The sequence below is a fragment of the Arthrobacter sp. AG367 genome (assembly GCF_007828995.1).
Lineage (GTDB): Bacteria > Actinomycetota > Actinomycetes > Actinomycetales > Micrococcaceae > Arthrobacter.
Map to the genome: position 1 here is coordinate 113,310 of NZ_VIVE01000005.1, position 56,070 is coordinate 169,379.

Genomic DNA, 56,070 nt, shown 5'->3' on the forward strand with positions numbered 1-56,070 from the left:
TCCGCCTGGAAGCGGACCCCGCGGAAGATGACCAAACGATCGGCACCAGTGGCCCCTGCCGGACCGCCGCCGCACTTGCCTTCTTCGCGCACGACTCGAAGGCCTTCCCGCTCCAGGCCATCGCCGAGGCACGCACCTTTGCCGCCCTGGCAGCCAAGAGCCTGCAGATGGCCATCAACCTGCACTCCGCCCGCTCGCTGGCCACCGACCTCCGTTCGGCCCTGGACAGCCGCACCTCCATCAACGTTGCCTGCGGCGTGATCATGGCCCAGAACAGGTGCTCGTACCAGGAGGCCTTCTCCATCCTTGCCAAGGCTTCCAGCCACCGGAACATCAAGCTGCGCAAGGTGGCGGAGGAACTGCTGGAGCGGTTGCCGGAAGGTGCCCCGCACTCACACTTCGGCGGCTGACCGCGTCAGGATGACAGGGTGCCCCTGGCGATGCTCACGCTGGAGTGCGCAGGATTGCCGTCCATCGGTTCGTCGGAAACATCCACCACCGGGTACTGGGAGAGGTCCAGGCCGGTGGGCACCTGGAACGTTCCGGATGTGGAGTTCATGACGCCCAGGCTGACCAGCCGGGAAAGGTCCGGCGCAATCAGCCACACCTCCTGGTAACCCTTGGCTTCATCCTTGTCCAGGCTGATTTCCAGGTTGCGGGAACCGTCGGGCGCCGTCACCACCTTGGCCGATCCTGCGGCGGAGTGCTGCGCCAGCGGCGCCAGCTGGGCAGAGGCCAGCTGCTGGGGCTGGGGCGGACGGGTCAAGGTCAACACCGCACCAACCACCACCAGGACGGCTGCGGCTGCAGCTGCCACCCACGTACCGGGGCGCTGCCACCAGGCACCTTTGGTCCGCCGGCGGACAGGGATGACGTTCGACGGCGGCGCGTCCGCAGGTGCGGCCGCCGGACCCGCGCTGTTTCCCTTGGCGGCGTCCGCCGCCAGCGGATCCTCCCGCACGGACCCCGAAAGGCCCAGTTCCCGGTGGATTCCAGCCCATACCTGTGGCCCGGGCACGGCCAGGCGGCTGGTGTCCGGTGCGGTCTTCACCGCGTCCACCGTGCGGCGCAGGGCGGCAAAATCGGCGGCGCACTCGGGGCAGGCAGCCAGGTGCTCCCGGGCACCCGGGTCCTCCCAGCCGTCGTAAAGTGCCAGGAGGCTCAACTGTTCCGGATCAAGATGCGGCATGGTCTACCTCCAATCTGCTTCGCAGGTGCGACAGGCTCCGGCGGATGTGGCTCTTGACCGTACCAAGGGGAAGGCCCAGTTTGCGTGAAATCTGCTCGTGGGTCAGGTCCTCGTAAAAGGCGAGCTTCATGATGGACCCCTGGGGCTCGCCCAGCCTCTCCAGTTCGCCGTCCAGGAGCAGCCTGTCCGCCAGCATTTCCGCCGCCTCTGTTCCCGTTCCGGCGTCTTCTCCCATACCGGCTCCGGCCGCGGCGAAGGCCTTGCGTGCTTCCCGGGCTGCCGCCGAATGGGCATCGGTGATGGCGTTCCGGGTGATTCCCACGATCCACGCCGGCAGCCTGGCCACTTGCGGGTTGAAGGTACTCCGCGAACGCCAGGCCCGGATGAAGACCTCCTGGGTCACGTCGTCCGCCGCTGCCCTGTCCGGCAGTGAACGCAAGGCAAGGGTGTGCACCAGGGGCGCGAACTCACGGTAGGCCGCTGCCAGGGCGTGCTCATCCCCGGCCAGGAAGGAGTCGGTCAGTGCGTCATCCCATCCGCGGAAAGCGTGCCCGGGAAGCGTCACAGGCAACTCCTTCCCGGCGTCGGCGCACGAGTTACATGGCTGGCCACCGGTGATGCAGAAACCAGGTTCATGCAGGAACTGCGGTGACAATGACATTGTCGCTGTAGTCCATCCGCTCGTCCAGCCATCGGCCGCCGCAGGTGACCAGCTTGAGTTCGTGCGGGCCGGACCGGCGGAACAGGGCGCCGCCGTCGAACTTGTCCTTTGCCATCAGTTCCACTCCCACCACCCGGTAGGCGAGCGGCCCGGCCCCATCCCTGCCCACGCGGATGAGGATTCCCGGCGAGAGGGACTTCAATGCCGAGAACGGTGCCCGGTCGGACGTGGTGTCGATATGGCCGGCGATGACGGCGGTTCCCTCGGCTGCTCCCGGGGCCGGACCGAATTTGTACCAGGCCGCCCGGTCGAAGGCGTCAGGGATTTCCATCGCTCCCCCGCCGGAAACTCCCCCGGGCACCACCGGCATGTCGATGGCAGTGCCCGCCACGGTCAGTGACGTTGGTGCCGGCACAACCGCCGCGGCGATTGGGGCCGCGGGCCGGACCGGGATGGCCCCGGTGGGAGGTACAGCAGAGCCGGCAGGGGCCGGCGCCCCCGGCGAGGGCGCCGGCTCGTGAGAGCCGGTTGCCGCGGCAACCGTGGAGGGGGCCGCCTGCCCGGCAGAACCGGTGGGACCCGCAGAACCAGTGTGACCGGGGGAACCAGTGGGACCGGCAGGACCGCAGCCGGACAAAACCAACGCGGCAGCCACCATCGCTGCGGCCGCGCCGCCTGCCGGATGGCGACGGCGGTACCCGGGTGCCGGCGTCGTGCCTGCCATCATGCCTGCCGCCTCCCTTCCATGTATGCCGGCCATTGGCGGGGCCGGTGCAGGGGCCCGTCCGTAGCCGGCCGGGCCCCTGCGGTGTGGTCCTTCAGCGGGCGTCTGGCCCGGTTACAGTTCCGCCCGCCGTGCGCGGACCGCGCGGGCTGCGCCCACCGCCCCCGCGAGGAGGGCCAGCGCTGCCAAGCCAAACCCGGCGGTGGCAACGGCAGGGCCCGCTCCACCGGCATCCGCGGACCCGTCAAGGGCACCTGGCACAGAGGCCGGTGCGGAATGCAGGCCCTCGATGGTCTGGACTGCAAGCTTCAGGTTCTGGTCGGCCAGGCTGCCCCAGGCGTAGACGATGGTGTGGGTACCTTCAGCCACCGCCACGTCGGCCGGGCCGATCACCGGGGTGGTGGTGCCTGCGGCAGCCACCGCGGCCGGGACGGTGCCGGGATCCAGGGTCAGGGTCTTTTCGTTCGGGTTGGCCAGGTTGGTGACAACGGCGGTGCCGCCTGCCAGGACATCGACGGCGGGGGCTGCGGCTGCGTGCCGGACCGTCAGTTTGCCCTTCCCGGCGGGAATTTGGGACACGTCGTTGGTGAACAGGCTGGCGGTGGGCTTGCCGTCGGCGCCGAGGTGGGCTGCGGCCGTGTAGTTTCCGTTGGCGGCAAGGGTGACGCTCACCGGACCAATGGCCGGCGCGGAGGCGTTGGCGGCATCGGCTGCCGTGATGGCGATTTCGTAGGTGCCGGCCGGAAGGGCCAGTGGCCCTGCAAGGCTTCCGGGGGCAAAGTCATCCAGGGTGCGGTCACCGTTGACCCAAACGTCCACGGTCAGTCCGGGAACGCCATGCAGCACGGACAGCTGGGCATCCCCGTCTGCTGCGTGGGCGGGACCGGCCAGAGCGATTGCGGCTGCAATGGCTGCTGCACCGGCACCTGCGGTGAAGATTTTGTTGCGCATGTCCATCTCCTTGAACGGCCCGGCTGACGGGCGTTTTCTGCTGACACTCCTACTACCGGCGCAGCCCCGGATTTGGATGCAGAATCATGGAGATTTTTTTGGCGCTTGGTGCCGTCCGCCTAGGCGCGCGCTGGAGCGGCGGTGCTGGCACGCAGGACCAGCTCCGGCGGGACCACAGTGGAGCTCACCGCGGCACCCGACTCGATTTCCTTCAGCATGATGTCCATGCAGCGGCGTCCCAGCTCCTCGAAGTCCTGGCGGACGGTGGTCAGCGGCGGCGTGAAGTACCCCGCCTCCGGCTGGTCGTCGAAGCCCACCACGGAGACGTCGTCGGGCACCCTGACCCCCGCCTCGGTGAACGCGCGCAGCAGGCCCAGGGCCATCTGGTCGTTTCCAACGAAGATGGCCGTGGCCCTGAGTCCGGAGGCCAGCTTGCGGCCGATCGCGTAACCGCTGCCCGCGCTCCAGTCCCCCTCAACCAGCAGGGAATCATCCAGGCCGGCATCCCGGAGGGCAGCACGCCACCCCTCCGCGCGCTCAGCGCCGTCCGTCCAGTCAGGCGGGCCGGCGATGTGCCCGATCTGCCGGTGCCCCTCACTGATGAGATGTTCGACGGCGAGCCTGGCGCCTGCACGCTGGTCCACCATCGCACCGCTGACGGAAGCGCTGCCGGCCGAGCCCACTGCCACCACGGGCACGGGAAGATTCATCTGCTCCAGCACTGCGAGGGTGTCCGAGTGCGGCACCAGCACGGCGATCCCGTCCACGGCCTGGTCCATGAAGTGGCCCACGGCGTTGGAGATGGCATCCCGGCTGATTTCCCGCAGGGCCGCGATACTGACAAAGTAACCGGCGTTGCGGGCGGCATGTTCAACCCCCAGCAGGGTGTTGGCCGGGCCGTACTGCGAAAGCTCGCTTGCCAGCACGCCAATGGTCTGCGAGCGCCGGGTGACCAGGCTCCGGGCCGCGGTGTTGCGCCGGTACCCCAGTTCGGCAATGGCGGCCTCCACCTTTTCCCGGGTCGCCTTGCTGACGTTGGGATGGTTGTTCACTACCCGGGAGACGGTCTGGTGGGAGACCCCCGCCACCTTGGCCACGTCTTCCAGGCGCGGCATCCGGCCCTTGCTGGTATTTGCCATGAGCCTATTGTGCCTGTTGCAGCCCCCCGCGGCGGCGTCCCCGGGCGCCGGCACAGCGCGCCTGAATCCTTGCGCGGCAGCGGAGCGATGGGAAGGATGAAGCTGATCGACTTGCCAACGAAGGAGCCGTGAGAATGACCAAATACCTGATCTCGTTTCCCAGCGGCGCCATGGACATCCCGGATGGTGGCCTGCAGGCCGTAGCGGACGCCGCGCATGCCGTGGTCCAGGAGGCGAAGGACGCCGGCGTCTGGGTGTTCGGCGGCGGCATCGACGAGAGCGTTCCGCCCGTGATGGTCGACGGCGACGGTACGGTGAGCGAAGGCACCTACCCCCAGACGGCGCAGATCGAAGGCGGCTACACAGTGCTGGAACTGCCCGGCTACGAAGCCGCACTGCACTGGGCCGCGAAGATCGCCGCGGCCTGCCGCTGCGCACAGGAAGTGCGCGCCTTCCAGTACGATCCCGCCAGCTGACCCATCAAGGCCCGCCAAACCATGCCTGCGGCGACCCCTGCGGACCTGGAGTATCCGTTCACCGGTCCCTGGCTGGTGCAGAATTCTCCAGCCAACCGGATCCCCAGCCACGGGCACGGCTTTTCGCCACGAGCCACGCCATCGACTTCACCCCGCTGGACCGGAACGGGCGGTCTGCGCCGGTCACCCTGGCGTCGCTGTTCCGGCCCGAGCCGCCGGAGCAGTTCGTGGGGTTTGGCAGGGCTGTGACAGCCCCAGCCTCCGGTATTGTCCTCGCCGCCCATGACGGGGAGCCGGACCATGCCGCCTTCCGCGGCTTTCCATCCATTCGTTACGCCGCTTCGCAGGCCAGGCGGGTGCGGGAGGGATGGCCGGGCCTTGCAGGCAACCACGTGATCATCGGGAGCGGCGCGGTGTTCATCGCCCTGTGCCACCTGCAGCGCGGGAGCGTCCGCGTCCGGCCCGGCCAGCCGGTTGAGTGCGGGGAGATGGTAGGCCGCTGCGGCAACTCCGGCAACAGCACGGAACCGCATCTGCATGTGCAGGCCATGGATTCCGCCGATCCAGCCCGGGCTTCCGGCGTTCCCCTCTCGTTCCGCGGCGGACTGCCGCGCAACGGGAACATCGTGCATGCCTGAGGCGGGGGTTACCAAGGGCCGGAGCAATGGATGGGACCGGTCAGGGCCCGGCGGTGTGGGATCCCTTGCCCGCACACCTGCTTTCCGAGCAGGATTGACGCATCGAACGGTTGGGAAAAGGCGGGGGTCATGCGCTTGGTTCAGGTCGCTCAACACGCCAGTGATCTGCAGCGGGCAGCGGAGTTTTACAGCGCCTTGCTTTCGGCAAGATACACGGCCGTGTTCGATCCGCCCGGGCTGCTGTTCTTCGACCTTGACGGCGTACGGCTGTTGCTGGAGCAGGGCGCGCCGAGTTCGCTTCTCTATCTTGGCGTTCCCGATGTGAAGCGCACTGTGGAGCAACTCAAGGGCCGGGGAGTGGAAATAGTGGCCGAACCGCGGGTGATCTTCAGCCACGACGACGGCCTGCTGGGGCCCGCCGGCACGGAGGAGTGGATGGCATTCATCCGGGACAGCGAGGGAAACACCCTGGGGCTGGTCAGCCAGATTCCCCCGGCATCGCCATCCCGGCCGTGAGGCACCCAAACGCTTGCAGGCCGGCCCGCGGACGCCCGCGCAATAGTTGGCCACGGCCCTGAAACCACCGGCAGGCCAGAGGCTGGATGCCTCTGGCCTGCGTAAACGGTGGGCCCTGTGGGGCTCGAACCCACGACCCACGGATTAAAAGTCCGATGCTCTACCAACTGAGCTAAAGGCCCCTGCCGGCCAGCCAAACACGCTGTGTCTGCCCATCCGGCCCAATCCATTTCTGGACGTTAATACTCTAACCCATGGTTCCGGCGGCTTCGCACATGGCCCAGGCGCCGTCGTCGGACGCTTTCATCCCCCTTTTGACGCCTCTTCCCGCAGGTGAAGCCGGGCGCCGCAGACGCTCGATTTCCGCCGCGGCACAGGAGTAGCGTGGGGGCATGAGCGAGCAAGCAGGAACCAGTCCTTACGGCGGCAGCAACCGGCACCACAAGCCCAAGCCTTTCGCCCTGATGGATTTCGAGCCCTTCGCCGGCGGGGCCGATCCCGCCCGCGTCTCGGAGGCCGCCCACCTCGCCGCGCAGGCCCTGGTCCGCCACGGCCGGGACAGCGATGATCCGGTGGTCACCGAACGCCTCGTGAAGCTTGCCGACGAACAGGGCCTGGAGGCCATCGCCGAGATGTGGGCCGAGAGCCCGGCCCGCTCCCTTCCCGGCGCCCTATGGCGGCTTTACGCGCTGCGCGCTGCCACGGTCCAGGATCCGGAACGCATCTCGGTGTATTTCCGCGCGGGCCGGGACACCGCGCAGGTCTCCAACGTGGTGGCCGGCGCGGCTGAACCACCCGGCGCGGAGGAAATGCGCACCATGGCCGACGCAATCCTTTCCGGCGCGTTCGACGGCGATTTCGACGTCGCGCTGGAACGGTCCGCCGCCTTCTGCCGGGTAGTGGCGCTGGGCCAGGCCACCCTTGCCGACGGCGCCGAACACGCCAACGAGGCACACGCCAGCAAGCTGACCCGCAACTCCCACCAGTTGGTCAAGACCGCCGAGGACCTGGAGCACGCCGCCAACGCGTGGCGCCTGGGCGAACTGGACTGAGTGGCCGCCGGGACCGGGTAACCGGCCGTACAGGGCTGGTTGCTCGAGCCTGCCCGGCACCCCCCGGCGCTTATTTCCGGGACGAACAAGGGCGCCGCTGTCAAGATTGACTTGGGCCGGGTGAAGTAGAAGACTGAAACCGGTGCCGAGCCGCGAAACCCCCGGGCTTCAACAATTAGCCGCCTAGAGCGGCCTACCGCCGAGAGGCGTATCCGGTTCGGCACCATTTTTCTGCCCTCTTCAGGGTGGACAATTCAGAGGTGCTCTTTCGGGCCGGTAGAGTAGGCGACAGTTGCGCGCCGGAGTCAAGTCACACGGCAGCGACCCCCGCCTTGATAAGTCCCCGGAGACCGGTAAACACGTGAAGCTGCGCCTTTTCCCCCAGGAGCCCGCAGGGCTGAACCTGCTCTCGCAGATGGCACAACAGATCGTGCTGGCCACCGCCACCCTGGCCGAAATCCTTGGCGTACCCGCGGACGAGCACGGCAACCTCGTGGAGGACATGCACAACCTCGAGGCCAAGTCCGCCGAACTGCATTTCGCCCTGCTGACCCACATGCGCACCAGCTTCGTGAACCCGCTCCCCCGCGAGGACATGTACGCCCTCTCCCGGTACCTCAACGAGGCCATGGAGAAAATGGATGCCGCCGCGGAACTGGTGGCGCTGTACAAGCTGGACCGCCTGCCCAAGCGCGCCGCGGACCAGCTGGAGATCATCAGCCGGCAGGCCGAGCTGACGGTCGACGCCATGTGCAGGCTCAACAACCTGGATGACCTTGAGGACTACTGGATCGAGATCCTGCGCCTGGCCAAGCGTGCCGAGCGGACCCACCGGGTTTGGGTGGCGGACATGATCGCGGACATGAAATGGGCGCAGTACTCGCGCAACCGGGACATCGCCAACCAGCTGGTGGAGGTCACCAAGGACATGCGGCGGGTGGCCACCCAGGTAGGCAGCATCATCGTCAAGGAATCCTGAGGTGGCGGCAGTCATCTTCGCGGCGGTGGTCCTGCTGGCGGCGGCGTTTGCCTTTCTCAACGGCTTCCGCGATGCGTCCACCTCAGTGGCCCTTGCCGTCCGGAACCGGGCCCTCACCCCCAGCGTGGGCGTGCTCCTTGCCGCGTTCTTCAACTTTGTCGGCGCCCTGGTGAGCGCCCTGCTTGCCGTCGCCGCCAGCCAGACCTGGATCCATCTTCCCGCCGGGGCCGACGGGCTCACCATCCTGGTGGCCGGCCTGGCCAGCGCCTGCGCCTGGGGGCTGCTGATGTGGCGGCGGGGCATCCCCGCGTCCTCCACCCACGCCCTTGTTGGTGGTCTTGCCGGCGCAGGCCTTGCCAGCCTTGCCATCGGCGGCCCGGGGGTTGCCGGGGTGGACCAGTCGCTGCTGTTCCAAGTGGTGCTGCCCCTGGTGCTGTCCCCGCTTGTGGCCTACAGCGGTTCCTTCCTGCTGGTGTATCCGGCCACGTGGGTGGCCCGGTACACGCAGCCCAATGTGGTGAACCAACGCTTTCGCAGGGGCCAGGCCGTTGCGGCCGGCGCGGTGGCCTTTGGCCACGGCCTGCAGGACGGCCAGCGCGTCAGCGCGGTACTGCTGCTGGCCCTCCTGGCGGCAGGCTATTCCGACGGCGGGATCCCCGTGTGGGTGGCAGGACTCTCCGCGGTAATGATGACCGCCGGGACGCTCTTCGGAGGTTGGCGGATCTCGCACACCATCGGCTACAAACTCACCAGGATCGACCCCCTGCGCGGATCGGTGGCCCAGACCTTCAGCGCACTGATGCTCTTTGTGGGCGCAATCGGGCTCCACTGGCCGCTCTCCACCACCCATACCGTCACCGCCGCGGCCCTGGGCGCCGGGGAGAACCAGAATTTTTCGGTAACGAACCGGAAGCTGGTGATCAGGATCCTGTGGCTCTGGGCCCTGACGCCCCTGGCCACCTGCGCCCTGGCCTTCGTGCTGGCCCTGGCCCTGTCCCCCGTTTCTGCCTAGTCCACCCCTGTCGAATCCACCCCCGGTGGGCCCTGGCAGCGGAGGGTGGAGCTCCCCTGTACAGGGGCACCCCCGTGACGTAGATTCGAAAAAAGCGCCCCGGGCCAAAGGTGCGGGGACCGGCGTCCGGGCCGCGTGCAGGGCCGCGGACGGGCAACCGCTGCAGCAACACGGCGGCTTGGATGCACAAAGCGGAAAAGAGCAGGCGTCATGTCTTCCCCGTATTTCCGGCGCCCCCTGCCACAGCCACGGCAACTTCAGTGCGAGGCCTGCGGAACCGGGCACCAGCTGACCATTCATGCCATCACGTCCATCGGCGCCGCCGGCGGGGACCTTGTCACGGTTTCCTACACCTGCAACGACTGCAACCTGTTCCAGGAACACAGTGCCTTCGCTGCCGACGTGGCGGCCGCCCTGAACCAGGTCCGCTGGATGGCGAAAGTGATCCTCTTCGGGGACGAGTACATCCACTGCGGCTGCCCCATGGAGGAAGCGGAACACGAGGTTGAGCGGCTCTGCTATCGCAGCAGCAACACGGGCAGTGGCCTCAACGCGGTGTCCCTGCCCACCCGGGTCCTGCGCTGCCATTGCGGATTCCAGCTGGAAGTTCCGGAATAAGCCCGCCCGGGCCCGGGCGGGCGCCGGTCAGAGCTGGATGGCGGCCGGGCCATCGGTTTCGGCCATCAGGACGGCCGCGAGCTCCTCGGCGGTCAGGTTCGCCGCGGTGCAGAGTTCGTGGTGTGCCACTCCGGCCGCGGAGGCGTTGCGGACCGCCTGGTGCAGGGACTGCAGGGCGTTGTCCAGTTCCCACTGCATGCTTTCGAGGTGGGAGCTGGTGCGCCACACCTCCGACAGGACATCGCCCTCTTCCTCAAGGCCGGCCGCAGCCAGCCCGAGGTGTGGTTGGAGCTCAGGGGCCAGGGGGCCGGCGGCAAGGGGTCCTGCCAGGCCGGCGGCTGCGGCAAAGCCCTCCACGGGCAGCACGGCATCCCGGGCCGGTGCGCCCGGCCCGGGGACGGACACCGTAAGCTGTGGGCCCAGGGCGTTGCTGGCCGTCTGCGTCATGGCGAAACTCCTTTAGCTGACTTACTACTAGATTCAAAAGTATCTAGATGAGCGTACTAAACCGGCCAGTAGATCGCCAACGCTGGAGTGCCCTATCCGAAGCGGCCGGACACGTAGTCCTCAGTAGCCTTCTGGACGGGGTTGCTGAAGATCGTGTGGGTGTCGCCGTATTCGATCAGCTTGCCCGGCTTGCCGGTGCCCGCGATGTTGAAGAACGCCGTCCGGTCGGAAACCCGCGCGGCCTGCTGCATGTTGTGGGTAACGATCACCACCGTGTACTGGTCCTTGAGCTCATTGATGAGGTCCTCAATGGCCAGCGTGGAAATGGGGTCCAGGGCGGAGCACGGCTCGTCCATGAGGATCACCTGCGGCTCCACGGCGATGGCGCGGGCAATGCAGAGCCGCTGCTGCTGGCCGCCCGAAAGGCCGGAACCGGGCTTCTCCAGCCGGTCCTTGACCTCGTTCCAGAGGTTGGCGCCCTTGAGCGAGCGCTCCACCAGGACGTCGGCCTCACCCTTGGAGATCTTCTTGTTGTTCAGCTTGACGCCGGCCAGCACATTGTCGCGGATGGACATGGTGGGGAACGGGTTGGGGCGCTGGAAGACCATGCCGATCTGGGAACGCACGGTGACGGGGTCCACGCCGGGGCCGTAGAGGTTGTCGCCGTCCAGCAGGACCTCACCCTCGACGCGCGCGCCGGGGATGACCTCGTGCATGCGGTTCAGGGTGCGGAGGAAGGTGGACTTTCCGCAGCCGGAGGGGCCAATGAACGCGGTGACGGACTTGGCCTCGATGTTGATGCTGACGTCCTCCACGGCAAGGAAATCGCCGTAGTACACGTTCAGGTCCTTGACGTCGATGCGCTTAGACATGGAGTTCCTTCACTTACTGGGTATGGATTGAAGTCTAGGATCCGCCGCGGTATGGCGGAAGGGAGGGCCTGGTTACCGGCCGGCTTTGGGGGCGAAGATCCTGGCGATCAGGCGGGCCACCAGGTTCAGGACCATCACCAGGATGATCAGCACCAGCGCCGCGCCCCAGGCCCGCTGCGAGGACGGGTCCGGGTTGGAGGGCGAGGTGGGGTTGAGGATCTGGGTGTAGATGAACGTGGGCAGCGAAGCCATCCAGCCGCCAAAGACGTTCGAGTTGATGCTGGTGGCAAAACCGGCGGTGACAAGGATGGGCGCCGTCTCGCCGATGACCCGGGCAATCGCCAGGGTGACGCCGGACGCGATGCCTGAAATCGCCGTCGGAATAACCACCTTGAGGATGGTGCGCCACTTGCGCACGCCCAGGGCGTAGGCGGCCTCGCGGAGTTCGTTGGGGACGATCTTGAGCATTTCCTCGCTGGAGCGGACCACCACGGGGATCATCAGCACCGACAGCGCGACGGCGGCCACCGCACCGGTCTTGGTGCCCGGGCCCACCACCACGAAGAAGAACGCGGCAGCGAACAGGCCCGCCACGATGGAGGGGATGCCGGTCATGACGTCCACGAAGAACGTGATGGCCCTGGCCAGGCGGCCGTCGTGGCCGTACTCCACCAGGTAGATGGCGGTGAGCAGCCCTACCGGAACGGAAATTACGGTGGCAAGCAAGGTGATCTGCACCGTGCCCAGGAGGGCGTGGTAGATGCCGCCCATCACCGGGCCGCCGCTTTCCACGGCCTTGTTGTCATAGGCGCCCGTGACGCCGTTCATGGAGGTGGTGAGGAACCCGGGGTCCATAAGACCCGGGATGCCGTTCACCAGCACCGTCCAGATCACCGAAACCAGGGGCAGGAGGGCCACCAGGAACGAGCCCACCACCAGGCAGGTGGCCAGCTTGTCCTTGGCCTTGCGGGACCCTTCCACCACTGCGCTCCAGGACACCAGGCCGATGGCGAACAGGATCGCGGAGACCAGTCCCCAGCCGAACGCATTGAAGCCGACCAGGGCCAGGATGGCGGCGCCAACAATCAGGGCCGCAGCCAGGACGGCGTAGGGGGCATACTTGGGCAGCTGGCCCTTGGTGAGCGCCGACCGCTTGCTGCGGACGGGCGTAAGCGTGGAGGTCATTTAGTTGGCTCCCGAGAATTCTTTGTGCCGGGTGATGACCCAGCGGGCGATCATGTTCACGGCCAGGGTGATGACGAACAGGACCAGGCCGGCGGCGATCAGCGTGCTGACCCTGATGCCGCTGGCTTCCGGGAAGTTCAGGGCGATCTCGGCAGCGATGGTTTGGTTGCCGGACTGGATCAGGCTGGCCGTCAAAGCGCCGGAGGACAGGACCAGGGCAACGGCCATGGTTTCGCCCAGCGCGCGGCCCAGGCCCAGCATGACGGCGCTGATGATGCCCGGCCTGCCGAAGGGCAGCACTGCCATCTTGATCATTTCCCAGCGGGTAGCGCCCAGGGCCAACGCAGCTTCTTCATGCAGCTTGGGGGTCTGCAGGAAAATCTCGCGCGACAGCGAGGTGATGATCGGCAGGACCATGACCGCCAGGACGATGCCTGCGGTGAGGATCGTCTTTCCGGTCGTGGAGGCCGGACCCTGGAAGATGGGAAGCCAGCCCATGTTGGCCGCCAGCCAGACGTACGCCGGAGAAATTTCCTTTGCCAGGAACGCTGCACCCCATGCACCGTAGACCACGGACGGAATGGCGGCGAGCAGGTCAACCACATAGCCCAGTCCGGAGGCAAGGCGGCGCGGTGCGAAGTGTGAGATGAACAGCGCCACGCCAATGGCGATGGGGGTGGCGATGACCAGTGCGATGACGGCCGCGATGAGAGTGCCGATCACGATGGGCCAGATGTAGGCGAAAAAGCCCTGGCCGCCCTGGATCTTGTCGGCGGGCGCGGTCAGGGCGGGAACTGCCTGGACAACCAGGAACAGTGCGACGCCGAAGAGGACGGCAAGGATCAGGCACCCGGCTGCCAGCGTGGCGCCGGAAAAGACTTTATCCCCGGCGCGTCCGGCGCCTTGGGTACTTGTCAGGGGGGTGGCGGTCATTCGACGGCCCTTCGAGTCGTTGCTGGATTGGGAATGCAGGGTGCAAAGCCAAGTTCCCCGCACTGCCTTCCGGCAGGCGGGGAACCCGGTTCGCAGCGATGGCTAGGACTTGGCCTTGATCGAGTCGATCGCCTTGACAGCCTTGGCTGCGAGGTCCGAGGACAGCGGAGCGGACTTGGCCGAGTCTGCTGCGGCCTTCTGGCCTTCAGCGGAAACTACGTAGTGCTCGAAGGCCTTGACCAGGTCCACGGTCTCCTGCTTGTCGTACGTGGTGCACAGGACGTGGAAGGACACCAGGACGATCGGGTAGGCGCCTTCGATGGTGGTCTTGCGGTCCAGCTTGATGGACAGGTCGTTGGCGGCGCGGCCTTCAACCGGCTTGCCGGCATCCACTGCCTTGGCGGCAGCATCGGCGGAGATCTTGGTGAAGGACTCGCCCACCTTGATCTGGGCCACGCCCAGCTTGCCGCTCACGGCGGAGTCGTCGGCGTAGGTCACGGCACCGGGGGTGTCCGTCACGGTCTTGACCACGCCGGAGGTTCCCTTGGCGTTCTCACCCTGCAGGCTGGCAGGCCAGACGCCGGCGGCCTTGTCGGTCCAGACGTCGGACGCAGCGGCGGCCAGGTAGTCGGTGAAGTTCTGGGTGGTGCCCGAGTCGTCGGAGCGGTTCACCGGGGTGACCTTGAGGTCGGGCAGGGAGACACCGGCGTTCAGGGCGGCGATGGCGGGGTCGTTCCACTTGGTGATCTGGCCGCGGAAGATCTTGGCCACGGTGGTGGCGTCAAGCTTCAGGTCCGTGACGCCGGGAACGTTGAAGGCCACAGCGATCGGGGAGATGTAGACCGGGACGTTGATGGCGCCGTCGGGGCCGCAGACGGACTTGGAGGAGGCGTATTCGTCATCCTTCAGGTACGCGTCGGAGCCGGCGAACTGGGCCGAGCCGTCCAGGATGGCTTTGCGGCCTGCTCCGGAGCCGTCCGGGGAGTACTGCACGGTGGCGCCGGAGTTGGCGGAGGCAAAGTTGGTCTTCCAGGCGTCCATGGCGGCGCCCTGGGCGGAGGAGCCGATGCCGGTCAGCGTGCCGGTGACCTTGGTGCCGCCGGCGGACTGGCTGCCGGCAGGAGCGGTGCCCGTGGCATTGTCTGAACCGCAGGCGCTGAGCGCGAGTGCGCCGGCTGCGATGACAGCGATAGCCGCGTGGCGGCCGAAGCGGAGTGCCTTCACTTAGATGTACCCCTTCCAGGGTTATTCAGGTGCGGGACAGGGCCGGAGAACCCTGCTGCGCGATGCGTACGGTGTGTACCTTTCAGTAAGTTATGGGCTGCAGGTAACGGGATGGGCTGTCCAAAGTGAACGGAGGATTAACGACGGCGGGATATTGGCTGACAAATGCCGGGTCACCATTGCGCGGATCACAGGTCCGGCCGTAGTGGCCTGCCCGGGTGCTCCACCGCCACTGAATAGACTTGAACCCATGGCAATCGAAGCAGGACTCTCGGCAACCCAACGGTTCCTGCGCAGCCGCGTCCGGACCGGCCTGATCCGGAGCCGCAACTCGTTCGTCCCTGCCATCCAGATGACCGTCTGCGCGGTGGGCGCCTACGCCTTCGCGGAATACGTCCTGGGCCACTCCGGCCCGCTGTTTGCCGCCACCTCCTCGCTGATCGCGCTCGGGTTTTCGCGGGAACCGCGGCTGCGGCGCGTGATGGAAGTGGGCCTGGGCTGCACCATCGGGATCGCCGTTGGCGACCTGCTCCTGCACTGGCTGGGCGGGGAAATCTGGGTGGCCGCCGTCGTTCTTCTCTTCTCCATCCTGCTGGCGCGGTTCCTGGACAGCGGGAACATCTTCACCACCCAACTGGCCCTGCAGTCGCTGCTGGTGGTGCTGCTTCCGGCGCCGTCGGGCGGACCGTTCACCCGGAGCATCGATGCGGTGGTGGGCGGCCTGTGCGCCCTGCTGGTGACCATCCTCATGCCCAAGGACCCACGGCGGGAACCACGCCGCGACGTCCAGAAACTGCTGCACGAACTGGCGGAAGTGCTGCGGGAATGCGCCTCCGCGCTGGCCAACAGCGACTCTACCCAAGCGTGGCATGCGCTGATCCGCGGCAGGAACTGCCAGCCCCTGGTCGATGCCATGCGGCAGTCGCTGCGGGCCTCCGGGGAAGTTGCCACGCTGGCGCCCGCCTACCGCCGGCACCGGGATGAACTGGACCGGCTCAAGCAGTCGCTGGACTTCATCGACCTGGCCCTGCGCAACAGCCGAGTCTTTGCGCGGCGGCTCACCAGCGCCATCAACCACGCCGCCCTCTCGGACGAGGCCACGGACAGCATCGCGGAGGTGCTGCAGGAGACCGCTGCCGCGATTGATGAGCTTTCGCTGGGCCTTGCGGAATCGCACGACGGCGTCCGCCGCGCCCATCTGCGTACGGCCCGGCGCGACCTGAGCGAAATCGCCCTTCGCCTGCACCCCAAACTCCTGGAGGTGCAGCGGCTGGAGGGCGAAACGGTGGTGATGCTGTTCCGGCCACTGATGGTGGATCTGCTGGAGGCCACGGGCATGGACGCGGACGAGGCCAGGGACGTGCTGCCCGCACTGTAGGCGGGATGGGCCGGGCCCAGCGCGGGGTGGGCCCGATGTCGGTGCCCGCCACTAGGGTTGGACGCATGGCAACAAAGACTTCCCGGGCCTCCAAGGCGCCCGCATACAAATGCGCCGAATGCGGCTGGACCACCGTGAAGTGGGTGGGCCGCTGCGGCGAGTGCCAGGCGTGGGGCACGGTTGAGGAAACAGGCACGGCGGTGGCGCGGACCACCGCGGCCACAACAGTCGTGGAGCCGGCGCGGCGGATCGCGGACGTGGACGCCACCACCGCGGCGTTCCTGCCAACAGGGGTGGATGAACTGGACAGGGTGCTGGGCGGCGGACTGGTTCCCGGCGCCGTCATCCTGCTGGCGGGTGAGCCCGGGGTCGGCAAGTCCACCCTGCTGCTGGACGTTGCCGCCAAGTTCGCGCGGACAGCCCAGGACGTCCTGTATGTCACCGGCGAAGAGTCGGCCGCCCAGGTGAAGCTGCGGGCGGAGCGGATCGACGCCGTCGCCGAATCCCTCTACCTGTCAGCGGAGACGGACCTTGGGCAGGCGCTGGGGCAGGTGGAGAAGATCGAACCTCGGCTGCTGATCGTGGACTCGGTGCAGACGCTCAGCAGCGCGGACGTGGACGGCAGTGCCGGTGGCGTGTCCCAGGTCCGGGAAGTGGCGGCTTCCATCATTGCCGCAGCCAAGCGGCGGAACATGACAACCCTGCTGGTGGGCCACGTCACGAAGGACGGTTCCATTGCCGGACCGCGGCTGCTGGAACACCTGGTGGATGTGGTGTGCCAGTTCGAAGGTGAGCGGCACTCCCGGCTGCGGCTGCTCCGTGCCGTGAAGAACCGGTACGGGCCCACGGATGACGTGGGCTGCTTCGACCTGAATGAAAACGGCATCGACGGCCTGGCCGATCCCAGCGGGCTGTTCGTCAGCCGCACCAAGGATCCGGTTTCCGGGACCTGCATCACCGTCACCATGGAGGGGCGCCGCCCCCTGCTGGCGGAGGTGCAGTCGCTGCTGGCGGAAAGCCCCAACTCTCAGCCGCGGCGGGCCACCAGCGGGCTGGACAGTTCCCGGGTTTCCATGCTCCTGGCCGTGCTGCAGCAGCGCGCAGGGACCCAGCTGCACAAGGACGATTCGTACGTTGCCACCGTGGGCGGGGTGAAGCTCAGCGAACCGGCAACGGACCTTGCGGTGGCCCTCGCCGTGGCGTCGGCCAAGGCCCGCAAGCCCCTGCCTGTCCGGCTGATCGCCTTCGGCGAGGTGGGGCTGGCAGGTGAAGTCCGGCCAGTACCGGGCATCAACCAGCGCATCCAGGAGGCACACCGGCTGGGATTCACCCACGCCGTGGTTCCGGCCAGCCACACCGGCCCGGGCCCTGTGCCTGCAGGGTTTTCGGTCCGGGAAGTGGAACACCTCACGGAAGCGCTCAGCCTCCTGATCGGGTAGCGGCAGGAGATTGCCGGCGCCCACGGAACGCCCTGCCCTGGTTTCTGCAGGGCTTTCGGCGGGTACTGTTGGTGCAAAACCTTCTTGCAGACGGAGGCTTTTGGTTTCTGCGCTGGGGGAAGCATGGCAATCAAGGAACAGCAGGGCACCGCCGACCGTGCGGGCCGCGTACGCATGGCGCCTGTGCAGCCGGTTGTGTCGGACCGGATTGACGGACTGCTCGAAGGCCTGAGCATCCGGAAGCGCGTGGCCGCAAGCCAGCTGCCGGTCACGGCCACGGTTGCACTCGTGGTGATCGCCACGGCAATCTTCAGCCCGAAGACGTTCGACGACAACCTGTTCGTGGCGGCGCTGCTCTTCCATCTGGCAATTGCCGCGGCGTGCTTTGCAACACCCTGGGGCCGGCTCCCTGCAGGTGCGTTCGCCGTCATCCCGCTGCTCGACTGCCTGGCCATCGGGTTCACCCGTGAGGCGGGAGGCCCGCCCTTCAACGTCCTCAGCATCATGCTGGTGTTCCCCGTCATCTGGCTCTCCGTCCACGACCGGCCGTACATGCCTGTCCTGGCCATGGCCGGGGCAGTCCTCAGTACCGTGGTTCCGTCTGTTGTCCAGGGCTCCCCGGTGCTGGGGGGATCGATGATCAGGACCCTGATCCTTCCCCTGGTCCTGTCAGTCATAGCGGTGACCGCGCATGTGATGGCCACAACCATCCGGCGCCAGCGGATCAAGCTCATGGAAAACGAACTGCACCTGGGCCGAACACTCGGTGAAAGCGTCCGCCGGCAGGCCCTGCTCGACGCAGTGCTCAGGGCGGTTGGCTTGGGCGTTTGGGTGGTGGACGCCAAAGGGAACACGGTGCTGGCAAACAGGGCAATGCACGCGGACCCTGCCCTTGCCGGCGTCATCAGCCCGGCAGGGGGCCAGGCACCCCTGATGTCCGCCGACCGCTCCACTCCAGTGCCGGCAAACCTGCTTCCCGCTGCCCGCGCCGCAGCGGGAGAAGCCTTCATTGACGAGCTGTACTGGGCCGGCCCGGCGGACCGGCAGCGCGCCTATTCCGTGAGCTCGCACGGGTTTCCTCCGGCGGGCGGGCAGGAAGGCGGCGCCGTCATCACGTTTGTGGACGTCACCAGCCTGATCGGTGCGCTGGCGGCCAAGGACAACTTCGTTGCCACGGTTTCGCACGAGCTGCGGACCCCCCTGACATCCATCCTCGGCTACCTGGAACTGGTCCTGGACGAACCCGGGCATGAGGACATCCGCGACGAGCTCCTGGTGGTGCGCCGGAATGCCGAACACCTGCTGGGACTCGTCAACGACCTCATTGCGGTCGCCTCGGAACGCGTGGACCTCGCGCTGGAGCAGGCGGACCTTGCCCGGCTGGTGGCCCGGGAGGTGGACGCAGCTTCGCCCACGGCTGCCGGCAACGGACTGCAGCTGGTGCTCGATGTGGAGCAGCCGCTTCATGCCAGGATGGATCCGGCACGGATCGGCCAGGTGATCCGGAACCTGCTTTCGAACGCCATCAAGTACTCCCCCAACGGCGGCCTGATAACCGCCCGGGCCTTCCGGACCCGGGAGGGCCTGGCCTGCTCCATCACGGACACCGGCTTGGGGATGACCGGGGAGGAGCAGGAGCAGGCCTTCAGCAAGTTCTTCCGTTCGGCCCGGTCGCGTGAAACCGCCATTCCCGGCGCCGGCCTGGGCCTGCCGGTGAGCAAGACCATTGTTGAGGGCCACGGCGGATCAATCAGCCTGGAGAGTGAACCCGGCCGGGGTACCAGGGCAACATTCATCCTGCCGGAATCCTGACCCGCCATCGCAGGGAGCTCCCGTTCTGCCCCTCAGGAGGAACCGCGCCGTCGGCAGGCGACGTGGGTCAGGAACCCGTGCCGGCCAGCCAGCTGGAAACGTCGCTGTGCAGCACGAGGAGGGGGCCGCCGGTGGCGCTCACGTTGCCGTTCACCACGTAATAGCCGCGGCCCGATCCGGCTCCCCCGGCGGCACGGTCCAGGGCATCCACCAGATGCCGCGGCAGGTGGCCCTGCGGCCCAAGGCTGCGGAGTTCATCGACTTCTTCGGGCGTAAGCCGCCCCAAAACCTCGGCAATGTTGGCCATGAGTGGTCCCGTCCCTTTCGACCAGAGTGCCTGGCAGAGTGCCTGAAGGAATAACCTAAAGCAGGGCCGTGAACTCCACGTTAACGGCGGACGGCAACTTCCTTTCCTGTTCCCAGCGGCTTTCTTGGAGGATCAATGCCCATTCGAAGCGCCGGCATCCTGCTGTACCGGCAGGACCCGGCCATGCCCGCCGGCGCCCGGGAGGGCCTGCAGGTGTGGATCGCCCACATGGGCGGCCCGTTCTGGGCCCGCAAGGACGCGCATGCCTGGTCGATTCCGAAAGGCGAATACAGCGAGGGCGAAGACCCACGCGCTGCCGCGCTGCGCGAGTTCGCCGAGGAAATGGGCACCGCGGCCCCGGACGCCGAGTACCGGCTTCTGGGCGATTTCCGGCAACCGTCCGGAAAGCTCATCACGGTCTTCGCAGCCCAGGCCGACTTCGCCCCGGCCGTGATCAGCAGCAACACGTTTCCGCTGGAATGGCCCAAGGGGTCCGGCAGGATCCAGCATTACCCCGAAATCGACGACGCCCGCTGGTTCCCCGAGCAGGAGGCGCGGCTCAAGCTCGTGAAGGGCCAGCTGCCCATCCTTAGTGCCCTGGTCAGCGACGCCGCGCTGGCGTGAAGCCCCGACCCATTAAGAACGCACCCCTGCCTTCACGGCCAGCACCGGCCGGTCCGCCTGCATCAGGATCTGCTGGGCGTGGCTGCCGAGGATGAACTTGCCCACCTGGGTGCGGTGGCGGAGGCCGATCACGATCAGCGAAGCATCAACTTCCCTGGCCACGTCCAGGAACTCGTCCGCCAGGTCGTGCTCGTACGGCGGCTGGATGACGGTGGCATTGACTCCGGCGTCGGCCGCCTTTTTCGCGGCCTGGGCCAGGACGTCCTCCGGGGCCACGGACTTGTCCACCAGCGCCCCCTGGCGGGCGGAGTTCACGATGTACAGGTCCTTTTGCCGGAGCCGCGCTTCGGCGATCCCAGCGGCGAGGGCTGCCTCGCCGGCAGGCGTGGGGACGAACCCAACGATGATGCTCATACCTTCTCCTTGATGTTGTTGGTGCTGTCCGTGGCGGAGGCGACTGCCGCCGTCGTGCCCTTGCGCTTGGCCAGCATGCTGCGGAGGCCCGGCAGCACGGCCACCAGCACGAAGACCACCAGCAGTGTTGCCGAGATGGGGCGGGTGAAGAAGCCGGTGGCGTCGCCGCCGAAGACCAGCAGGGAGCGGCGCAGTGAGCTTTCCAGCAGCTCGCCGAGGACGAAGGCCAGAACCAGCGGACCGGGCTCGAAGCCGAACTTCTTCATCAGGTAGCCCACCACGCCGAAGAACACCACCAGGGTCACGTCGAACATGCTGTTGTTGATGGTGTAGGCCCCCAGCAGGGTGATCAGGGCGGTGACCGGCGCCAGGATGGCTGCCCGGACGCGGAGGATGCGGACGAAGATCCCCACCAGGGGCAGGCTCATGATCAGCAGCAGGATGTTGCCGATGTACATGGAGTTGACCACGCCCCAGAAGAGCTCCGGGTTCTGTTCCACCAGCTGCGGGCCAGGCGTCACACCCTGGATCAGCAGCGCGCCGAACATCAGCGCCATGGTGGCGTTGGCGGGAATGCCAAGGGTCAGCAGCGGGATGAACGACGACGTTGCCGCCGCGTTGTTCGCGGTTTCCGGGCCGGCCACGCCTTCCGGTGCGCCCTTGCCGAACCGCTCCGGCTGCTTGGCCCGTTTCTTCTCCATGGCATACGAGGCCATGGAAGCGATGGTGGCGCCGCCGCCGGGCAGAATGCCCAGGAAGAAGCCCAGGACCGAGCCGCGGGTAATGGCTCCCGATGCCTGCTTGAGGTCGGACCTGGAGGGCCAGACATTCGAGACCTTCGACGGCGCCTTGGCAGCCCGGTGCCGCTCCTCGAGGTTGTAGAGGATCTCGCCCAGTCCGAAGAGGCCCATGGCGATGGGCACGAAGTCGATCCCGTCCGCGAGCTGCAGGCTGCCGAAGGTGAAGCGGCTTTCGCCGGTAAAGATATCGCGGCCGACGGTAGCGAGCAGGAGTCCGACGGCGGCCGCGATGAGTGCCTTGGCCTTGGCGCCTCCGCTGATGGTTGCCACCAGCAGGATGCCCAGCAGCGCCAGCGCGGAGTACTCCGCGGGTCCGAAGTCGAGCGCGAAGCCCGCCACCACGGGAGCCAGGAAGGTCAGGCCGATAATCGAGGCGGTTCCGCCGATGAAGGACCCAATGGCCGCCAGGCCCAGGGCCGTGCCGGCCTTGCCCTGCCTGGCCATCTGGTACCCGTCGAAGACGGTGACCACGGAGGATGCCTCACCGGGAAGCCGGAGCAGGACGGACGTGATGGTGCCACCGTACTGGGCGCCGTAGAAGATGCCGGCGAGCATGATGATGGCGGTGACCGGCTCCACGCTGTAGGTCAGCGGAAGCAGGATGGCGATGGTGGCGGCCGGGCCCAGCCCGGGCAGCACGCCGATCAGCATGCCGATCACCACGCCAATCAGGCAGTAGAGAAGGTTCATTGGTTCCAGGACGACGGAAAAACCGTTGATCACAGGATTGAGGAAATCCACGGCGGTCTCCTAGAAGAGGTGGGGGATGGAAGTGCCCAGCGCCAGCACGAAGATCCCGTAGAAGGACGCGACGACGATGGCACTGATCACGAGGGTGGAACGCCAGGTCTCGCTGCCCAGGAACTTCATCCAGATGATGCACAGGATGAGGGCGGGAATCTCGAACCCGATCAACGGCATCAGCGCCACCATGGCGGCCAGCGTGGCCAGGCCAGTGAGGGGCGCGAAGGACATCCGGGTGAACTTCTCCGCGTCCCGGTTGTGCCGGCCCCACACCAGCTGGAAGATGGCCAGGGCCACCATCACGCAGCTGGTCAGGAAGGGCCACAGCCCCGGTTCGGGCTTCTCCGGAGTGCCAAGGCCCATGGAAACTGACAGCGCCAGGGCGGCGGTTCCGACGGCGAGCACCACCAGGGATGAGGCCGCGTTGGCGAGCGGGCCTGCAGCGGGAGGCTTTTCCTCCTCCCACTGCGCAGCCAGTTCTTCGGGGGTCAGGGCCTCGGGCAGGTCTTCCGGGCCGTCACAGCCCGGCGGAAGGGCGGAGCTGCCGCCCCGCCCGGCAGCCACTGCTGGAGTAGTCCCCATGGCCGTTACTTGTTCCCGTTGAGGCTGATGCCGTGCTTCTCCACCAGGGACTTGTACTTCGCGGCGTAGTCCTTCCACTGCGTTACCACTTCCTCGCCGGAGATCTCCTTGGGCGTCAGGAGGTTCTTCTTGTTGAACTCCTGGTAGGCGTCGGTCTTGAACGTGTCCTTGAATGCAGCGGCGAGCTTGTCCTTGACCTCCTGGGGAGTGCCCTTGGGAGCCGCGACCGCACGGTACTGTGCCACGGGAACGTCGTAGCCGGCTTCCTTGGCGGACGGAACGTCAGGCAGGAAGCTGTTGCGCCCTTCGGAGAAGACCAGCAGAGGGGTGACTTTTCCGGCCTGGATCTGTGCCATGGCTTCGCCCAGCTGGACAGTGGCCAGCTCCACCTGGTTGCCCAGGACGGCGGTCAGTGCCGGCTTACCACTGTCGAACGGCACATCGGTGCCCTGCACGTTGGCCTGCTTGAACAGGACGGTCTGGGCCAGCTGGCTGCCCGTGCCCACGCCGGTGGTCCCGAACGTGACGTTCCGGCCGGCGGCGGTGACGTCCTTGAAGCTCCTGAACCCGGAGCCCTGGCTGGCCACCAGCACGTAGTCGTCCTGCGAAAGTCCAGTGATGATGTCCAGGTCGTCGAGGTTCACTGCCTCGTCCTTGCTCACGGCAAGGGGGGTGATGGTGACCAGGGAGGCTGTGAGGAGTACCAGCTCCTGGCCGTCGGCCGTCTTGCCGGCAACTTCCTTGGTGGCGAGGGCGCCGTTGGCGCCCGGCTTGTTCACCACGGGCATCGGGGCTCCGAGGGTCTTGGCGGCGCCGTCTGCAAGCGCCCTGGCGATCAGGTCCGTGCTGCCGCCGGCGGCCTGTCCCACGGTCATTGTTACGGGCCCGGCCGGGTACTTGGACGGGTTGCCGGCTGCGGCTCCGCCGGCAACGTTGCCGCCGCAGGCTGTCAGTGCCAGCAGGGTGAAGGCCGACGCCGTTCCGAGAACGGCGCGGCGGGACGGGAAGTGCATCATTGGGACTCCTAGGTGCAAGCGCAGGTGCGGGCTGGGACGCCCGGTACATCTGTGAAGCGGGTCACCCCCGCCTCGCTGTGTCGAGTGTAGGGAGCAGTTATGATGCCTGTCTAAGCCCATATCTGCATCATTTGATACCCGGAAGGCATCATGTTCACTTTCGACCAACTGGCCGGATTCATCGCCGTAGCGGAGGAACTCCACTTCGGCAGGGCGGCAGAACGCCTGAATATGACGCAGCCGCCACTGAGCCGGCAAATCCAGAAACTCGAAAAGGCCGTGGGCGCCGAACTGCTGGAGCGGGACAACAGGAAAGTGGAGCTGACATCTGCCGGCCGGACGTTCCTGGACGAGGCCCGCCGGCTCATGGCACTCGCGGAGCGGGCACCTGTCACCGCACGCCGCATCGCTTCCGGCAAATCCGGCGTCCTGCGGATAGGCTTCACCGCGGCCAGCGGCTTCAGCATCCTGGGTCCGCTGCTGGAGGAACTCGCGGGCATCATCCCCGATGTGGACATCGAGCTGCAGGAACTGGTGACCGGAGACCAGTTGGCCGGGCTGCTGACGGGCGAACTGGACCTGGGGCTGGCACGGCCGCCGTTCGACCGGGAGACCTTTGACTCGCATCTCCTCTACCGCGAGTCCATGATGCTGGCCGTCCCCGAGGGGCACCCGCTGACGAAGCTGGAACGGAGCATTGCCGCGGACGATTTCAGCGATGAGCCCCTGATCATGCACTCGGCCACCCAGGCCCGCTACTTCTATGACCTGGTGGTGCGCATGCTCCCCATCCGCCACACCAACGTGGTGCACACGGTGAGCCAGATCCTCACCATGGTGTCGCTGGTGGCGGCCAAGCGCGGGCTGGCCTTCGTGCCCCACTCGGCCACCATGCTAGGTATCCGCGGCGTTGAATTCCTCCCGCTGGAGGGTGGCGACCACGAACAGGTGGAGCTGCATGCGCTGTGGAACCGGAGGGTCACCAATCCTGCGCTGTCGCGCCTCCTTCGGGACCTTGAGTTCGCCATGGAGTAACCGGCGCCCCTCCGGTCAGTAATGCAGCAAAGGTATCAACGCATATAAAAATGCACTTAGACAGGCATCGAGGGCGCTCCTACTGTGGGAACGGAATCATCAGCCTGCCGCCCGCGGCGCACACACCCGGAGGACCCACACCGTGGCAAAGTACACACCCCAGGAACTGGCGGACACGCTCAAGGAAGGCCTGCTGTCCTTTCCCGTGACCCCGTTCGATGCCCAGCTCCAGGTCGATGAGGAGAACTACCGCAAGCACCTGGCGTGGCAGGCGAGCTTTCCGGTGGCGGGCCTGTTCGCGGCCGGCGGCACCGGCGAAGGGTTCTCCCTGACTCCTGCCGAGTCGGAGCACGTGGTGCGGACAGCCGTCGAGGAGGTGGGCAGCCGCATCCCCGTCCTTGCCTCCGCCGGTGGCTCCACGGCGCAGGCCATCGAAAATGCGAAGGCTGCCGAGGCTGCCGGCGCAGAAGGCATCCTCCTCCTGCCCCCGTACCTCACGGAGGCAGACCAGGACGGGCTCGTGGAACACGTCAGCGCGGTCTGCCGGGCCACCTCCCTGGGCGTCATCATCTACAACCGGGCCAACGCCATCTACCGGGACACCACGGTGGCAACCCTCGCCGAGCGGCACCAGAACCTGATCGGCTTCAAGGACGGTGTGGGCGACCTGGAACACGATGCCCGCGTTTACGCCAAGCTCGGCGACCGCCTCTTCTACCTGGGCGGCCTCCCGACCGCCGAGACCTTCGCCCTTCCCCTCCTGCAGCTCGGCATGAGCACGTACTCCAGCGCCATGTACAACTTCGTCCCCCAGTTCGCACTGGACTTCTACCAGGACGTCCGCAACCAGGACCGGGCCGCGGTGAACAGGAAGCTCAACGACTTCGTCATCCCCTACCTGGACATCCGCGACCGCGTGAAGGGCTACTCTGTTTCCATCGTCAAGGCCGGCCTTGATGCCGTGGGCCGTCCCGCCGGCCCGGTGCGGCCGCCGCTGCAGAACCTCAACGATCAGGACTTCGCGGACCTCAAAGCCCTGATCGCCACCGTTTCCTAGCCGTCGCTGCAGACACAGGAGCCCCACCATGACCCTCAACGGACATTCACTCATCGCCGGCCGGCCCGTTACCGGCGAAGGCAAAACCACCAGCGGGTTCAACCCGGCCACCAACCAGGCCCTGGAGCCCGCCTACTCGCTGATCACGGAAGAACAGTTGAAAGCCGCCACGGCAGCGGCCGCCGAGGCCTTCCCGTCCTTCAGCACCCTTGACCCGGAAACCCACGCGTCCTTCCTCGAAGCGATCGCGGACAACATCGACGCCCTGGGCGAGGAACTGATCATCCGCGCCGGCCAGGAAACAGGGCTCCCGGCGGCGCGGCTCACCGGTGAGCGGGCCCGCACCACCGGCCAGCTGCGCCTCTTCGCGGACGTGGTGCGGCAAGGCGACTTCCGCGGCGTCCGCATCGACCCCGCCCTCCCGGACCGGACCCCGCTCCCCCGGGCTGACATCCGGCAGCGGCAGCTCCCCCTGGGTCCCGTCGCCGTGTTCGGCGCCAGCAACTTCCCGCTGGCGTTCTCGACGGCGGGCGGAGACACCGCCTCGGCCCTCGCCGCAGGCTGCCCGGTGGTCTTCAAGGCCCACAACGCCCATCCCGGCACCAGCGAACTGGTGGGCCAGGCGGTGACCCAGGCCGTCAAGGACGCAGGGCTGCACCCCGGCGTGTTCTCCCTGATCTACGGTCCCGGTTCCAGCATCGGCCAGGCCCTCGTGGCGGACCCCGCCATCAAGGCGGTCGGCTTCACCGGCTCCCAGGCTGCAGGCATCGCCCTGATGAAAACCGCGGCCGCCCGCCCCGAGCCGATTCCCGTGTACGCGGAGATGTCGTCACTGAACCCGGTCTTTGTCTTCGAGGGCGCCCTCGAGGGCGACGTCGACGCCCTTGCACAGCAGTACGTCACCGCCGTCACCGGAAGTTCCGGCCAGCTCTGCACCTCCCCCGGACTCCTGTTCGCCCCCGAAGGCGAGGCAGGGGACAAACTCGCTGCCGCCGTCGGACGTGCCGTGTCCGCCTGCGCCGGTCAGACCATGCTCACCGAAGGCATTGCCAAGTCCTGGAACGCCGGGACGGAAAACCTTGGCGCGGCAGCCGGCGTCGAACTCATCGGCCAGGGCACTCCCGGCCCCACCGAGAACGCCCCGGCGCCCACCATCTTCGGCACGGGCGTCACCGAATTCACCAGCAACCACGTCCTGCATGAGGAAATCTTCGGCGCCGCGTCCCTGGTGATCCGCTACAGCTCCATCCAGGACCTCCTCCAGGCAGCCGGCCGGATGGAAGGCCAGCTCACCGCGTCCCTGCAGCTCACCGAACAGGACTATCCAACAGCGGCGCCGCTTATCCCCGTCCTGGAGCAAAAAGTGGGACGCATCATTGTCAACGGCTGGCCCACCGGCGTCGAAGTCGGCCACGCCATGGTCCACGGCGGCCCCTTCCCCGCCACCTCGGACTCGCGCACCACCTCCGTTGGAACCCTGGCGATCAACCGCTTCCTGCGTCCCGTGGCCTACCAGAACCTCCCCCAGGAACTGCTCCCGGCAGCCCTGCAGGACGCCAACCCCTGGCACCTCAACCGGCGCATCGACGGCGAAGTGGTTTCCGCCGCAGAGAAAGCAGAGAGCAACGTATGAGCAACCAGCCCACCATTGCCGCCATCGAAGTTGTACCGGTAGCCGGCTACGACAGCATGCTGATGAACCTCAGCGGCGCCCACGGCCCGTTCTTCACCCGCAATGTGGTGATCATTACCGACTCGGACGGCCGCACCGGCCTCGGTGAGGTTCCCGGCGGCGAAAAAATCCGCAGCACCATCCAGGAAGCCGGCGTCCTGATCAAGGGCAAGCCCGTGGCCCGGTACCGCTCCCTGCTGCGGGAAATCGCCGCGGGATTCGCGGACCGGGACGCCGGCGGGCGCGGGCTGCAGACGTTCGACCTGCGCACCACCGTCCACGCCGTCACCGCCGTCGAGTCCGCCCTGCTGGACCTGCACGGCCAGTTCCTCGGCGTTCCCGTCGCGGAACTGCTCGGCGACGGGCAGCAGCGGACGTCCGTGCCGATGCTCGGGTACCTGTTCTTCATCGGCGACCACACGCGAACCGACCTGCCGTACCTGGTGGAGGAGTCGCCGTCGGACCGCTGGGAAAAACTCCGGCGCCAGGAGGCCATGACTCCGGAAGCCGTCGTCGCGCTGGCCGAAGCCGCCCAGGAACGCTATGGCTTCTCCGACTTCAAGCTCAAGGGCGGCGTGCTGTCCGGCGACGACGAAGTGGACGTGGTCACGGCACTCGCCAAGCGGTTCCCGGAGGCCAGGGTCACGCTCGACCCGAACGGCGGCTGGCTGCTGGAGGAGGCAATCCGGCTGGGCAAGCGGATGCAGGGCGTGGTGGCGTATGCAGAGGACCCCTGCGGCGCCGAAGGTCGGTTCTCCGGCCGCGAAGTGATGGCCGAGTTCCGCCGGGCCACCGGACTGAAGACCGCCACCAACATGATCGCGACGGACTGGCGCGAAATGTCGCATGCCATCCGCAGCAACGCCGTGGACATCCCGCTGGCCGATCCGCACTTCTGGACCATGCACGGCTCGGTCCGGGTGGCCCAGCTGTGCAACGAGTTCGGCCTCACCTGGGGCTCGCACTCCAACAACCACTTCGACATCTCGCTGGCCATGTTCACCCACACCGGAGCCGCCGCCCCCGGTGGGATCACGGCACTGGACACGCACTGGATCTGGCAGGACGGACAGGGCCTCACCAAGGAGCCGCTGCAGATCAAGGGCGGCGCCATCGAAGTCCCGGCGGCTCCCGGCCTGGGGATCGAGCTGGACCGGGACGCGCTGGACAAGGCGCACCAGCTGTACCTTGAGCACGGCCTGGATGCCCGTGACGACAGCATCGGCATGCAGTACTACATCGACGGCTGGTCCTTCGACCCCAAGCGGCCGTGCCTGGTCAGGTAATGGGCCAGGCCACGACAGCCAAGTCGCGACAGCAAGTAATGAAAGCCGGCAACCGCAAGTCCGGTAAGTTTCTCCAAGGCCCCCGCCTTGCCAACACCCCTCCCAAAGGAAACATTCAATGAAGTCTGTGGACAACGCCGTCCTGGACCTGGCATCTGCCACCAGGAAATTCTTCAAGCGCGTGCTCCCGGTCATGCTGGTCATGCTGGTCTGCAACCAGCTGAACCGCTCAAACATCGGCTACGCCCAGGACCACCTCCAGGCTGACGTGGGAATCGGCGCCGCCGCTTATGGTTTCGGTGCCGGCCTGTTCTTTATCGCCTATGCCATCTTTGAGCTCCCCAGCAACGTGATGATGGAAAAGTACGGCGCCAAGGTCTGGCTGACCAGGATCATGGTCAGCTGGGGCATCGTCTCCTTCCTGATGGCGTTCGTGCAGAACGAGACCATGTTCTACGTCCTGCGGTTCCTCCTGGGCGCCGCAGAGGCCGGCTTCTTCCCGGCCGTCATCTTCTACTTCGCCCGCTGGGTTCCTGCCGGCCAGCGCGGAAAGGCGACGGCGGTCTTCATCGCCGGTTCCTCGGTTGCCGCGGCGATTTCCGGCCCCATCGCCGGCATGCTGCTGAGCCTCAACGGCGCCCTGGGAATGCGCGGCTGGCAGTGGCTCTTCGGGTTCGAAGGCATTCTGTCCGTCCTGGTGGGCGTCACTGTGTTCTTCCTGCTGGACGCGAAAATCGCCGACGCCAGGTGGCTCTCCCCCGCCGAAAAGGACGCGCTGTCCCAGGCCATCGATGCGGAGGACGCCGGGCACGCCAAGGCGGAGAGCGGAAAGGTCAACCGCTGGAAGATGCTGCTGAACCCGCAGATCCTGCTCCTGTGCGGCATCTACTTCGCCATCCAGCTGTCCATCTACGCCAACACCTTCTGGCTGCCAAGCATCATCAAGCGGATTCCCGGGACCACCGACCTCTCCGCAGGTTTCCTCTCCTCCATCCCCTGGATCTGCGCCGTGTTCGCGATGTACTTCGCGGCGAAGTGGCAGGACAAGGCCAGGTCCAGGAAGCCCCTGCTGGTGGTCGCGCTCCTGGTGGCAGCCATCGGTACCTACGCGGCGGCCGTGGCCTCGCCCGGGCTGGCGCTGGTGTTCCTGGCCGTAGCGGCCATGGGGTTCAAGAGCGCCTCACCGCTGTTCTGGACCATCCCGCAGTCCGGACTGCACCCGCTGGTGCTGGCTCCGGCCATCGCCATCATCAACTCGCTGGGCAACCTGGGCGGGTTCGTGGCACCTTTCGGTTTCGGCATCATCAAGGAGCAGACCGGCAGCGTCATTCCGGGACTATTCGCCCTGGCTGCGGCTTCGGCGGCGGCAGCCGGCCTGGTCTACTTCCTGAAGGAACGCCGCAGCGGGGCTGAGGCGTCGACCGAGACGCCGGAACTGCCCAACACGGCGCCGCTCCCCAGCAGGGCCTAACCCGCGGTAAGCACCAGCGCCACGCTGTGGCCGCCAAAACCGAAGGCATTCACCAGCCCGGCCGGGGCATAACCCGGCGGAAGCTGGTGGGTGCCTTCGGTGAGGACGTTAAGGTCCACTTCCGGGTCCAGCGCTTCCACGTTCAGCGTCCCGGGGACCTTCCCGGTCCGCAGCGCTTCGAGGACCACGACGGCGGCCAGGGAACCGGCGCCGCCCAGCAGGTGGCCGGTATGCCCCTTGGTGGAAGTGACCGGCACGTCAGCGCCGAAGACCGCGTTGATTGCCTGGCCCTCCAGCCGGTCCCCCACAGGGGTGGAGGTGGCGTGCGCGTGGACGAATCCGATATCAGCCGGCCGCATGCCCGCCGAGTCCAGCGCCTTCTGCATGACCCGCCGCTGCATGGCGGGGTCCGCGGCCACGATGTCGTTCGCGTCGGAGGTCACGGCTCCGCCTGCCACGGCACCAAGGACGGCGGCGCCGCGGGCACGGGCGTGCTCCTCGCTCTCCAGCACCACCACGCCGGCGCCCTCTGCCAGCACAAACCCGTCGCGGCCGCCGTCGAACGGGCGCGAGGCCAGCTTGGGGTCATCCGACCGCGTGGACAGGGCACGGATCTGGGAGAAGCCGGTGATCACAAGGTCGTTGACGGAGGCGTCCACGCCGCCGGCAATCACGACGTCGGCAGCACCGGAGCGGATCATCTCGGCTGCCTGGACAATCGCCTCAGCCCCGGAGGCGCAAGCGCTGACAGGCGTCCGGGCGCCGCCACGGGCGCCAAGGTCGATGGACACCCACGCGGCCGGACCGTTGACCATGAGGCGGGTGAGGGTATGCGGCGAAACCTTCCGGGGGCCCGATTCGGCCAGCACCCGGTCCTGCTCGATGGTGGAACCGAGCCCGCCGTAAGCGGAGCCGATCACCACGGCGAACCGCTCCGGATCCACCTCGGGGGCGCCGGCCTGCGCCCATGCCTCGCGCGCCGCGATCAGCGCCAACTGGCCGCACCGGTCCATCCGCTTCATCTCGCGGGTACTGAGGTGCTCCGAAAGGTCTGCGGTGACCTGCCCTGCGATTTTGACGGGCAACTGCCCTGCCCAGTCCTGCTCCAGCGGCCCGATCCCGGACCGGCCCTCAAGCAGGGCCTCCCAGGTTTCCTTGACGCTGGAACCCAGCGGGTTGATGGTGCCGGCGCCGGTGACCAGCGCGCGTGGTTGTACTGCCGTCATGGTTGGCTACTTTGCGGGGTTATGGGTGCCGATGGGCACGAGCGTCAGGTCGGGGTGGTTCTTCTCGATCCGCCGGAGCGCCCAGACGTCGTTGAACAGGGCGAGGTATTCGCCGTCGGACCGCAGCAGCACCTCCGCGCCCGGGACGTTTGCCAGCGCGGGCATGGCATCCGCAGTCGAAATCCTGGCCAGGGAGTAGGGCAGGCGTTCCAGGCGCATGGGTGCGCTGAAGTCGTGCGCCATGCGGTCCTCCACCACTTCGAACTGCATGGGCCCGACGGCGGCAAGCACCGGCGCCTGGTCACCGCGGACGTCGGAGCGGAGCACCTGGATGACGCCCTCGTGTTCCAGCTGCTCAATGCCGCGGCGGAACTGCTTGAACTTGCTGGGGTCCTTGGACCGGGCCACCTGGAAGTGCTCAGGGGCAAACAGCGGGATGGCCGGGTATTCCACCGGGTTCTCAAGGAACAGGCTGTCGCCCACGCGCAGCGAGGACGCGTTGACCAGGCCCACCACGTCACCGGGGTAGGCCTCGTCAATGACTTCGCGTTCGCGGCCGAACACCTGCTGTGCGTACTTGGTGGCGAAGGACTTGCCGGTGCGGGTCTGGGTGACCACCATGCCGCGCTCGAAGACGCCCGAGCAGACGCGGATGAAGGCCACGTGGTCGCGGTGCGCCTTGTTCATGCCGGCCTGGACCTTGAAGACGAACCCGGAGAACGGGGATTCCACGGGACGGGGGTTTCCGTCCACGTCGGGGCGGGGCGCTGCCGGCGGCGCGAAGTCCACCAGCGCGTCCAGCAGTTCCTTGACGCCGAAGTTCAGCGCAGCGGAACTGAACAGGATGGGAGTTGCCCTGCCGGCGTGGAAGGCGTCGACGTCGAACTCCAGGTTGGACTCAATCACCAGTCCGGCCTCGTCCACCGCGTCTGACCAGTTGCTGCCCTGGTCTTCCGCCGCTTCCTCGGGAGTGAAGTACTCGGTGATGGCGATCTGCGCTCCGGCGTTGTTGCGCTGGAACCGGGCGAAGCGGTCGTTGCGGAGGTCCCAGACGCCGCGGAAGTCACCGGAGATGCCCACGGCCCAGGTCAGCGGCATGGGCTGCAGCCCGGTGCGCTCGGTGATCTCGTCCATCAATGCCAGGGCGTCCAGGCCCGGGCGGTCCCACTTGTTGATGACCGTGATGATGGGCAGGTTGCGCTGCTTGCAGACCTCGAAGAGTTTCATGGTCTGGGTTTCCAGGCCCTTGGCGGCGTCCACCAGCATCACGGCGCAGTCGACGGCGGCGAGCACGCGGTAGGTGTCCTCGGAGAAGTCGGCGTGGCCGGGGGTGTCCAGAAGGTTGATGACGGTGTCCCGGTAGGAGAACTGCAGGGCCGCGGAGCTGATGGAGATGCCGCGGTCCTTTTCCATCTGCATCCAGTCCGAGACTGTTTCCTTGCGGTTGGCCTTGCCACTGGAAGCGCCCGCGGTGCCGATCACCTTTGCGTGCAGCGCCAGCGCTTCGGTGAGCGTTGACTTGCCCGCGTCAGGGTGGGAGATGACAGCGAAGGTCCTGCGGCGGCCAGCCTCTTTGTGGATACCGGAGATCCGGGCGGGGGTCAGGACATCTTGGGACACGGTGCTACTTTCGCTGCGGTTGTGGCTGCCCAGGTGTCTTTCGGGTACTGCGCTGCGACTCGAGGGCGGGGAAGGTGATTGGCAAACGGCCAAAGTACAGTTTATCGCAGGGCTGCAAACCGGACGGGTTCCGCTTAACGCGGGCGAAACCGGACGTTCAAGGCGGCGAAATGCGGGGCAGTTAGCTTTGGGCGCATGATGCATGGCGCCACTTTCACCGGCAACCTTTTTTTCGACCCCCTGGCCACCAACCTGGGCGCCAACGCGGGTGCGGTCCTTGGCACCGCCGCGGCCCAGCCGCCGGGTTCGGCCCTTCCTACCGGCCCGTCCCGGAAACGGGGAGTGCAAACAGCGGCTGAACACAAAGCACTCCGTGCCGCTTCACTGTCGAAAGTCAGCCGGGATTTGGAGCGGATGCTCAGGGACCGGAAGCGCTGACGTCCCCGCGGCGGCAAAACCTGGCAGGCATGGGGGTGCCCGGCAACGGATACCCGGCAACGGCATGATGGGTTCATGCGCAGCATCGAGTTGGTCTTTGACGGCCCCACCGAATCCCTGGTCAGGGCTGACTGGGCGCGACTCGCGGCCGCCGGCCTCCCCAGCCTGGCAGGGCATACCTCCCCCAGCAACAGCCCGCACATCACCCTTGCGGCAGGCACGGACCTGGTTGCCGCCCGGGAAGGTCCCTGGGAGGTGCTGCCCGTGGATGTCACCTTCTCCGGAGCGGTCGTCTTTCCCGCCGGCGCAGGAAAATATGTCCTTGCCCGCGCCGTGCTGCCGACTGCTCCCCTGCTGGACCTGCACGGAATCCTGCACCAGGGCCTGTCAGGGGCGCTGCCGCTGACGTGTCCGGGGGCCTGGACACCGCACGTCACCGTTTCCCGGCGTATTCCCGGCCATCAACTCGGAGCGGCGGTGGACCTGCTGGACCTGCGCCTCGAGGGCCGCTGCACGGGAGCGCGGCTCTGGGACAGCAGCACCAGAACAGTCACACCCCTGGGAGCCTCCGCCTGAGCAACCCGCTGAAAGGCAGAGCTAAGGCCGGGCAGGGTCAAAGCCGGGGCAGGGTTGAAAATGGCGGGGGTCCAAAGCGGCGAAAGTGGCTGCCCCGCAATGCCCCCAACCAGCGTTTTTGCCGCCGTTCCGGGCACCCCCTGATGGGGCACTTTGGGGCTTGCCCGTGCGGAAGTTGGGTTTCTTACCCCTATCATTGAGCTTGCGGGAATCAGTGCACTTTTTGATCCTGCCGGCAAACTGCGGACGCCGGCATTCCTGCGGGTGGCGGTCCGCACCTTTGAAGGGAAAAACCTATGGCGCGGAGCCCCGAAGAATCGCTGAGGGCCACTCTGGGCAGGGTTGCACCCGGAACGCCCCTCCGCGACGGCCTGGAACGGATCCTCCGCGGACGCACCGGCGCACTGATCGTCCTCGGCTCCGACCGCACCATCGATTCCATCTGCTCCGGCGGATTCGATATCGGCATCGAATTCTCGCCCACCCGGCTGCGCGAACTGGCCAAGATGGACGGCGCCATCATCTGCGACAAGGATGCCGGCAACATCCTGCGTGCCGCGGTCCAGCTGGTCCCGGACTCAAGCATCGAAACGCAGGAATCGGGCACCCGCCACCGCACGGCGGAACGGGTGGCCAAGCAGACCGGGGTCCCGGTCATATCCGTGAGCCAGTCCATGCAGATCATCGCCCTGTACGTCAACGGGTTGCGGCACGTCCTGGAGGGCTCGGAAAACGTCCTTGCCCGCGCCAACCAGGCCCTGGCCACCCTGGAGCGCTATGTTGCCCGCCTGGACCAGGTCACCAGTTCGCTCTCGGCCCTGGAAATCGAGGCAATGGTGACGGTGCGCGATGTGGCCGTGACCCTGCAGCGGCAGGAGATGGTGCGCCGCATCTCGGAGGAAATCTCGCAGTACGTCCTGGAACTTGGCGAAGACGGCCGGCTCCTCTCGCTCCAGCTCGACGAGCTCACCGTGGGCCGTGGACCGGGCAGCGACGTGATCATCCGCGACTACGCCAGCCCCAACGCCTCCGCGGAGGACATCGAAAAGGCCGTCAACGAACTGGTCAGCCTGGGCCCGACCGAGCTGATCGATCTCGGCAAGATCTCCGCGATCGTGGGGTTCGCGGGCGGCGAGGCAAACCTCGATGCCGTCGTCCAGCCCCGCGGATACCGGCTCCTGTCCGGCCTGAAGGCGGTTCCCAAGGCGGTAGCGGACCGGCTGGTGGACCATTTCGGTGGCCTGCAGTTCCTCATGGCGGCCACCATTGACGACCTCATGACCGTTGACGGCATCGGCGACCAGCGCGCCCGCACCGTGCGTGAGGGGCTCAGCCGGATGGCCGAAGCAAGCCTCCTGGACCGCTTCCTGTAACCCCAAGCCCCAACCCCACGGCCCGCTCCCACCATGCCGGCGGGATGCGTCAGTTCAGCTGGAAGACGGCCTTTGGACTGGCCCGCGAGCCAAGCTTGGCGGTGAAGATGTAGTAAGCGCCACCGCCGCCGGGTGCCGCCGCCACGGCCTTGCAGCCATCGGCACTGCGGGTCCGGTTCCATGGAAAGTTCGCGGTTTCGCTGGCGCCGGGCGCGATCACCTTCACCAGGTCCTCGCTGGATGCCTGGCAGTCCTTGGACGAGAAGATCCGGTCGGAACCGCTGGTCACCAGGAATTCCATTTGCGAGGTACCGATGTTGACCTCACAGGGGACGGTGCCGCCGTTGGTCACCTTCAGGGTGAGCATCGGGTTTTCCCCCGGCCCATAGGCGGGCTTGTCAGTGGACGCCGAAACAGTCACCAGGTTCTGGTTGCACGAGGGGGCAGCGGAGGCAGTGGGCGACGGCGTGGCGGACGGGGTTGCCGACGCGGACGCAGAGGGACTGGCGGCAGCAGACGGGGAAGCCTGGGAGGTGGCCGGATCGGCGGAAGACGGCTGCGTGGAGGACGCCTGCTGCGAGCCGCCCTTGAAGGCACCGGCCAGGGCGAAACCACTGATCACGAGCGCAATCACCAGCAGGAGCGCGCCGCCAACAACCAGGCGGCGGCGGCGGTACACGGCGGCGCTGGGCTTCCGGACGCTGCTGGAACCGGATGCCGTGCCGCGTGCTGGTGAATCGCCTTGCCTGCCCATCCTCCTAGGCTAGGGAACGCCGCCGGATCTGCACTGCCACCACGCCGCCGCAGGCCCATCGCACTGGTCACACCCCGGTTTTCAGCCCGCCCGAACCTATCCACTACAGTGTTGGCATCGACACTGAAACCTCCACCGCCGCCCGCGCCGCGGTCGTTCCCACCGGCCCTGCAGACCTGGAGTTGCTCCATCACCGGATCAACTCCTGGTTCGCCGGAATCGCCCGGGACCTGCCCTGGCGCGAACCTGGCTGCTCGCCGTGGGGTGTGCTGGTCAGCGAGATCATGCTGCAGCAGACCCCCGTGGTCCGGGTCCTCCCGGTCTGGCACGAGTGGCTCAAGCGGTGGCCCACGCCGGCCGGCCTGGCCGGCGAACCGGCAGGTGAAGCGGTCCGTTCATGGGGCCGGCTGGGCTACCCCCGGCGTGCCCTTCGCCTGCACGCCGCAGCCACAGCAATCGTCGAGGACCACGGCGGCCATGTCCCCGGCACCTACACGGAACTGCTGGCCTTGCCCGGAGTGGGCAGCTACACGGCCGCCGCGGTGGCCGCCTTCGCATATGGCCGCCGCGAGACTGTGGTGGACACCAACATCCGGCGGGTGCACGCCCGCCTGGTGTCCGGCGTCGCGCTCCCCGCGCCTGCACTGACCGCTGCGGAGATGCGGTTGGCCGCCGCCCTGTTGCCGGACGACGACGAAACCTCCGTGCGCTGGAACGCTGCGGTCATGGAACTGGGGGCGCTGGTGTGCACGGCCCGGGCACCCAAGTGCGCTGCCTGCCCGGTGAAAGACTCCTGTGCGTGGCTCGCCGCGGGTGAGCCCCCGCCGTCGTACGTTCCCAAAGGCCAGGCGTGGCACGGCACTGACCGCCAGGTCCGCGGTGCGGTGCTGGCCGTGCTGCGGCTGGCGGAAACTCCCGTGCCGGCCGACATGTTCCAGCGCGAGCCCGCCGACCTTGGGTTCACCGCCGAGGGCATCGGCGTGCCCCTCGCCGCGCTGCACCGGCTCAACTCCGCCCCCGAGCAGCTGGAGCGGGCGCTGGCGGGACTGCTGGCGGACGGCCTCGCCGAGATCCACGACGGCGGCTACCGGCTCCCCGCCTGACCTGCTGGACCCTCAAGGGCCAGGCCGGGATGGCATACTTCTTGGTGACCGGAACCGGGGGAGCCATGAAAACCATTCTGTACATCGTGTGGGCATTGTTCGTTGCCGCCGCGATATTTTCGCTGGTCCGTGCGGCCCGCAGGACCAGGCGCCAGGAACAGCAGATGGCGGCCTGGCCCAAGGTACAGGCGACCGTCACCGGCAGCACCACCGGCTGGACCAGCGGCGTGGGCGGCGCCAACCGGAACCTCCGCCACTACCCCACCTACCAGTTCACCGATCCGCAGGGCACCCTCTTCATGGGCAAGTCGGAGATCTCCGGGGTGGAGCAGCCTGTGCCGGGAGCCCTCATCGAGGTGGCCTACAACCCGCAGAACCCCAACGAATCCCTGCAGGTTTCCGCGGAGCCGCGCACCGCCATGGGCTGCCTGATCGTGTTTTTCTCGGTCTTTGCCATCGCGCTGTTCTGGTTCATCGGCATCTTCCCGCTGGGTTAGGCCGTGGAGGCATAACAATGCTGCCTCCAATTGACGCCGATCCGGCCCTGCGCGGGCCCGCCCGACGTAGCCTGAAAGCATGCACAAGCCCGGACTGCTCCTGGCATTGACGACCGCGCTCATCTCCGCCCTTATCTCCGCCTGCGGGCCTGCCGGCAGCGCCTGCCCCGCGATCGCGCAGGCCACCGCCGTTTCCATCACCGTCAGCGCCGGCTACTCGCCGAAGGTGGCGGCGCTGCACGTCCGCGCCTGCCAGGACGGCACCTGCAAGGAGGCCGACGTCGAACTCCGCCCGGGCAGCACTTCCGTGGACGCGGGGTGCAGCCGCGAGGGCGCCTGTTCGGCCACTGCCTCGCCCGATGGCACCAAGACCGCTGTGCTGATGCTGGATACCCTGACGGAATCGCCCATGACGGTGACCGTGTCCGGTGCAGCGCCGGAGGGAACCGCACTGCCGGTACGCACCCTGGAATTCAGGCCGCAGGTGGCCTACCCCTTCGGTGAACAATGCGGCAAGGTCCTGTCTGCGTCCGTCGTCCTGGACGACGCCGGACTGCACCAGCAGCCTGCATCCCGGTAACTGGACCGGGCGGCACCGGACTAGAACAGCACGGGCTGGGTGAAGGTTTCGCCTTCGGCGGTTCCGGCCGCCGGACCGCCACCCACGGGCTGGGCGCTCCAATCGAAGCCGAGTTCGGCGAGCAGTTCCTCCACGGAGATTTGGCCGTCCAGCACTTCGATTTCCTGGGGGTTCTCTGCAAGCGGCCGTTCCATGCCATCGAGCTTATTCGCAGGAACCCGCCATCGGGCTTAGGGCTCGCCGAAGCCAGCCTGCACCAGGCCGCCGACGTACTCCACTGCCCGTTCCGCATCCGTCCCCCACGCTTCCACGTGCAGCACGGTGCCCTTGCCGGCGCCGAGGGTCATCAACCCCGTCATGGACGCGCCATCCACCCCGTTGATGGTGACCTCGGCATCCAGCGAGGCCAGGCCCCCTGCCACTTTCGCGGCCGGCCGGGCGTGCATCCCGGCCTGGTTCACAAGTTCAAAGTCGCCGGTGGAATCCGGTGCGGCGCTGCTGACAGGTCCCTGCCCCGCTCCCCCGGCCCGTGCGGGTTCGGGCCGGCGGGCCGGACCGCCTGCCGCTTCAGCCGCCGCCCGGACCGCCTGCACATCTGCTCCGCCCTGGGCGGCAACCGCAGCGGCCACCAGCCCTTCCACCAGCGGCGCGTCGGCGAGCAGGACGCCGGCGGCATCCTCCAGGAACTCCAGCGCCGCTTCGGCCGTCATCACCGCTGATCCAAGGTCCGTCAGGATCACCGTGCCGTTCCCGCCGGGCTGCACTCCGGGCTGTTCCGCGCCGGCCTCTTGTGCATTGCGCTGTTTATCGCCGGCCTGTTCAAGGGCTGCGAGCACTTTCTCCAGGCTGGTGCCGATCCTGCCGTCGTCGGTGCCGCCGGCGGGCAGGATCACCACGTCGGGAGCCATCTGGGCGGCAAGCTCCACGGCGCCGTCGGCGATCTTTTCGCTGTGGGACACCACCACGATGCTTACGGTCACGCAGCCGCCCCAACGGCCGCACGCAGGATCAGCGCACTGGACACAGCGCCGGGGTCCCGGTGGCCGGCGCTGCGTTCGCCAAGGTAGCTGGCCCGGCCTTTCCTTGCGATGAGGGGATCGGTGGCCACTGCCCCGGCCTCGGCGGCTTCCGCGGCTGCCACCAGGACGCCAAGGACGTCCGTGCCGTCGCCGTCAGCCGCGGCCCGGGCCGCATCAACTGCCGGCGTCCACGCATCCACCATGGTCTTGTCGCCGCTCTCCGCCTTCCCGCGCGCCACGATCCCGTCCCGGGCAGCCTCCAGGGCAGAGGCCAGCCCTGCCGGATCAATCTCGGGCGCGTCGCCGAAGGCGGTGGCGGCGCGAAGGAACGCGGTGCCGTAGAGGGGACCGGCGGCTCCGCCCACCTTGGACATCAGGGTCATGGCCGTCATCTTCAACGCCGCCCCGGGCGTCTCCGGCGTGGATTCGCCCAGCTTGGCCAGGACGGCCTGGAAGCCGCGGTCCATGTTCTCGCCGTGGTCCGAGTCCCCGATTGCACGGTCCAGTTCGATCAGTTCAACGCGGTGTTCAGCCATGGCCTGCGCGCACAGGGTCAGCCATTTCACGGCCCAATTGGCGTCCAGGACCACGGTCACACGCCCCAGCGGAGGGCGGCGGTGTGCACGGGTGCATCCCACAGTTCCGTGAGCTCGTCGTCCAGCCGGAGGACCGAAACGGAGCAGCCCTGCATCTCCAGGGCCGTGATGTAGTTGCCCACCAGCGACCGTTCCACCGTGGCACCTGCTTCGGCGAGCACCTGCACGGCCCGCCGGTACACGATGTACAGCTCGCTCAGCGGTGTGCCGCCCATGCCGTTGACGAACAGCAGCACCCTGTCCCCCGAACTGATCTTCAAATCAGCCAGGACCGGCTCCAGCAGGCGGTTGGTGATGCTGTCCGCGTTTTCCATGGGGATGCGGTGCCTGCCCGGCTCGCCGTGGATGCCAATGCCGATCTCGATCTCATCCTCTGCGAGGTCGAAACTGGGCGTGCCCGCGTGGGGCACGGTGCAGGCGGACAGGGCCACGCCCATGGTCCTGACATTGGCGTTGACCCGTTCGCCGATGGCAGCGACGGCGTCCAGGTCGTCCCCGCGCTCGGCGGCGGCTCCTGCGATCTTCTCCACCAGCACTGTGCCGCCCACCCCGCGGCGGCCGGCCGTGTACAGGGAGTCCTCCACGGCGACGTCGTCATTGACCAGGACGGTGCGGACGCTCACGCCCTCCGCCTCGGCCAGTTCGGCCGCCGTCTCAAAATTCAGGACGTCGCCGGTGTAGTTCTTGACGATGTGCACGACGCCGGCACCTGAGTCGACTGCCAGGGTGGCGGGAAGGATCTGGTCCGGCGTGGGTGAGGTGAACACCGCCCCCGGCACCGCGGCGTCGAGCATTCCCTTCCCCACGTAGCCGGCATGCAGCGGCTCGTGGCCGCTTCCGCCGCCGGAAACCAGCCCCACCTTGCCGGCCACCGGCGCGTCCTTGCGCGTGATGTAGATGGGGTCTTCGCTGACCGTCACCATCCCGGCGTAAGCCATGCCGAAGCCCTGGACAGCTTCCTGGACAACGGATTTTGGATCGTTGATGAGTTTCTTCACGGCGTTGCTCCTGGCTGTGCTCCTGAAGGGTGTGTTTTCCGACCCTACTACCGTCATCGCAGGTGGCGGTAGGTTCTTCCTGCCCGGGTTTGCCGCCCGCTTCCCGGAACCGCCGGCCCGGGACGCAGCAAAGGGACAGCCCCCAATGACTGTCCCTTTCCTGAGGCCCCCCACATACCGGCCTGCAGTAGTTTATCCATCAATTCGAGTAAAGCCAATACGGCAGTCCCCCGTGCTCCCGCGGTTGGCTTTGAAGGGTGCGGAACAGCGTTAGAGGGTGCGGATCATCCGGGTGTTGCCCAGGGTGTTGGGCTTGACCCGGGCCAGGTCCAGGAACTCCGCCACGCCTTCGTCATGGGAGCGCAGCAGCTCGGAGTACACTTCCGGGTCCACCGCCGACTGGTCCGCCATCACTTCGAAGCCGTGGCGCTTGAAGAAGTCCACTTCGAAGGTGAGGCAGAAGACCCGGGAGACACCAAGGGCACGGGCCTCCTCCAGCAGGCTTTCCACCAGGACGTGCCCCACCCCTTTGCCGCGCCATTCGCCCGAAGCCGCGAGGGTGCGGATTTCCGCAAGGTCCTCCCACATCACGTGCAGGGCGCCACAGCCGATCATTTCGCCGTCGCTGGACTCGGCAATGCGGAACTCCTGGAGGCTCTCGTAGTACGCCACCGTCTCCTTTGCCATCAGGATGCGCTCCTCTGCCAGGGGCGCCACCAGCTTCTTGATGGCAGGGACGTCGCTGGTGCGTGCTGGGCGGATGTGGAAGGAGTCGGTCACAGAGCTATCCTACGAGGCGAAGGAGGCTGGGACATTTGCGTAGCTTGCGTCAAAGCTGGGCCCACGCTGGTGAGGGTCCCCGGCCGAGCTTGCGAGGCAGGGGGCCAGCGGGGAGGAACGAGCAGCAAGCGGCAAATGCCCCAGCCTCCGAGCCGGAGTATCCAACAGCTTAGAGGCCGAGTTCTGCCGGCAGTTCGATGTCCTTGCCCAGGACGTTCCGTGCCAGGAACCACTCCACCACCTGGTACCAGACCTTGGCGTGCTGCGGCTGGAGGACCCAGTGGTTTTCGTCCGGGAAGTACAGGAACCGGTGCGGGGTCTGCCCGTCCTGGTCCGCCGCGAGCCGGGACTTGGACAGCAGCTCGTACCAAAGCCGCAGGCCCTCGCCGATGGGCACCCTGTAGTCCTTGTCCCCATGGATCACCAGCATGGGCGTGCCGATGTTCTCCGCATGCAGGTGCGGCGAGTTCTCGAGTGCCATCTCCTCGGTCATTTCCTTCAGCCAGTACTGGGAGGCGTCCGTGGTGGGCCCGAACTGGTCCAGGGCCCACAGACTGGCATGGGTGACAACTGCCTTGAACCGGTCCGTGTTGCCTGCAACCCAGTTGGCCATGTACCCGCCAAAGGAGCCGCCCATCGCCGCGGTCCGGGACTCATCGACGTCGGGCCTTTCCACCGCCGCATCGGTCACGGCCATCAGGTCGGTGAAGGGCGCCTTCCCCCATGAGCCCCAGCCCCGCTGGATGTACGACTGCCCGTATCCCGTGGACAACGCGGGATCCGGCAGCAGCACCGCATATCCCCGGGCAGCCAGAAGCCACGGGTTCCAGCGCCACGTCCAGGCGTTCCAGGATCCCAGCGGACCGCCGTGGATCCACAGGAGCAGCGGCGCCGGCTCACTTGCGGAGGCGCCCTCCGGCAGGGCCAGGTAGGCAGGCACCCGGGACCCATCGGCCGCGGTGGCCGCGATGCGTTCCAGCCGCCCCGGGAGGCTGGGACGTTCCGCAGGAGCCGGGAGGCGGGTTGTTTCCCCTGTGGCCAGGTCGATCCGGACGGCTTCGGCCGGAAATTCGTAGGAGCTGCGCAGGGCATACGCGCTCCGCCCCTCTGGAGAAATGACGACGTCGGAATATGCCGCGGCGTCCTGCGTCACCCGGGTGACGCCAACCTCAGCGGCAGCCGACGGAATGCTGACCCGGAAAACCGGCGACGCGCCGTCGTCGTCCGCTGTGACCAGGAGGGCAGAGCCATCGGGGAGCCACGCTGCAGGCTTGGGCCAACGGTCCCAGTCGTGGGCCAGAGGCTGCAGGCCCGCGGCGTTCCCGGCGGCCCCGCCGGAGACGTCCAGGAGGTGCATCTTGATGTCGGGGGCCTGCTGCGGGGTGGAGTCGCTTTCGCTGACCACCACCAGGGTCCGGCCGTCGGGGCTGACCGGACCCGGGAAGTAGCTCATTCCCTCCTGGTCCAGCAGCACCTTGAGCCCGCCGGATGCCACATCCACCGCCACCAGGACGGACCTGCTGTCCGCCTTGGCCAGTGGTTTGGTGTAACTGCTGTAGATGGTCTTGCCGTCAGGGCTGACCACGGTCTCCGCTTCCCGCAGCCGGGGCCCGGCGTCCGGCGTCAGGTTACGCAGGACCAGCGGGGCGGTGGCGTCAACCGTTGCCGGTTTGCCGGGCGCCTTGTCCTCCCCCGCTTCCACCGCAAAGATCCGCGGCTGGCCCGGCCCCAGGTCCGCGTCCCAGTAGCGGACCGGATATTCGCTGTGCAGGATGCCAGAGACTTTCCGGTCCTTGCGCGACTTGCGCCGGTCGGCGTCGTCTTCCTCGTCCGTTGACCCTGCCAGGACCTCGGCGGTGACGAACGCCGCGTCCGCGCCCCTGGCCGTCAGCACTTTGCTGATGCCGCCGGGCCGGCTGAGGGCCACCCTGGCTTCCCCGCCGTCCGCCGGAAGCACCCACAGGGCGTTCACCGGCTCCTCGTCGGGGCTGTCCGGGTCGGGACGCGCGGACGTGAAGTAGACGTCGCCGTTGGCCGAGAAAGCGGCACCGGCTTCGCCCTTGGCACTGCGCGTAATTCGCCGCGCATGCTTCTGCCCGGCCGGGTCCAGCTCCCACAGTGCAGTGGCGAACTCGGTGCCTTTGCCGTTCAGGGTGCTGACGGTGGTGACCAGCCGCGAGCCGTCCGGGCTCAGGGCCAGGCCGCTTACCCGCGGGATGGACAGGTAGTGGTCGAGGTCGTGGAAAGGGGTCAGTGGTTGCTCATCCGGGATCGCCGGTTCCAAGTTAGCCATGCCCCCGATTCAACACGTTTTGTGTCCGCCATCACAGTCGACACACGGCACCCGGCTACGCGTGGGTGCTTCTCCGCGGCTGGGTCCGGCACCGGCCATCAGAGATTTCCCGGCGCCTGCTCCTTCGTCGCTTTGACGGCGCCTACATAAATCCCCGATGCCCGGCACCTCGTGCGCAGCATCGCAAACCCCCTGGAGGCACCGAGCGAGGGCACCGGGGTCATTTGTGTAGCTTGCGTCAAAGCGACGAAGGAGCAGCAAGCGGCAAATGGCGCCGGTGCCGGAGCGGAGGCAACCAGTGACGGGGTGGAGAGGGCAAAGCAAAAGCCCCGCCGCTCCTTGCGGAGTGGCGGGGCTTTGGCTGTGGAGACTAGACGCTCGGGGCGATCTCCGGGATGCGCGGCTTAGCGTTGCCGGCGAAGGTGAACTTCGCGTCGTCGCCTTCGCCTTCGACATCCACCACGACGATGTCGCCGGGGTGGATCTCGCCGAAGAGGATCTTCTCGGAGAGCTGGTCCTCGATCTCGCGCTGGATGGTGCGGCGCAGCGGCCGGGCACCCATGGCGGGATCGTAGCCGCGGGTTGCGAGGAGCACCTTTGCGGCCTTGGTGAGCTCGATGCCCATGTCCTTGTCCTTGAGGCGCTTCTCCAGGCGGGTGACGAACAGGTCCACGATCTCGATGATCTCGTCCTGGGTCAGCTGCGGGAACACCACGACGTCGTCAACACGGTTCAGGAACTCGGGACGGAAGTGCTGCTTGAGCTCCTCCGTCACACGGGCACGCATGCGGTTGTAGCCGGTCTGCGTGTCGGTGCCGGACTGGAAGCCGGTGGCAACGCTCTTGGAGATGTCCCGGGTACCCAGGTTGGTGGTCATGATGATCACGGTGTTCTTGAAGTCCACCACGCGGCCCTGGGAGTCGGTGAGGCGGCCGTCTTCCAGGATCTGCAGCAGCGAGTTGAAGAGGTCCGCGTGGGCCTTTTCCACTTCGTCGAACAGCACCACGGAGAACGGACGGCGGCGGACCTTCTCGGTCAGCTGGCCACCCTCTTCGTAGCCGACGTAGCCCGGAGGGGCACCGAAGAGCCGCGAGACGGTGTGCTTCTCGGAGTACTCGGACATGTCCAGGGTGATGAGGGCGTCCTCTTCACCGAACAGGAACTCCGCGAGTGCCTTTGCGAGCTCGGTCTTGCCGACGCCGGTGGGGCCGGCGAAGATGAACGAGCCACCGGGGCGCTTGGGGTCCTTGAGCCCTGCACGGGTACGGCGGATGGCCTGGGACAGTGCCTTGATGGCCTCGTCCTGGCCCACCACGCGCTTGTGCAGTTCGTCTTCCATCTTGAGCAGCCGCGAGGACTCTTCCTCGGTTAGCTTGAAGACGGGGATGCCGGTGGAGTTGGCCAGCACCTCGGCGATGAGATCCTCATCCACCTCGGAGATGTCGTCCATGCCGCCGGACTTCCAGTGGCGTTCCTTCTCCGCGCGCTCGGAAATCATCTTCTGTTCCTTGTCGCGGAGCGAAGCGGCGCCTTCGAAGTCCTGCGCGTCGATGGCGGATTCCTTCTCCATCTTCAGCTTGGCGATGCGCTCGTCCATGGCCTTGAGCTCCGGCGGAGCGGTCATGCGGCGGATGCGCAGCCGGGCGCCGGCTTCGTCGATCAGGTCGATCGCCTTGTCCGGCAGGAAGCGGTCCGAGATGTAGCGCTCGGCAAGGCTTGCAGCGGAGGCCAGGGCGCCGTCGGTGATGGTGACCCGGTGGTGCGCCTCGTAGCGGTCGCGCAGGCCCTTGAGGATCTCAATGGCGTGCGCCACGGAGGGTTCCTTGACCTGGATCGGCTGGAAGCGGCGCTCCAGGGCGGCATCCTTCTCGATGTGCTTGCGGTACTCATCCAGAGTGGTGGCGCCGATGGTCTGCAGCTCGCCGCGGGCCAGCATGGGCTTCAGGATCGAGGCTGCGTCGATGGCGCCTTCGGCGGCACCGGCACCCACCAGCGTGTGGATCTCATCGATGAACAGGATGATGTCGCCGCGCGTGCGGATCTCCTTGAGGACCTTCTTGAGGCGCTCTTCAAAGTCACCGCGGTAACGGGAACCTGCCACCAGGGAACCGAGGTCCAGGGTGTACAGCTGCTTGTCCCGGATGGTCTCCGGAACGTCGCCGCGGACAATCGCCTGGGCCAGGCCTTCGACGACGGCCGTCTTGCCGACGCCGGGCTCACCGATGAGGACCGGGTTGTTCTTGGTGCGGCGGGAAAGGACCTGCATGACGCGTTCCATTTCCTGCTCGCGGCCGATGACGGGGTCCAGCTTGTTCTCGCGCGCAGCCTGGGTCAGGTTGCGGCCGAACTGGTCCAGGACCACGGAACCGGCGGGTGCGCCTTCGGGCTGTCCGCCGCCGACGCCTGCGCCGGTGGTTTCCTTGCCCTGGTAGCCGGAGAGGAGCTGGATGACCTGCTGGCGGACCCGGTTGAGGTCGGCGCCGAGCTTGACCAGCACCTGGGCGGCGACGCCTTCACCCTCGCGGATCAGGCCAAGCAGGATGTGCTCCGTGCCGATGTAGTTGTGGCCCAGCTGCAGGGCTTCGCGCAGCGAGAGCTCCAGCACCTTCTTGGCGCGGGGGGTGAAGGGGATGTGGCCGGAGGGGGCCTGCTGGCCCTGCCCGATGATCTCCTGCACCTGCTCGCGCACGCCGTCGAGCGAAATGCTCAAGGACTCAAGAGCTTTGGCGGCAACGCCCTCACCCTCATGGATCAGACCCAAGAGGATGTGTTCGGTACCGATGTAATTGTGGTTCAGCATGCGTGCCTCTTCTTGGGCAAGCACAACTACGCGACGGGCACGGTCCGTAAATCGCTCAAACATTTCGCCACACTCCTAGCTACGACGTACTTTGATGCTACGTGGCCGGTCCGAAGTTGTGGAGCGTGTTCGCCACAGGGGAAACATGGGTCTTCCGGGAATATTGCCGCGCCCCCTTCCACGGACTTCGGCCGCCGGGCAGCAGCGGGCAAAGGAGCCCTCCAAGAAGCCCTTGTCCCGCACCGGGTGATGGGCCATTCTTGGCCCTAACGGCGGCCCTGGCCGCTCCAGCGGGAGCAACATGGGCAGCGTGAATCAGCGGGGAGGGCGGGAACATGTCGCAGGTGGACCTGGAACGCGTCAGGCGCCCGGCGGGGGTTGTCCTCGCGGCCGGCGCGGTTTGGCTGGCCGGCATCAGCCCGGTGCCGGGGGTCTACCTGGAGCCCGACGCTGCGCGGCGGCTGGACATGCTCCGGAAGGGGCAGCGCTGGTGGGTTGCGGGACAGCATGTGGCGGCGGCGGGGACGGCTGCCATGCCCGCGGCGTTTGCCCGGCTGGCCCTGGCCCTCCCGCCCGGAAGGAGCAGGGCACTCGCCGGCACAGCCGCCGTCGCACTTGCCGCCGGGGCGCCGTTATTTGTGTCCGAACTTGCAATGCGTGCGTCGGACCTGGAGCGTTTCGCGGCGCGCCGCTTCCCGGCGTGGCCGTTCCACGCCTATGCGTGGCTGCATGTGCTCGCGCTCGGGTCCCTGTCCGGCACCCTGGCAACCTTGCCGCACCGGAAAAAGGAGGCGGCAGCGCTGGCCCTCGCCAGTGCCGGGTGTGGAGTGGCACTGGCGAAAACAGGCGATATTCCGCCTTTCGTGTTCTATGTCGCCGAGCAGTTTGCTGCCGGCAGCCTGCTGCGCCGTGAATCGCACAGCGGTGAATCCCCGGCTGCGGCGCGGGAGTAATTACGCCCGCGCCGCTAAATACCTGCACCCAGCCAAAAAGCCCTGCCCCCCGAAGGTGGGAAGCAGGGCTTTTTAGTCAGGCCACGCGCGTACCTAGGAATTTGCCTTTTGGTAGGCTTCCTGGATTTCAGCCTGAATTCGGCCGCGGCTGTTAACGGTGTAGCCGTTATCCCGGGCCCATTGCCGGATTTGCGCCGAATCGTGGCTGCGGCCACCGGCCGGAGCCTTCGCCCGCTGGGCGGTGCGGCCTCCGGAAGCCTTGCGTGCAGCGTTGATGAACCTCTCCAGTGAAGACCGAAGTTCAGCGGCATTGGCTGCCGACAGGTCAATCTCATAGTTGACCCCATCGAGGCCGAACTTAACATTCTCGTCTGCGGATCCCCCATCCAGATCATCAACGAGGATGATGTTTACTTTCTGTGCCATTAAAGGTCTTCCTCTTGGGTTTTCAGAAAAGCAGGATGTTTCCCAAAAAAATTATGACTCTTATCTTGGCAACGCGTCAAAGCGCCTATTGGTTCCTTGGGGATAAAACCGGAAAGAAGGGGGTTTATCTATTTGGATTCGGGGCCCGGGCGGTCCGTAGGCTGCACCGGCAGGGAATCCGCCTCGGCCTGCGCACGGGCCTCCGCCTGGCGCTCGGCCTTGTCCGCGTTGAAGATTGCCTTCATGGCGAACCAGAACAGCAGGCCCACCACCAGGGAGGGCAGGATAACCGCTACGTATTCCATGATCAGTGCCCTTCGGGCTTGAGCAGGGGGAACAGGATGGTTTCGCGGATGCCGGCGCCCGTGAAGAGCATGACCAGCCGGTCGATGCCCAGGCCGATGCCGCCCATGGGAGGGGCGCCGTATTCCAGGGCGCGCAGGAAGTCCTCGTCCAGCTGCATTGCCTCCACGTCACCGGCGGCTGCGTGCAGGGACTGCTCGGTGAGCCGTTCGCGCTGGATGACGGGGTCGATCAGCTCGGAGAAGGCGGTGCCGCGCTCCATGCCGCCGATGATCAGGTCCCAGGCCTCGATCAGGCGGCCGTCCTCGCGGTGCGGGCGGGCCAGCGGCTGGGCGGAGGGCGGGTAGTCGTAGACGAAGGTGGGGTTCAGCAGGGTGGGCTCCACGATTTCGCCGAAGAGTTCCACCGCCAGCTTTTCGGCGTCCCACTTGGGGTCCGCCTTGACGTCGTGCTTTTCCGCGATCTCCCGAAGCACCTCAACGGGCGTCTCCGGCGTGATCTCCTGCCCCACGGCGTCGGAAAGTCCGGGGTAGACGGCCAGCCAGGCCCACTCGCCGTCGAGGTTGATCTCCCCCGCCTCGGTCTGAAGGACGCGTCCGGCACCCACGGCGTCGGCGGCGTCGAGGATGATCTCCTTGATCCGCTCTGCCATCACGAACTGGTCCGCCCAGGCCTCGTAGCACTCAAGGGTGGTGAATTCGGGGCTGTGGGTGGAGTCCACGCCCTCGTTGCGGAACACGCGGCCCATGTCATACACGCGGTCGATGCCGCCAACAACGGCGCGCTTGAGGTACAGCTCGGTGGCGATGCGCAGCGTCATCTTCTGGTCGAAGGCGTTCATGTGGGTTTCGAACGGCCGGGCGAGGGCGCCGCCGTGGACCAGGTTCAGGATGGGGGTTTCCACTTCCACGTAGCGGTGCCGGAACAGCGTTTCGCGGATGGAGCGGGTGATGGCGGCACGGGTGTAGACCATTTCGCGGGCTTCGTCGCGGACCATCAGGTCGACGTAGCGCTGGCGGACGCGGGTTTCCTCGTTCAGGTCCGCGTGCAGGACCGGAAGCGGGCGCAGGGCCTTGGAGGCCATGGACCAGGAGTCCGCCATGATCGACAGCTCGCCGCGGCGGGAGGAGATGACCTCGCCCTTGATGAACACGTGGTCGCCGAGGTCAACCAGGGCCTTCCAGTCGGCGAGCGCCTCCTCACCCACGTTGGCCAGGCTCAGCATGGCCTGCAGGCGGGTGGCTTTGCCGTCGGTGCCGCCTTCCTGCAGGGTGGCGAAGCAGAGCTTGCCGGTGTTGCGGATAAAGACAACGCGGCCGGTGACGCCCACGGTGTCGCCGGTGGTGTCGTCGGCCTCGAGGTGGGCGTACTTTTCCCGGATCTCGGCGAGCGAATGCGTCCGCTCCACCCCCACGGGGTACGCCTCCGTGCCGCGCTCAAGAAGTTTGGCGCGCTTTTCCATGCGGATCCGCATCTGCTCGCTGGCATCAACGGGCTCCGGGGCGTTCTTGGGCGAGGGGGTGTTTTGGGAAGTCACAATCATCAAGTTTACCGGGCATTGGGTGCCAGGACTTGCAGCTGGCCCGCAGGCTCACACCCTGGGATGGACGGGTGAAAGAACGGGTACTTCCAGCGCACGACGGCGGCAGGCTGGCTTTGTACAGCTACGGCACCGAAGACGCGCCCGGGCAAAAGCGGGTGCTGCTGATCGGCGGCGCGTTCCTCACGGCCCTGATCTACCGCCAGTTCTCCATCGCCCTGGCGAAAGGCCTGGGAGAGGGCTGGGCGGAGCGGTGGCGCTGAACGCCGTGCAGGAGTTCAGCGGAACCGTAAAGGTCCCGGACAGGCTTGCGGTGTACGACGCAGCGGTGAACATCGACGGCAGCATCGACACCGCGTGGCTGGACGGGTTCGAGGACGCCGTCAACGGCGGCAAGGTGGGCCACGCCCTGGCGCACATGAAGAAGGCCACCAGCCCGGGCTACAAGGAAACGGCGGAGCGGCTGCACCAGGCAGTTCCAGGCAGCACTTACCAGCTCTCCCCCAAGTGCTTCCACGGGTCCATTCCGGCGGCCGTCAAGGAGCTTGTGACCGACATCGCAGCGTATTTCACGGGCGGGCATCCGGACGGCGGAACCCGCCCGGATGCTGCCGGCACTATCCCCGCTCGCCGCGGCTGAACCCGGCCAGGGCCGCCTCCCCCAGGTCCCGCCACACGGTCCGCGGCTTCGGTTCCACGCTCCGGTCCGCCAGCCAGTCACCCCAGGCCGTGATGTCCTTCCCGCCCGCAGCGGCAACCGCATCACAGGCGAACCCGACGGCGCTGGAGCCGTCCGAAAGCTCCACGGATCCCAGGAGCATGGGTTCCGGGAGGGCGGCCAGGAACGTCCCCAGGGCCGCAGGGGACAGCAGCCACCGCTCCCCCACCAGTTCCGCGCCGTCGTCGGACCGGTAGACGCCCGGCTTTGCCGGCACCGTGTCCAGCGCCACCATGCGGTAGCGTGCGGCGGTCCGGACCGGACCATCCCACGAGGCCCCGAGTTCCTCCAGCTGCGGTGCCAGCGGCTGGCCCTTGCGGTGCGCACCCACCACCACCAGCGGCACGGCCCTTGCGCCCGCCGCCAAAGGCCAGGGCGTGGACGACGACGGGTGGGCGCCGGTGCGGCCAACTTCCGCTGCTGCGCCCGGAGCGAAGAGGGCGGGAGCGTCCGGGGTTAGCTCCAGGCGGCGGGCGATATCGGCCGCCACGGCATCGTCGAAGGTCCGGCCGACCACCGTGAGGCCGAACTGCGCGCCGTCCACTTCCCCGGCAGGGACAGCCACGGCACAGAGGTCGAACAGGTTACAGAAATTGGTGTAGGTGCCCATCAGCGAATTCACGCCTACCGGGTCCGCGGCCACCTCAGCCAGCGTGGGGTGGAAGGGCGCCGTGGGAACCAGGAGGGCATCGAAGCCGGCGATCCGGGCCAGCGCCCTGGTCCGCAGTTCCTCCAGCCGGGCGGTATCGGCAACGTACCGGGAGGCGGAAACGGTACCGGCCGCCCGGATGATGCCCGCCACGGTGGGATCGATGCCCGCCTGGCCGTCAGTGCCGGCGTCGTGCTTTGCCAGGAAGGCCCCCACCGCAGCGTGGCGTTCGGCCACCAGCGCGCCCTCGTACAGCAGCCGTGCTGCCTGCAGGAAGTCGTCGAATTCGATTGCTTCGGCATCCACCCCGCTGGACCGCAGGCGGTCAACCTGCCGCTGGAATTCCGCGGCCCACTCAGGGGGCAATGCGGGCAGGCTGGCGGGAAATGCCACGCGGGGACGTGCCGGCGCGGCCAGTTTGATGTCCGCAGGCCAGGACCGGGAGTTGCCGGCCATGAAGCCCATGGCCAGCTCGGCGGTGGACAGGTGCCGGGCAAAGATGGTGACGGCGTCCCAGGACCGGCAGGCGGGCACCACCCCCTCCGTGGAGACGGCGTTCAGTGTTGCCTTGATGCCCACGATGCCCTGCAGCCCGGCGGGCACCCGGCCGGAGCCCGCCGTGTCCGTGCCGATCGCGATGTCCACCAGTCCCAGTGCCACCGCCACCGCGGAGCCGGAGCTGGAACCGCCGGAAATGTACTCCGGCCGGCGCGAATCCCGGACGGCGCCGTAGGGGCTGCGCGTCCCCACCAGCCCGGTGGCGAACTGGTCCAGGTTGGTGGCGCCCAGGACCAGGGCACCGGCGGCGCGGAGGCGGGCCACCGCTTCCGCATCCTTTTCCGGCGTGTAGGCAAAGCCAGGGCAGGCTGCCGTGGTGGGGATGCCCGCCACGTCAACATTGTTCTTGACGGCCAAAAGCAGCCCGGCCAACGGCAGATCCGCGCCACCTGCCACGGCGGCGTCGATCGCGGCAGCCTCCGCCAGGAGGTCCTCGCCGCTGCGGACCGTGATCCAGATTTCAGGCCGGTTCACTGATTCCAGCGCCGCGAGTGCCGCCTTGGCGCGACTGGTGGCACTGCTGTTGGTTGCCGGGCTCATACTGCTGCCTCTTCCAGTTCCTGGGCGTCGTCTGCCGGTTCAAGGCCCAAGTCGGCGCCGAGGACCACTACCGCCTCGCCGGCCACCACCTGGGAGCCGGCGGCCGGCAGGACGCGGAGCACCACGCCCTCGCACGGCGCTTCGAGGACCGTTTCCATCTTCATTGCTTCCAGCGAGACCAGCGGCTGGCCCTTGGCGACACGGTCGCCGGCCTTGACGTCCACCTTCCAGACGCTGGCGGCGAACGGTGCGGAGATGAGCGATCCGCCGTCGGGAACCACCACGTCGTCAACAGCGGGGGCCACGACGGCGGCGAGCGCGTCCGCCCGGTCGAACTCGCCGGCGTCGGCCCAGGCCTGCCGTTCCACCGCGAACGCTGCGCCCTGCTTCTCCCGGAACGCGTCGATGGACTGGCTGTTGTCGGCAAGGAACTGTTCGTGCTCGGCGAGGGAGAACGTGCCCTCCTCGATCTCCACGCCGCGGCCGCGTCCTGCTGCCATGTCCGCGCGCAGGTCGAGGAGTTCCTCGGGGCTGACGGGGTACCAGGAGATGCGGTCGAAGAACCGGAGCAGCCAGGGCGAACCGGGTTCGAACGGGGCCGAACCGGCGTACCGCGACCACACCTGGGTGGTGCGGCCGACGAACTGGTAGCCGCCGGGGCCCTCCATGCCGTAGATGCACATGTAGGCGCCGCCGATGCCCACCGCGTTCTCGGGCGTCCAGGTCCGGGCGGGGTTGTACTTGGTGGTGACCAGGCGGTGGCGGGGGTCCAGCGGGGTGGCCACGGGGGCGCCGAGGTAGACGTCGCCCAGTCCCAGGACCAGGTACTCGGCGTTGAAGACGGTGTCGAAGACGTCGCTGACGGAATCCAGGCCGTTGATCCGCCGAATGAATTCGATGTTCCACGGGCACCAAGGGGCGTCGTCGCGGACGCCTGCCATGTAGCGTTCGATCGCTTCGCGGGTGGCCGGATCGTCCCAGGACAGCGGCAGCCGGACGGTGCGGCTGGGGACCACCAATTCTGAGCTGGCGGGCAGGGCGGCCTCGATTTCCTGGACCAGGTCCAGCAGCCGCCCGGTGGTGAGGACGGACGGGTCCACCTTGATCTGCAGCGACCGGATACCCGGGGTGAGGTCCACGATGCCGGGTACCCGGAGCGCTTCGATGTGCTGGTGCAGGGCGTGGACCCGGGCGCGCAGGCCCAGGTCCAGCACCATCTCGCCGTATTCCACCAGCAGGTTGTCGTCTCCGGAGCGGCGGTACGTGACCGCGGGCCGGCCGGAACCTTCCGGCACCCGGCCCAGCACGCCGTCGTCGCCGTCGCCGCGTACCGTGCGTGCGGGACGGCCGGCTGCCGGGCTCACCGCCGGGAGGTGCGCTGAAAGATTGCCGGACCAGCCGGCGTCGCCCGGGAGCACCAGCTGGCGGCCGGGTCCCAGGTCCCTGGCCGACGGCGCCTGGCTGGCTTTGATGGGCACGAAGCGGACTTTGTCCCCCGGGCGCAGCTGGCCGAGCTTCCAGCGTTCGGCCGTCACCACGGTGACGGGGCAGACGAAACCGCCCAGGCTGGGGCCGTCCGGGCCGAGCAGGATGGGGGTGTCGCCGGTGAAGTCCAGGGCACCCACCGAGTAGGCGGTGTCGTGGATGTTGGAGGGGTGCAGGCCTGCTTCGCCGCCGTCGGTGCGTGCCCAGCGGGGCTTGGGGCCGGTGAGGCGCACGCCGGTGCGGGCGGAGTTGAAGTGGACCTCGTACTCCGCGCCGTACAGTTCCTCGATGTCCTCACGCTGGAAGAATTCCGGGGCGCCGTGCGGGCCCTCGGCCACGGCCAGTTCCCAGGTGGAGGTGAGGGCGGGACGGCTGTCGAGGGGCACCGCTGCCGCGGCGGCTTCCTCGGGTGCGCCGGCGGCAGGCTTGACCGTCCGCAGCACATCGCCCGCGCGCAGGACCCGTCCGGCGTGGCCACCGAACTGGCCAAGGGTGAAGGTGGAGGCGCTGCCCAGGTACTCGGGAATGTCCAGGCCGCCCTGGAACAGGATGTAGCCGCGCAGGCCCTTGCCGGCTGCGGTGCCGGCGTCGAGCGTTCCGCCTGCCGGGACCGTCACGGGCGTCCAGGGGGGCACCTCCGTTCCGTCAACTGTCACAGCCACTTCGGCGCCGGTAACGCAGACGGTGGTGGCGTGGGTGAAGGTCAGGCTGGGGCCGGTCATGGTGAACTCGAGGCCCGGGGCGCCTTCGGGGTTGCCCAGCGCGGTGTTGCCAAGCCGGAATGAGAGATCGTCCATGGGGCCGCTGGGCGGAACGCCGATCTGCCAGAGGCCGGTGCGGCCGGGCCAGTCCTGCACGCTGGTCTGCAGGCCGGGCCGGCCCACGGTGATGCGCGGCTCCGGGTCCCCCAGGTTGTCCAGGGTGCTGGTGGAGTGCTGAACGCTGCGAACCACCTCCAGGCCGGTGGCGGCGCGGAGCAGCCCTAAGTTGGTCTCGATGCCGTCAATCCGGGTGTTGCCCAGCGCTGCGGCGAGGAGGTCGAGAGCTTCGGTGCGGTCAGTGCCGGAGGTGATGATCTTGCCCAGGAGGGGGTCGTAGTTGGTGGAAACGTCGGTGCCGGTTTCCACCCAGGCGTCCACGCGTGCTTCTGCCGCCGTGGGGTAGGCGGCGTTGGTGACGGTTCCGGCGCTGGGCTGGAAGCCCCGGGCCGGATCCTCGGCGTAAACGCGGGCCTCCACGGCGTGGCCGGTCACGGGCAGGCTGTCCGGCACGTCCGCAAGGACTGCCTGGGCCTGGCTGCCGCCCTGGGCCAGGCGGAGCATCCATGCCACCAGGTCCACCCCGGTGACGGCTTCGGTGACGGGGTGCTCCACCTGGAGCCGGGCGTTGACTTCCAGGAAGGAGGCTTCCTTGCGGGCGGAGTCGTAGACGAACTCGACGGTGCCGGCGGAGCGGTAGTTAAGGGAGGCGCAGAGGGCCCGGGAGCTGCGGTGCAGTTCTTCGCGCAGTTCGTCCGGAAGGTCGGGTGCGGGTGCCTCTTCGAGGACTTTCTGGTGGCGGCGCTGCAGGGAGCAGTCGCGGTCGCCCAGGCTGACCACGCGGCCTTCGCCATCGCCAAAGATCTGTACCTCGACGTGCCGGGCGTTCTCCACGTACCGCTCGGCGAAAACCCCTGCGGTGCCGAAGCTGGCGCCTGCCAGGCGGGCCACGCGGGGGAAGCTGTCCACAAGCTCGGCCTCGTTGCGGCAGACCGTCATGCCGATCCCGCCGCCACCGCCGGTGGCCTTGAGCATCAGCGGGAAGCCAACCGCGGTGCTGGCCGCAACGGCGTCGTCCACGTCCCCAAGCAGCCCTGAACCGGCGATCATCGGCACCCCGGCTGCCCGGGCGGCGTCGCGCGCTGTGTGCTTGGTGCCGAAGATGCGCAGTTGCTCCGCGGTGGGGCCCACGAAGACCAGTCCCGCCGCTTCCACGGCCTCGGCGAAGGCCGCA

The 56,070-nt window shown here is 67.4% G+C and carries 54 protein-coding genes, 1 tRNA gene and 1 pseudogene (2 of these 56 running past the window's edge); 25 read left to right on the plus strand and 31 right to left on the minus strand.

The annotated features are described in order from the left end of the window. Positions 1-410 carry the 3' portion of an ANTAR domain-containing protein gene (locus FB478_RS14425; RefSeq protein WP_144600966.1) on the plus strand. Its footprint begins 391 nt before the window's first position, so only the last 410 of its 801 coding nucleotides appear in the window; the start codon falls outside the window, past its left edge; it ends in the stop codon at positions 408-410. A 5-nt stretch (positions 411-415) separates the two neighbouring features. Here the strand turns inward: FB478_RS14425 and FB478_RS14430 are convergent, their stop codons facing one another. The 5 genes from FB478_RS14430 to FB478_RS14450 form a co-directional block, all read right to left on the minus strand. Continuing rightward, on the minus strand, positions 416-1,189 hold the full coding sequence (locus FB478_RS14430; RefSeq protein WP_056388337.1) for an anti-sigma factor: 774 nt from the start codon (positions 1,187-1,189) through the stop codon (positions 416-418). Beyond that, positions 1,176-1,754 (minus strand): RNA polymerase sigma factor, encoded by a 579-nt coding sequence (locus FB478_RS14435; RefSeq protein WP_018770915.1) that lies wholly within the window; start codon positions 1,752-1,754, stop codon positions 1,176-1,178. The genes FB478_RS14430 and FB478_RS14435 overlap by 14 nt, the downstream gene beginning before the upstream one ends. A 67-nt stretch (positions 1,755-1,821) precedes the next feature. Further along, positions 1,822-2,577, minus strand: coding sequence for a class F sortase (locus FB478_RS21390; protein ID WP_134165281.1), 756 nt, complete (start codon positions 2,575-2,577; stop codon positions 1,822-1,824). A 111-nt stretch (positions 2,578-2,688) separates the two neighbouring features. After that, positions 2,689-3,525, minus strand: a complete 837-nt coding sequence (locus FB478_RS14445) for a DUF4397 domain-containing protein (protein ID WP_144600967.1) — start codon at positions 3,523-3,525, stop codon at positions 2,689-2,691. A 119-nt stretch (positions 3,526-3,644) separates the two neighbouring features. Beyond that, positions 3,645-4,664 carry a LacI family DNA-binding transcriptional regulator gene (locus FB478_RS14450; RefSeq protein ID WP_018770918.1) on the minus strand — a complete coding sequence of 340 codons (1,020 nt, stop codon included), beginning with the start codon at positions 4,662-4,664 and terminating at the stop codon, positions 3,645-3,647. Positions 4,665-4,798: 134 nt separating this feature from the next. Between FB478_RS14450 and FB478_RS14455 the strand changes: the two genes are divergently transcribed. The 3 genes from FB478_RS14455 to FB478_RS14465 all read left to right on the plus strand — a co-directional run bounded on the left by FB478_RS14455 (position 4,799) and on the right by FB478_RS14465 (position 6,294). Then, positions 4,799-5,140: a YciI family protein gene (locus tag FB478_RS14455; protein WP_056388341.1), complete on the plus strand. Its 342-nt coding sequence runs from the start codon at positions 4,799-4,801 to the stop codon at positions 5,138-5,140. 245 nt (positions 5,141-5,385) lie between these two features. Further along, positions 5,386-5,778 (plus strand): M23 family metallopeptidase, encoded by a 393-nt coding sequence (locus FB478_RS21495; protein ID WP_315898348.1) that lies wholly within the window; start codon positions 5,386-5,388, stop codon positions 5,776-5,778. A gap of 129 nt (positions 5,779-5,907) precedes the next feature. Then, positions 5,908-6,294: a VOC family protein gene (locus tag FB478_RS14465; RefSeq protein ID WP_018770921.1), complete on the plus strand. Its 387-nt coding sequence runs from the start codon at positions 5,908-5,910 to the stop codon at positions 6,292-6,294. A 109-nt stretch (positions 6,295-6,403) separates the two neighbouring features. Here FB478_RS14465 and FB478_RS14470 read toward each other — a convergent pair. Then, positions 6,404-6,476, minus strand: a tRNA-Lys gene (locus FB478_RS14470). Positions 6,477-6,686: 210 nt separating this feature from the next. On the opposite strand from FB478_RS14470, the gene FB478_RS14475 reads away from it, so the two are divergent. The 4 genes from FB478_RS14475 to FB478_RS14490 all read left to right on the plus strand — a co-directional run bounded on the left by FB478_RS14475 (position 6,687) and on the right by FB478_RS14490 (position 9,955). Continuing rightward, complete coding sequence (locus tag FB478_RS14475; protein WP_144600968.1) at positions 6,687-7,346, plus strand: hypothetical protein; 660 nt, start codon at positions 6,687-6,689, stop codon at positions 7,344-7,346. Between the two features lie 361 nt (positions 7,347-7,707). Continuing rightward, positions 7,708-8,325: a DUF47 domain-containing protein gene (locus FB478_RS14480; RefSeq protein ID WP_018770923.1), complete on the plus strand. Its 618-nt coding sequence runs from the start codon at positions 7,708-7,710 to the stop codon at positions 8,323-8,325. A gap of 1 nt (position 8,326) precedes the next feature. After that, complete coding sequence (locus FB478_RS14485; protein ID WP_144600969.1) at positions 8,327-9,337, plus strand: inorganic phosphate transporter; 1,011 nt, start codon at positions 8,327-8,329, stop codon at positions 9,335-9,337. Positions 9,338-9,547: 210 nt separating this feature from the next. Continuing rightward, positions 9,548-9,955 (plus strand): hypothetical protein, encoded by a 408-nt coding sequence (locus FB478_RS14490; RefSeq protein ID WP_056388345.1) that lies wholly within the window; start codon positions 9,548-9,550, stop codon positions 9,953-9,955. Between the two features lie 27 nt (positions 9,956-9,982). Here the strand turns inward: FB478_RS14490 and FB478_RS14495 are convergent, their stop codons facing one another. The 5 genes from FB478_RS14495 to pstS all read right to left on the minus strand — a co-directional run bounded on the left by FB478_RS14495 (position 9,983) and on the right by pstS (position 14,616). Further along, positions 9,983-10,402 carry a hypothetical protein gene (locus FB478_RS14495; RefSeq protein WP_018770926.1) on the minus strand — a complete coding sequence of 140 codons (420 nt, stop codon included), beginning with the start codon at positions 10,400-10,402 and terminating at the stop codon, positions 9,983-9,985. A 92-nt stretch (positions 10,403-10,494) separates the two neighbouring features. Next, the gene (gene pstB, locus FB478_RS14500) at positions 10,495-11,274 is read right to left on the minus strand and encodes a phosphate ABC transporter ATP-binding protein PstB (RefSeq protein WP_018770927.1); all 780 of its coding nucleotides are present in this window, start codon (positions 11,272-11,274) and stop codon (positions 10,495-10,497) included. A 72-nt stretch (positions 11,275-11,346) separates the two neighbouring features. After that, a complete protein-coding gene (pstA, locus tag FB478_RS14505; protein ID WP_056388348.1) occupies positions 11,347-12,459 on the minus strand; it encodes a phosphate ABC transporter permease PstA in 1,113 nt (370 codons plus the stop codon). Beyond that, a complete protein-coding gene (gene pstC / locus FB478_RS14510; RefSeq protein ID WP_018770929.1) occupies positions 12,460-13,392 on the minus strand; it encodes a phosphate ABC transporter permease subunit PstC in 933 nt (310 codons plus the stop codon). 102 nt (positions 13,393-13,494) lie between these two features. Further along, positions 13,495-14,616 (minus strand): phosphate ABC transporter substrate-binding protein PstS, encoded by a 1,122-nt coding sequence (pstS, locus tag FB478_RS14515; RefSeq protein ID WP_018770930.1) that lies wholly within the window; start codon positions 14,614-14,616, stop codon positions 13,495-13,497. Positions 14,617-14,866: 250 nt separating this feature from the next. Between pstS and FB478_RS14520 the strand changes: the two genes are divergently transcribed. The 3 genes from FB478_RS14520 (at position 14,867) to FB478_RS14530 (ending at position 19,245) form a co-directional block, all read left to right on the plus strand. After that, positions 14,867-15,994, plus strand: a complete 1,128-nt coding sequence (locus FB478_RS14520; protein ID WP_018770931.1) for an aromatic acid exporter family protein — start codon at positions 14,867-14,869, stop codon at positions 15,992-15,994. A gap of 65 nt (positions 15,995-16,059) precedes the next feature. Further along, positions 16,060-17,433 (plus strand): DNA repair protein RadA, encoded by a 1,374-nt coding sequence (gene radA / locus FB478_RS14525; protein ID WP_018770932.1) that lies wholly within the window; start codon positions 16,060-16,062, stop codon positions 17,431-17,433. 123 nt (positions 17,434-17,556) lie between these two features. After that, the gene (locus tag FB478_RS14530) at positions 17,557-19,245 is read left to right on the plus strand and encodes a cell wall metabolism sensor histidine kinase WalK (RefSeq protein ID WP_018770933.1); all 1,689 of its coding nucleotides are present in this window, start codon (positions 17,557-17,559) and stop codon (positions 19,243-19,245) included. 67 nt (positions 19,246-19,312) lie between these two features. Here the strand turns inward: FB478_RS14530 and FB478_RS14535 are convergent, their stop codons facing one another. Further along, positions 19,313-19,552, minus strand: coding sequence for a hypothetical protein (locus tag FB478_RS14535; RefSeq protein ID WP_144600970.1), 240 nt, complete (start codon positions 19,550-19,552; stop codon positions 19,313-19,315). Positions 19,553-19,687: 135 nt separating this feature from the next. Between FB478_RS14535 and FB478_RS14540 the strand changes: the two genes are divergently transcribed. Continuing rightward, positions 19,688-20,176 carry an NUDIX domain-containing protein gene (locus FB478_RS14540; RefSeq protein ID WP_018770935.1) on the plus strand — a complete coding sequence of 163 codons (489 nt, stop codon included), beginning with the start codon at positions 19,688-19,690 and terminating at the stop codon, positions 20,174-20,176. A gap of 12 nt (positions 20,177-20,188) precedes the next feature. On the opposite strand, the gene FB478_RS14545 is transcribed toward FB478_RS14540, so the two are convergent. The 4 genes from FB478_RS14545 to FB478_RS14560 are packed head-to-tail and all read right to left on the minus strand — an operon-like array spanning position 20,189 to position 23,732. Continuing rightward, positions 20,189-20,590, minus strand: a complete 402-nt coding sequence (locus FB478_RS14545) for a universal stress protein (protein ID WP_018770936.1) — start codon at positions 20,588-20,590, stop codon at positions 20,189-20,191. Next, the gene (locus FB478_RS14550; protein ID WP_018770937.1) at positions 20,587-22,131 is read right to left on the minus strand and encodes a tripartite tricarboxylate transporter permease; all 1,545 of its coding nucleotides are present in this window, start codon (positions 22,129-22,131) and stop codon (positions 20,587-20,589) included. The genes FB478_RS14545 and FB478_RS14550 overlap by 4 nt, the downstream gene beginning before the upstream one ends. Positions 22,132-22,140: 9 nt before the next feature. Beyond that, a complete protein-coding gene (locus FB478_RS14555; protein WP_056388358.1) occupies positions 22,141-22,716 on the minus strand; it encodes a tripartite tricarboxylate transporter TctB family protein in 576 nt (191 codons plus the stop codon). Positions 22,717-22,721: 5 nt separating this feature from the next. Further along, positions 22,722-23,732: a tripartite tricarboxylate transporter substrate binding protein gene (locus FB478_RS14560; protein WP_056388360.1), complete on the minus strand. Its 1,011-nt coding sequence runs from the start codon at positions 23,730-23,732 to the stop codon at positions 22,722-22,724. A gap of 150 nt (positions 23,733-23,882) precedes the next feature. Here FB478_RS14560 and FB478_RS14565 point away from each other — a divergent pair, with 150 nt between their 5' ends. The 5 genes from FB478_RS14565 to FB478_RS14585 all read left to right on the plus strand — a co-directional run bounded on the left by FB478_RS14565 (position 23,883) and on the right by FB478_RS14585 (position 30,253). Continuing rightward, the gene (locus FB478_RS14565) at positions 23,883-24,767 is read left to right on the plus strand and encodes a LysR family transcriptional regulator (RefSeq protein WP_056388362.1); all 885 of its coding nucleotides are present in this window, start codon (positions 23,883-23,885) and stop codon (positions 24,765-24,767) included. 142 nt (positions 24,768-24,909) lie between these two features. Then, positions 24,910-25,824 (plus strand): 5-dehydro-4-deoxyglucarate dehydratase, encoded by a 915-nt coding sequence (kdgD, locus tag FB478_RS14570; RefSeq protein WP_056388364.1) that lies wholly within the window; start codon positions 24,910-24,912, stop codon positions 25,822-25,824. 28 nt (positions 25,825-25,852) lie between these two features. After that, positions 25,853-27,457 (plus strand): aldehyde dehydrogenase (NADP(+)), encoded by a 1,605-nt coding sequence (locus FB478_RS14575; RefSeq protein WP_144600971.1) that lies wholly within the window; start codon positions 25,853-25,855, stop codon positions 27,455-27,457. Continuing rightward, positions 27,454-28,782 carry an enolase C-terminal domain-like protein gene (locus FB478_RS14580; RefSeq protein ID WP_144600972.1) on the plus strand — a complete coding sequence of 443 codons (1,329 nt, stop codon included), beginning with the start codon at positions 27,454-27,456 and terminating at the stop codon, positions 28,780-28,782. The genes FB478_RS14575 and FB478_RS14580 overlap by 4 nt, the downstream gene beginning before the upstream one ends. A gap of 118 nt (positions 28,783-28,900) precedes the next feature. After that, the gene (locus tag FB478_RS14585) at positions 28,901-30,253 is read left to right on the plus strand and encodes an MFS transporter (RefSeq protein ID WP_144600973.1); all 1,353 of its coding nucleotides are present in this window, start codon (positions 28,901-28,903) and stop codon (positions 30,251-30,253) included. Here FB478_RS14585 and FB478_RS14590 read toward each other — a convergent pair. Together FB478_RS14590 and FB478_RS14595 are read right to left on the minus strand one after the other, a co-directional pair. Next, positions 30,250-31,479: a beta-ketoacyl synthase gene (locus FB478_RS14590; protein WP_018770945.1), complete on the minus strand. Its 1,230-nt coding sequence runs from the start codon at positions 31,477-31,479 to the stop codon at positions 30,250-30,252. The two genes, FB478_RS14585 and FB478_RS14590, sit on opposite strands and share 4 nt — an antisense overlap. 6 nt (positions 31,480-31,485) lie before the next feature. Beyond that, on the minus strand, positions 31,486-33,099 hold the full coding sequence (locus FB478_RS14595) for a peptide chain release factor 3 (protein ID WP_144600974.1): 1,614 nt from the start codon (positions 33,097-33,099) through the stop codon (positions 31,486-31,488). A gap of 195 nt (positions 33,100-33,294) precedes the next feature. On the opposite strand from FB478_RS14595, the gene FB478_RS14600 reads away from it, so the two are divergent. The 3 genes from FB478_RS14600 to disA all read left to right on the plus strand — a co-directional run bounded on the left by FB478_RS14600 (position 33,295) and on the right by disA (position 35,486). Next, entirely contained in the window at positions 33,295-33,537 is a 243-nt protein-coding gene (locus FB478_RS14600; protein ID WP_056388374.1) for a hypothetical protein, read from the plus strand. A gap of 75 nt (positions 33,538-33,612) precedes the next feature. Continuing rightward, positions 33,613-34,113 (plus strand): 2'-5' RNA ligase family protein, encoded by a 501-nt coding sequence (locus tag FB478_RS14605; RefSeq protein ID WP_144600975.1) that lies wholly within the window; start codon positions 33,613-33,615, stop codon positions 34,111-34,113. Between the two features lie 296 nt (positions 34,114-34,409). Next, the gene (gene disA / locus FB478_RS14610; RefSeq protein WP_018770949.1) at positions 34,410-35,486 is read left to right on the plus strand and encodes a DNA integrity scanning diadenylate cyclase DisA; all 1,077 of its coding nucleotides are present in this window, start codon (positions 34,410-34,412) and stop codon (positions 35,484-35,486) included. A gap of 49 nt (positions 35,487-35,535) precedes the next feature. Here disA and FB478_RS14615 read toward each other — a convergent pair whose 3' ends face one another. Continuing rightward, the gene (locus FB478_RS14615) at positions 35,536-36,240 is read right to left on the minus strand and encodes a hypothetical protein (RefSeq protein ID WP_056388599.1); all 705 of its coding nucleotides are present in this window, start codon (positions 36,238-36,240) and stop codon (positions 35,536-35,538) included. Positions 36,241-36,416: 176 nt separating this feature from the next. Between FB478_RS14615 and FB478_RS14620 the strand changes: the two genes are divergently transcribed. From FB478_RS14620 to FB478_RS14630, 3 genes are all read left to right on the plus strand, one after another. Next, positions 36,417-37,343 (plus strand): A/G-specific adenine glycosylase, encoded by a 927-nt coding sequence (locus FB478_RS14620; RefSeq protein WP_043425267.1) that lies wholly within the window; start codon positions 36,417-36,419, stop codon positions 37,341-37,343. A 65-nt stretch (positions 37,344-37,408) separates the two neighbouring features. Further along, the gene (locus FB478_RS14625; RefSeq protein ID WP_144600976.1) at positions 37,409-37,840 is read left to right on the plus strand and encodes a DUF3592 domain-containing protein; all 432 of its coding nucleotides are present in this window, start codon (positions 37,409-37,411) and stop codon (positions 37,838-37,840) included. 79 nt (positions 37,841-37,919) lie between these two features. Further along, positions 37,920-38,420 carry a hypothetical protein gene (locus FB478_RS14630; RefSeq protein WP_018770953.1) on the plus strand — a complete coding sequence of 167 codons (501 nt, stop codon included), beginning with the start codon at positions 37,920-37,922 and terminating at the stop codon, positions 38,418-38,420. A gap of 20 nt (positions 38,421-38,440) precedes the next feature. Here FB478_RS14630 and FB478_RS21155 read toward each other — a convergent pair whose 3' ends face one another. From FB478_RS21155 to FB478_RS14660, 7 genes are all read right to left on the minus strand, one after another. Continuing rightward, on the minus strand, positions 38,441-38,614 hold the full coding sequence (locus tag FB478_RS21155; protein ID WP_018770954.1) for a hypothetical protein: 174 nt from the start codon (positions 38,612-38,614) through the stop codon (positions 38,441-38,443). 36 nt (positions 38,615-38,650) lie between these two features. Continuing rightward, entirely contained in the window at positions 38,651-39,400 is a 750-nt protein-coding gene (locus FB478_RS14635; protein ID WP_018770955.1) for an HPr family phosphocarrier protein, read from the minus strand. Then, positions 39,397-40,029: a dihydroxyacetone kinase subunit DhaL gene (dhaL, locus tag FB478_RS14640; protein ID WP_026266016.1), complete on the minus strand. Its 633-nt coding sequence runs from the start codon at positions 40,027-40,029 to the stop codon at positions 39,397-39,399. The genes FB478_RS14635 and dhaL overlap by 4 nt, the downstream gene beginning before the upstream one ends. A 2-nt stretch (positions 40,030-40,031) precedes the next feature. Then, positions 40,032-41,033 (minus strand): dihydroxyacetone kinase subunit DhaK, encoded by a 1,002-nt coding sequence (dhaK, locus tag FB478_RS14645; RefSeq protein ID WP_144600977.1) that lies wholly within the window; start codon positions 41,031-41,033, stop codon positions 40,032-40,034. 270 nt (positions 41,034-41,303) lie between these two features. Then, complete coding sequence (locus FB478_RS14650) at positions 41,304-41,813, minus strand: amino-acid N-acetyltransferase (RefSeq protein WP_018770958.1); 510 nt, start codon at positions 41,811-41,813, stop codon at positions 41,304-41,306. 169 nt (positions 41,814-41,982) lie between these two features. Then, complete coding sequence (locus tag FB478_RS14655) at positions 41,983-44,106, minus strand: prolyl oligopeptidase family serine peptidase (protein ID WP_144600978.1); 2,124 nt, start codon at positions 44,104-44,106, stop codon at positions 41,983-41,985. Positions 44,107-44,476: 370 nt separating this feature from the next. Then, complete coding sequence (locus tag FB478_RS14660) at positions 44,477-46,969, minus strand: ATP-dependent Clp protease ATP-binding subunit (protein ID WP_026266017.1); 2,493 nt, start codon at positions 46,967-46,969, stop codon at positions 44,477-44,479. Positions 46,970-47,241: 272 nt separating this feature from the next. On the opposite strand from FB478_RS14660, the gene FB478_RS14665 reads away from it, so the two are divergent. Beyond that, complete coding sequence (locus tag FB478_RS14665) at positions 47,242-47,859, plus strand: hypothetical protein (RefSeq protein WP_144600979.1); 618 nt, start codon at positions 47,242-47,244, stop codon at positions 47,857-47,859. Between the two features lie 93 nt (positions 47,860-47,952). On the opposite strand, the gene FB478_RS14670 is transcribed toward FB478_RS14665, so the two are convergent. The 3 genes from FB478_RS14670 to lysS all read right to left on the minus strand — a co-directional run bounded on the left by FB478_RS14670 (position 47,953) and on the right by lysS (position 50,131). Beyond that, positions 47,953-48,285, minus strand: coding sequence for an Lsr2 family protein (locus tag FB478_RS14670; RefSeq protein ID WP_018770962.1), 333 nt, complete (start codon positions 48,283-48,285; stop codon positions 47,953-47,955). 128 nt (positions 48,286-48,413) lie between these two features. Next, positions 48,414-48,590, minus strand: a complete 177-nt coding sequence (locus tag FB478_RS21160) for a hypothetical protein (RefSeq protein ID WP_018770963.1) — start codon at positions 48,588-48,590, stop codon at positions 48,414-48,416. A 2-nt stretch (positions 48,591-48,592) separates the two neighbouring features. After that, positions 48,593-50,131: a lysine--tRNA ligase gene (gene lysS / locus FB478_RS14675; RefSeq protein ID WP_056388386.1), complete on the minus strand. Its 1,539-nt coding sequence runs from the start codon at positions 50,129-50,131 to the stop codon at positions 48,593-48,595. 68 nt (positions 50,132-50,199) lie between these two features. Here lysS and FB478_RS21500 point away from each other — a divergent pair. Then, positions 50,200-50,768 (plus strand): annotated as a pseudogene (locus tag FB478_RS21500) (hypothetical protein). On the opposite strand, the gene atzF reads toward FB478_RS21500, so the two are convergent. Then, positions 50,746-52,593, minus strand: a complete 1,848-nt coding sequence (gene atzF, locus FB478_RS14685; protein WP_144600980.1) for an allophanate hydrolase — start codon at positions 52,591-52,593, stop codon at positions 50,746-50,748. The pseudogene FB478_RS21500 and the gene atzF sit on opposite strands and share 23 nt — an antisense overlap. Then, on the minus strand, positions 52,590-56,070 hold the 3' portion of the coding sequence (uca, locus tag FB478_RS14690) for an urea carboxylase (protein ID WP_144600981.1). Its footprint extends 287 nt past the window's final position; 3,481 of the gene's 3,768 nt are visible here — the last part of the coding sequence; its start codon lies off the right edge, out of view; it ends in the stop codon at positions 52,590-52,592. Before uca ends, atzF begins: the two co-directional genes overlap by 4 nt.

Bases quoted from the DNA above. Each gene is read 5' to 3' on its own strand.
- FB478_RS14430 (WP_056388337.1), bottom strand. From the start codon at position 1,189: ATGCCGCATCTTGATCCGGAACAGTTGAGCCTCCTGGCACTTTACGAC.
- FB478_RS21390 (WP_134165281.1), bottom strand. From the start codon at position 2,577: ATGATGGCAGGCACGACGCCGGCACCCGGGTACCGCCGTCGCCATCCG.
- FB478_RS14445 (WP_144600967.1), bottom strand. From the start codon at position 3,525: ATGCGCAACAAAATCTTCACCGCAGGTGCCGGTGCAGCAGCCATTGCA.
- FB478_RS14450 (WP_018770918.1), bottom strand. From the start codon at position 4,664: ATGGCAAATACCAGCAAGGGCCGGATGCCGCGCCTGGAAGACGTGGCC.
- FB478_RS14455 (WP_056388341.1), top strand. From the start codon at position 4,799: ATGACCAAATACCTGATCTCGTTTCCCAGCGGCGCCATGGACATCCCG.
- FB478_RS14465 (WP_018770921.1), top strand. From the start codon at position 5,908: ATGCGCTTGGTTCAGGTCGCTCAACACGCCAGTGATCTGCAGCGGGCA.
- FB478_RS14475 (WP_144600968.1), top strand. From the start codon at position 6,687: ATGAGCGAGCAAGCAGGAACCAGTCCTTACGGCGGCAGCAACCGGCAC.
- FB478_RS14490 (WP_056388345.1), top strand. From the start codon at position 9,548: ATGTCTTCCCCGTATTTCCGGCGCCCCCTGCCACAGCCACGGCAACTT.
- FB478_RS14495 (WP_018770926.1), bottom strand. From the start codon at position 10,402: ATGACGCAGACGGCCAGCAACGCCCTGGGCCCACAGCTTACGGTGTCC.
- pstB (WP_018770927.1), bottom strand. From the start codon at position 11,274: ATGTCTAAGCGCATCGACGTCAAGGACCTGAACGTGTACTACGGCGAT.
- pstA (WP_056388348.1), bottom strand. From the start codon at position 12,459: ATGACCTCCACGCTTACGCCCGTCCGCAGCAAGCGGTCGGCGCTCACC.
- pstC (WP_018770929.1), bottom strand. From the start codon at position 13,392: ATGACCGCCACCCCCCTGACAAGTACCCAAGGCGCCGGACGCGCCGGG.
- FB478_RS14520 (WP_018770931.1), top strand. From the start codon at position 14,867: ATGGCAATCGAAGCAGGACTCTCGGCAACCCAACGGTTCCTGCGCAGC.
- radA (WP_018770932.1), top strand. From the start codon at position 16,060: ATGGCAACAAAGACTTCCCGGGCCTCCAAGGCGCCCGCATACAAATGC.
- FB478_RS14530 (WP_018770933.1), top strand. From the start codon at position 17,557: ATGGCAATCAAGGAACAGCAGGGCACCGCCGACCGTGCGGGCCGCGTA.
- FB478_RS14535 (WP_144600970.1), bottom strand. From the start codon at position 19,552: ATGGCCAACATTGCCGAGGTTTTGGGGCGGCTTACGCCCGAAGAAGTC.
- FB478_RS14540 (WP_018770935.1), top strand. From the start codon at position 19,688: ATGCCCATTCGAAGCGCCGGCATCCTGCTGTACCGGCAGGACCCGGCC.
- FB478_RS14545 (WP_018770936.1), bottom strand. From the start codon at position 20,590: ATGAGCATCATCGTTGGGTTCGTCCCCACGCCTGCCGGCGAGGCAGCC.
- FB478_RS14555 (WP_056388358.1), bottom strand. From the start codon at position 22,716: ATGGGGACTACTCCAGCAGTGGCTGCCGGGCGGGGCGGCAGCTCCGCC.
- FB478_RS14560 (WP_056388360.1), bottom strand. From the start codon at position 23,732: ATGATGCACTTCCCGTCCCGCCGCGCCGTTCTCGGAACGGCGTCGGCC.
- FB478_RS14565 (WP_056388362.1), top strand. From the start codon at position 23,883: ATGTTCACTTTCGACCAACTGGCCGGATTCATCGCCGTAGCGGAGGAA.
- FB478_RS14575 (WP_144600971.1), top strand. From the start codon at position 25,853: ATGACCCTCAACGGACATTCACTCATCGCCGGCCGGCCCGTTACCGGC.
- FB478_RS14580 (WP_144600972.1), top strand. From the start codon at position 27,454: ATGAGCAACCAGCCCACCATTGCCGCCATCGAAGTTGTACCGGTAGCC.
- FB478_RS14585 (WP_144600973.1), top strand. From the start codon at position 28,901: ATGAAGTCTGTGGACAACGCCGTCCTGGACCTGGCATCTGCCACCAGG.
- FB478_RS14590 (WP_018770945.1), bottom strand. From the start codon at position 31,479: ATGACGGCAGTACAACCACGCGCGCTGGTCACCGGCGCCGGCACCATC.
- FB478_RS14600 (WP_056388374.1), top strand. From the start codon at position 33,295: ATGATGCATGGCGCCACTTTCACCGGCAACCTTTTTTTCGACCCCCTG.
- FB478_RS14605 (WP_144600975.1), top strand. From the start codon at position 33,613: ATGCGCAGCATCGAGTTGGTCTTTGACGGCCCCACCGAATCCCTGGTC.
- disA (WP_018770949.1), top strand. From the start codon at position 34,410: ATGGCGCGGAGCCCCGAAGAATCGCTGAGGGCCACTCTGGGCAGGGTT.
- FB478_RS14615 (WP_056388599.1), bottom strand. From the start codon at position 36,240: ATGGGCAGGCAAGGCGATTCACCAGCACGCGGCACGGCATCCGGTTCC.
- FB478_RS14625 (WP_144600976.1), top strand. From the start codon at position 37,409: ATGAAAACCATTCTGTACATCGTGTGGGCATTGTTCGTTGCCGCCGCG.
- FB478_RS14630 (WP_018770953.1), top strand. From the start codon at position 37,920: ATGCACAAGCCCGGACTGCTCCTGGCATTGACGACCGCGCTCATCTCC.
- FB478_RS21155 (WP_018770954.1), bottom strand. From the start codon at position 38,614: ATGGAACGGCCGCTTGCAGAGAACCCCCAGGAAATCGAAGTGCTGGAC.
- FB478_RS14655 (WP_144600978.1), bottom strand. From the start codon at position 44,106: ATGGCTAACTTGGAACCGGCGATCCCGGATGAGCAACCACTGACCCCT.
- FB478_RS14660 (WP_026266017.1), bottom strand. From the start codon at position 46,969: ATGTTTGAGCGATTTACGGACCGTGCCCGTCGCGTAGTTGTGCTTGCC.
- FB478_RS14665 (WP_144600979.1), top strand. From the start codon at position 47,242: ATGTCGCAGGTGGACCTGGAACGCGTCAGGCGCCCGGCGGGGGTTGTC.
- FB478_RS14670 (WP_018770962.1), bottom strand. From the start codon at position 48,285: ATGGCACAGAAAGTAAACATCATCCTCGTTGATGATCTGGATGGGGGA.
- FB478_RS21160 (WP_018770963.1), bottom strand. From the start codon at position 48,590: ATGGAATACGTAGCGGTTATCCTGCCCTCCCTGGTGGTGGGCCTGCTG.
- lysS (WP_056388386.1), bottom strand. From the start codon at position 50,131: ATGATTGTGACTTCCCAAAACACCCCCTCGCCCAAGAACGCCCCGGAG.
- atzF (WP_144600980.1), bottom strand. From the start codon at position 52,593: ATGAGCCCGGCAACCAACAGCAGTGCCACCAGTCGCGCCAAGGCGGCA.